General features: G+C 57.2%; 51 protein-coding genes (1 of these 51 running past the window's edge). 32 read left to right on the forward strand and 19 right to left on the reverse strand.

All coding sequences use genetic code 11. The annotated features are described in order from the left end of the window. Positions 1 to 378: 378 nt before the first annotated feature. Complete coding sequence (locus VJ956_RS04810) at positions 379 to 1,281, forward strand: bile acid:sodium symporter family protein (protein ID WP_324082218.1); 903 nt, start codon at positions 379 to 381, stop codon at positions 1,279 to 1,281. Next, positions 1,274 to 2,152, forward strand: coding sequence for a 1,4-dihydroxy-2-naphthoate polyprenyltransferase (locus VJ956_RS04815; protein WP_324082219.1), 879 nt, complete (start codon positions 1,274 to 1,276; stop codon positions 2,150 to 2,152). The genes VJ956_RS04810 and VJ956_RS04815 overlap by 8 nt, the downstream gene beginning before the upstream one ends. Positions 2,153 to 2,267: 115 nt before the next feature. Here the strand turns inward: VJ956_RS04815 and pyk are convergent, their stop codons facing one another. Then, positions 2,268 to 3,716 carry a pyruvate kinase gene (gene pyk / locus VJ956_RS04820; protein WP_324082220.1) on the reverse strand — a complete coding sequence of 483 codons (1,449 nt, stop codon included), beginning with the start codon at positions 3,714 to 3,716 and terminating at the stop codon, positions 2,268 to 2,270. A 73-nt stretch (positions 3,717 to 3,789) separates the two neighbouring features. Next, positions 3,790 to 4,797 carry a type I glyceraldehyde-3-phosphate dehydrogenase gene (gap, locus tag VJ956_RS04825; protein ID WP_324082221.1) on the reverse strand — a complete coding sequence of 336 codons (1,008 nt, stop codon included), beginning with the start codon at positions 4,795 to 4,797 and terminating at the stop codon, positions 3,790 to 3,792. 170 nt (positions 4,798 to 4,967) lie between these two features. Here gap and edd point away from each other — a divergent pair, with 170 nt between their 5' ends. Together edd and VJ956_RS04835 are read left to right on the forward strand one after the other, a co-directional pair. After that, positions 4,968 to 6,788, forward strand: coding sequence for a phosphogluconate dehydratase (edd, locus tag VJ956_RS04830; protein WP_324082223.1), 1,821 nt, complete (start codon positions 4,968 to 4,970; stop codon positions 6,786 to 6,788). Beyond that, on the forward strand, positions 6,785 to 7,750 hold the full coding sequence (locus VJ956_RS04835; RefSeq protein WP_324082225.1) for a glucokinase: 966 nt from the start codon (positions 6,785 to 6,787) through the stop codon (positions 7,748 to 7,750). The genes edd and VJ956_RS04835 overlap by 4 nt, the downstream gene beginning before the upstream one ends. A 183-nt stretch (positions 7,751 to 7,933) precedes the next feature. On the opposite strand, the gene VJ956_RS04840 is transcribed toward VJ956_RS04835, so the two are convergent. Continuing rightward, a complete protein-coding gene (locus VJ956_RS04840) occupies positions 7,934 to 8,683 on the reverse strand; it encodes a nitroreductase family protein (protein WP_324082227.1) in 750 nt (249 codons plus the stop codon). Positions 8,684 to 8,806: 123 nt separating this feature from the next. Between VJ956_RS04840 and VJ956_RS04845 the strand changes: the two genes are divergently transcribed. Next, a complete protein-coding gene (locus VJ956_RS04845) occupies positions 8,807 to 9,406 on the forward strand; it encodes a uracil-DNA glycosylase family protein (RefSeq protein ID WP_324082229.1) in 600 nt (199 codons plus the stop codon). Positions 9,407 to 9,846: 440 nt separating this feature from the next. After that, positions 9,847 to 11,061 (forward strand): porin, encoded by a 1,215-nt coding sequence (locus VJ956_RS04850; RefSeq protein WP_324082230.1) that lies wholly within the window; start codon positions 9,847 to 9,849, stop codon positions 11,059 to 11,061. A 131-nt stretch (positions 11,062 to 11,192) separates the two neighbouring features. Here the strand turns inward: VJ956_RS04850 and glpD are convergent, their stop codons facing one another. Then, positions 11,193 to 12,722 (reverse strand): glycerol-3-phosphate dehydrogenase, encoded by a 1,530-nt coding sequence (gene glpD / locus VJ956_RS04855; RefSeq protein ID WP_324082232.1) that lies wholly within the window; start codon positions 12,720 to 12,722, stop codon positions 11,193 to 11,195. A gap of 211 nt (positions 12,723 to 12,933) precedes the next feature. Then, positions 12,934 to 13,692, reverse strand: coding sequence for a DeoR/GlpR family transcriptional regulator (locus VJ956_RS04860; RefSeq protein WP_324082234.1), 759 nt, complete (start codon positions 13,690 to 13,692; stop codon positions 12,934 to 12,936). Between the two features lie 234 nt (positions 13,693 to 13,926). Here VJ956_RS04860 and glpK point away from each other — a divergent pair, with 234 nt between their 5' ends. Further along, positions 13,927 to 15,423 carry a glycerol kinase GlpK gene (gene glpK / locus VJ956_RS04865; RefSeq protein ID WP_324082236.1) on the forward strand — a complete coding sequence of 499 codons (1,497 nt, stop codon included), beginning with the start codon at positions 13,927 to 13,929 and terminating at the stop codon, positions 15,421 to 15,423. Between the two features lie 19 nt (positions 15,424 to 15,442). Here glpK and VJ956_RS04870 read toward each other — a convergent pair whose 3' ends face one another. Next, positions 15,443 to 17,140: a sigma-54-dependent Fis family transcriptional regulator gene (locus VJ956_RS04870; protein ID WP_324082237.1), complete on the reverse strand. Its 1,698-nt coding sequence runs from the start codon at positions 17,138 to 17,140 to the stop codon at positions 15,443 to 15,445. 397 nt (positions 17,141 to 17,537) lie between these two features. On the opposite strand from VJ956_RS04870, the gene VJ956_RS04875 reads away from it, so the two are divergent. The 9 genes from VJ956_RS04875 to VJ956_RS04915 all read left to right on the forward strand — a co-directional run bounded on the left by VJ956_RS04875 (position 17,538) and on the right by VJ956_RS04915 (position 27,335). Next, entirely contained in the window at positions 17,538 to 18,626 is a 1,089-nt protein-coding gene (locus VJ956_RS04875; protein ID WP_324082239.1) for an ABC transporter ATP-binding protein, read from the forward strand. Position 18,627: 1 nt separating this feature from the next. After that, positions 18,628 to 19,737, forward strand: a complete 1,110-nt coding sequence (locus VJ956_RS04880) for an ABC transporter ATP-binding protein (protein WP_324082241.1) — start codon at positions 18,628 to 18,630, stop codon at positions 19,735 to 19,737. Beyond that, a complete protein-coding gene (locus VJ956_RS04885; RefSeq protein WP_324082244.1) occupies positions 19,724 to 20,602 on the forward strand; it encodes a sugar ABC transporter permease in 879 nt (292 codons plus the stop codon). Before VJ956_RS04880 ends, VJ956_RS04885 begins: the two co-directional genes overlap by 14 nt. 55 nt (positions 20,603 to 20,657) lie before the next feature. Continuing rightward, positions 20,658 to 21,413 carry a carbohydrate ABC transporter permease gene (locus VJ956_RS04890; protein ID WP_324082614.1) on the forward strand — a complete coding sequence of 252 codons (756 nt, stop codon included), beginning with the start codon at positions 20,658 to 20,660 and terminating at the stop codon, positions 21,411 to 21,413. A gap of 11 nt (positions 21,414 to 21,424) precedes the next feature. Continuing rightward, positions 21,425 to 21,697: a DUF2160 domain-containing protein gene (locus tag VJ956_RS04895; RefSeq protein ID WP_324082245.1), complete on the forward strand. Its 273-nt coding sequence runs from the start codon at positions 21,425 to 21,427 to the stop codon at positions 21,695 to 21,697. Positions 21,698 to 21,778: 81 nt separating this feature from the next. After that, positions 21,779 to 23,506 (forward strand): ABC transporter substrate-binding protein, encoded by a 1,728-nt coding sequence (locus VJ956_RS04900; RefSeq protein ID WP_414674384.1) that lies wholly within the window; start codon positions 21,779 to 21,781, stop codon positions 23,504 to 23,506. A 324-nt stretch (positions 23,507 to 23,830) separates the two neighbouring features. Then, the gene (gene eno / locus VJ956_RS04905; protein WP_324082247.1) at positions 23,831 to 25,132 is read left to right on the forward strand and encodes a phosphopyruvate hydratase; all 1,302 of its coding nucleotides are present in this window, start codon (positions 23,831 to 23,833) and stop codon (positions 25,130 to 25,132) included. A gap of 33 nt (positions 25,133 to 25,165) precedes the next feature. After that, positions 25,166 to 25,978 (forward strand): triose-phosphate isomerase, encoded by an 813-nt coding sequence (gene tpiA, locus VJ956_RS04910; protein WP_324082249.1) that lies wholly within the window; start codon positions 25,166 to 25,168, stop codon positions 25,976 to 25,978. A gap of 373 nt (positions 25,979 to 26,351) precedes the next feature. After that, positions 26,352 to 27,335 carry an FAD:protein FMN transferase gene (locus VJ956_RS04915; protein ID WP_324082251.1) on the forward strand — a complete coding sequence of 328 codons (984 nt, stop codon included), beginning with the start codon at positions 26,352 to 26,354 and terminating at the stop codon, positions 27,333 to 27,335. Positions 27,336 to 27,357: 22 nt separating this feature from the next. Here the strand turns inward: VJ956_RS04915 and VJ956_RS04920 are convergent, their stop codons facing one another. The 3 genes from VJ956_RS04920 to VJ956_RS04930 are packed head-to-tail and all read right to left on the reverse strand — an operon-like array spanning position 27,358 to position 32,717. Next, entirely contained in the window at positions 27,358 to 28,911 is a 1,554-nt protein-coding gene (locus VJ956_RS04920) for a hypothetical protein (RefSeq protein WP_324082253.1), read from the reverse strand. Between the two features lie 11 nt (positions 28,912 to 28,922). After that, complete coding sequence (locus VJ956_RS04925; RefSeq protein ID WP_324082255.1) at positions 28,923 to 31,454, reverse strand: LamG domain-containing protein; 2,532 nt, start codon at positions 31,452 to 31,454, stop codon at positions 28,923 to 28,925. A 6-nt stretch (positions 31,455 to 31,460) separates the two neighbouring features. Then, positions 31,461 to 32,717, reverse strand: coding sequence for a hypothetical protein (locus VJ956_RS04930; RefSeq protein WP_324082257.1), 1,257 nt, complete (start codon positions 32,715 to 32,717; stop codon positions 31,461 to 31,463). 263 nt (positions 32,718 to 32,980) lie between these two features. On the opposite strand from VJ956_RS04930, the gene VJ956_RS04935 reads away from it, so the two are divergent. The 15 genes from VJ956_RS04935 to VJ956_RS05005 all read left to right on the forward strand — a co-directional run bounded on the left by VJ956_RS04935 (position 32,981) and on the right by VJ956_RS05005 (position 48,297). Continuing rightward, positions 32,981 to 35,653: a hypothetical protein gene (locus VJ956_RS04935; RefSeq protein WP_324082259.1), complete on the forward strand. Its 2,673-nt coding sequence runs from the start codon at positions 32,981 to 32,983 to the stop codon at positions 35,651 to 35,653. A gap of 23 nt (positions 35,654 to 35,676) precedes the next feature. Then, positions 35,677 to 36,429, forward strand: coding sequence for an SH3 domain-containing protein (locus VJ956_RS04940; RefSeq protein WP_324082261.1), 753 nt, complete (start codon positions 35,677 to 35,679; stop codon positions 36,427 to 36,429). Next, positions 36,399 to 37,046, forward strand: a complete 648-nt coding sequence (locus VJ956_RS04945) for an outer membrane beta-barrel domain-containing protein (protein ID WP_324082263.1) — start codon at positions 36,399 to 36,401, stop codon at positions 37,044 to 37,046. The genes VJ956_RS04940 and VJ956_RS04945 overlap by 31 nt, the downstream gene beginning before the upstream one ends. A gap of 14 nt (positions 37,047 to 37,060) precedes the next feature. Beyond that, a complete protein-coding gene (locus VJ956_RS04950; RefSeq protein ID WP_324082265.1) occupies positions 37,061 to 37,558 on the forward strand; it encodes a TlpA disulfide reductase family protein in 498 nt (165 codons plus the stop codon). Positions 37,559 to 37,606: 48 nt separating this feature from the next. Next, positions 37,607 to 37,849 carry a DUF4266 domain-containing protein gene (locus VJ956_RS04955; RefSeq protein ID WP_324082266.1) on the forward strand — a complete coding sequence of 81 codons (243 nt, stop codon included), beginning with the start codon at positions 37,607 to 37,609 and terminating at the stop codon, positions 37,847 to 37,849. After that, positions 37,836 to 39,002, forward strand: coding sequence for a DUF3570 domain-containing protein (locus VJ956_RS04960; RefSeq protein WP_414674385.1), 1,167 nt, complete (start codon positions 37,836 to 37,838; stop codon positions 39,000 to 39,002). The genes VJ956_RS04955 and VJ956_RS04960 overlap by 14 nt, the downstream gene beginning before the upstream one ends. Positions 39,003 to 39,018: 16 nt before the next feature. Continuing rightward, positions 39,019 to 39,585, forward strand: coding sequence for an AraC family transcriptional regulator (locus tag VJ956_RS04965; RefSeq protein ID WP_324082268.1), 567 nt, complete (start codon positions 39,019 to 39,021; stop codon positions 39,583 to 39,585). Next, on the forward strand, positions 39,576 to 41,678 hold the full coding sequence (locus tag VJ956_RS04970; protein ID WP_324082270.1) for a hypothetical protein: 2,103 nt from the start codon (positions 39,576 to 39,578) through the stop codon (positions 41,676 to 41,678). Before VJ956_RS04965 ends, VJ956_RS04970 begins: the two co-directional genes overlap by 10 nt. Next, positions 41,671 to 44,541, forward strand: a complete 2,871-nt coding sequence (locus VJ956_RS04975) for a tetratricopeptide repeat protein (RefSeq protein WP_324082272.1) — start codon at positions 41,671 to 41,673, stop codon at positions 44,539 to 44,541. The genes VJ956_RS04970 and VJ956_RS04975 overlap by 8 nt, the downstream gene beginning before the upstream one ends. Beyond that, a complete protein-coding gene (locus VJ956_RS04980; RefSeq protein WP_324082274.1) occupies positions 44,528 to 45,118 on the forward strand; it encodes a tetratricopeptide repeat protein in 591 nt (196 codons plus the stop codon). Before VJ956_RS04975 ends, VJ956_RS04980 begins: the two co-directional genes overlap by 14 nt. Before the next feature lie 11 nt (positions 45,119 to 45,129). Then, on the forward strand, positions 45,130 to 45,453 hold the full coding sequence (locus VJ956_RS04985) for a hypothetical protein (protein ID WP_324082276.1): 324 nt from the start codon (positions 45,130 to 45,132) through the stop codon (positions 45,451 to 45,453). Between the two features lie 134 nt (positions 45,454 to 45,587). Beyond that, positions 45,588 to 46,286 carry a MotA/TolQ/ExbB proton channel family protein gene (locus VJ956_RS04990; protein ID WP_324082278.1) on the forward strand — a complete coding sequence of 233 codons (699 nt, stop codon included), beginning with the start codon at positions 45,588 to 45,590 and terminating at the stop codon, positions 46,284 to 46,286. Between the two features lie 24 nt (positions 46,287 to 46,310). Continuing rightward, positions 46,311 to 46,817 carry an ExbD/TolR family protein gene (locus VJ956_RS04995; protein WP_324082280.1) on the forward strand — a complete coding sequence of 169 codons (507 nt, stop codon included), beginning with the start codon at positions 46,311 to 46,313 and terminating at the stop codon, positions 46,815 to 46,817. Then, a complete protein-coding gene (locus tag VJ956_RS05000) occupies positions 46,814 to 47,314 on the forward strand; it encodes a biopolymer transporter ExbD (RefSeq protein ID WP_324082281.1) in 501 nt (166 codons plus the stop codon). The genes VJ956_RS04995 and VJ956_RS05000 overlap by 4 nt, the downstream gene beginning before the upstream one ends. A 2-nt stretch (positions 47,315 to 47,316) precedes the next feature. After that, positions 47,317 to 48,297, forward strand: a complete 981-nt coding sequence (locus tag VJ956_RS05005; protein ID WP_324082283.1) for an AgmX/PglI C-terminal domain-containing protein — start codon at positions 47,317 to 47,319, stop codon at positions 48,295 to 48,297. Here VJ956_RS05005 and VJ956_RS05010 read toward each other — a convergent pair. The 3 genes from VJ956_RS05010 to VJ956_RS05020 form a co-directional block, all read right to left on the reverse strand. Beyond that, on the reverse strand, positions 48,294 to 49,661 hold the full coding sequence (locus tag VJ956_RS05010) for a sodium:solute symporter family transporter (RefSeq protein ID WP_324082285.1): 1,368 nt from the start codon (positions 49,659 to 49,661) through the stop codon (positions 48,294 to 48,296). The two genes, VJ956_RS05005 and VJ956_RS05010, sit on opposite strands and share 4 nt — an antisense overlap. Before the next feature lie 98 nt (positions 49,662 to 49,759). Then, entirely contained in the window at positions 49,760 to 50,794 is a 1,035-nt protein-coding gene (locus VJ956_RS05015; protein WP_324082288.1) for a polysaccharide deacetylase family protein, read from the reverse strand. Between the two features lie 160 nt (positions 50,795 to 50,954). Further along, positions 50,955 to 51,617: a DNA-J related domain-containing protein gene (locus VJ956_RS05020; RefSeq protein WP_324082290.1), complete on the reverse strand. Its 663-nt coding sequence runs from the start codon at positions 51,615 to 51,617 to the stop codon at positions 50,955 to 50,957. 136 nt (positions 51,618 to 51,753) lie between these two features. Between VJ956_RS05020 and ttcA the strand changes: the two genes are divergently transcribed. Then, positions 51,754 to 52,671, forward strand: a complete 918-nt coding sequence (ttcA, locus tag VJ956_RS05025) for a tRNA 2-thiocytidine(32) synthetase TtcA (protein ID WP_324082291.1) — start codon at positions 51,754 to 51,756, stop codon at positions 52,669 to 52,671. 208 nt (positions 52,672 to 52,879) lie between these two features. Here ttcA and VJ956_RS05030 read toward each other — a convergent pair whose 3' ends face one another. From VJ956_RS05030 to VJ956_RS05060, 7 genes are all read right to left on the reverse strand, one after another. After that, complete coding sequence (locus tag VJ956_RS05030; RefSeq protein ID WP_324082293.1) at positions 52,880 to 53,407, reverse strand: hypothetical protein; 528 nt, start codon at positions 53,405 to 53,407, stop codon at positions 52,880 to 52,882. Next, positions 53,407 to 54,552, reverse strand: a complete 1,146-nt coding sequence (gene hemW / locus VJ956_RS05035) for a radical SAM family heme chaperone HemW (protein ID WP_324082295.1) — start codon at positions 54,550 to 54,552, stop codon at positions 53,407 to 53,409. The genes VJ956_RS05030 and hemW overlap by 1 nt, the downstream gene beginning before the upstream one ends. Further along, the gene (gene rdgB, locus VJ956_RS05040; protein ID WP_324082297.1) at positions 54,549 to 55,151 is read right to left on the reverse strand and encodes an RdgB/HAM1 family non-canonical purine NTP pyrophosphatase; all 603 of its coding nucleotides are present in this window, start codon (positions 55,149 to 55,151) and stop codon (positions 54,549 to 54,551) included. Before rdgB ends, hemW begins: the two co-directional genes overlap by 4 nt. A 17-nt stretch (positions 55,152 to 55,168) precedes the next feature. Next, the gene (locus VJ956_RS05045; protein WP_324082304.1) at positions 55,169 to 55,615 is read right to left on the reverse strand and encodes a DUF4426 domain-containing protein; all 447 of its coding nucleotides are present in this window, start codon (positions 55,613 to 55,615) and stop codon (positions 55,169 to 55,171) included. 19 nt (positions 55,616 to 55,634) lie between these two features. Continuing rightward, positions 55,635 to 56,237 (reverse strand): methionine biosynthesis protein MetW, encoded by a 603-nt coding sequence (gene metW, locus VJ956_RS05050; RefSeq protein ID WP_324082311.1) that lies wholly within the window; start codon positions 56,235 to 56,237, stop codon positions 55,635 to 55,637. Continuing rightward, positions 56,234 to 57,382 (reverse strand): homoserine O-succinyltransferase MetX, encoded by a 1,149-nt coding sequence (metX, locus tag VJ956_RS05055; RefSeq protein ID WP_324082318.1) that lies wholly within the window; start codon positions 57,380 to 57,382, stop codon positions 56,234 to 56,236. The genes metW and metX overlap by 4 nt, the downstream gene beginning before the upstream one ends. 138 nt (positions 57,383 to 57,520) lie before the next feature. Next, on the reverse strand, positions 57,521 to 57,671 hold the final stretch of the coding sequence (locus tag VJ956_RS05060; RefSeq protein WP_324082324.1) for a dynamin family protein. 1,826 nt of this gene lie beyond the right edge of the window; 151 of the gene's 1,977 nt are visible here — the last part of the coding sequence; its start codon lies beyond the right edge, outside the window — the gene reads right to left on this strand; its stop codon occupies positions 57,521 to 57,523.

Below are 57,671 nucleotides of genomic sequence, written 5' to 3' on the forward strand. Positions count from 1 at the left end.
ATATCCAGGGCTGGGTATTATGACTGGACGCCGCGAGGGTGGCGTACCGCACCAATACTTTATAGTCGCGTGCCGAGACACCAGGGTCGCTGTGGCACCAGGTTTCACTAACAGCATCCGAATAGTTCATGGCGGTCTCCATATCCTGAGCAGCAGACTACAGAATATATGTGAATGGTCTGAGAATCGCTCCCTTATATCTTTTGCCGGCTCTGGCAACACCCGGTCCAACCCATTGATCGACCGACTGTAGGTGACCGGGTCGTACTGGACGAGTCACTTTCGAGAATTGAAAAAATCTTTGAGCGGGATGGGACAGTGATGTCTCACCCTACCTGATATTGTATGATTTGTATTTGTTAAAGAGCAGAGAGCCTAATGCAGCAACTGGTGATCCAGGTTTTATTGCCAATGATTTTGGCGCTGGTCATGCTAGGTATTGGCATGGCGTTACAGCCAGCCGATTTCAGGCGGGTTCTGCTGAAACCCAGGGCTTCCGTTCTGGGACTTGTTTTGCAATTACTGTTTCTGCCTTGCCTGGCTCTGTTGCTGGTGTGGTGGTTACCCTTATCGCCTGTAGCAGCAGCAGGTTTGTTTCTGGTCTCCCTCTGTCCAGGTGGAGCCACTTCGAACCTTTTTTCTGTGATAGCCCGGGGCGATGCGGCCCTCAGTGTTACTCTGACGGGCGTGACCAGCCTGCTGACACCGCTTACTCTGCCCTTGTTGTTTCTTGCATACTTGCAGGTCAATCCACTGGATACCGGGAACTTTGATTTACCCCTCTGGCCCGCCATTCAGCAGCTGGCGATGGTCACCCTGATCCCGGTTACTCTGGGAATGTTAATACGCTCCTGGTTTCCTGGTTGGGCGTTGAAGCTTCAGCCCGGGTTGCGTCGTCTGTCTACCCTTGCCATGTTATTGATAGTGGTCAGCCTGTTGGCTACTCACTTGCACTTAATGGATCGAATTATCAGTGTCGAAACCCTGGCCATTCTGTTGTTGAGTACAACGGCCCTTCTCGGTGGTTATCTGATTGCCGGTAAGGCGGGCCTGATGGAGCGCGAGCAAAGAACTCTGGGTCTCGAAGTGGGTGTACAGAATGCCGGGACTGCCATCCTGGTTGCTTTGTCTATTCTTCATGCACCCGCCCTGGCGCTGGTGCCTCTGATGTACGGTATTTTGATGAATCTTCCGGCCTTCACCTTTGTCGCCTGGCTGCATCGCAAGGACAGGCAAGAGGGTCGCGCAGGCCTGGCAGGAGAAATAAACGAAGGTGTCTAACCTGCATGCCTGGTTTCTGGCTCTACGCCCGAAAACTCTGCCCGCTTCTGTAGCCCCCATTCTGTTGGGTAGTGCCCTGGCATTTTCAGAGGGTTACTTCAATACGACTGCTTTTTGTCTTGCACTCATTTGTGCATTTTTTCTGCAGCTGGCCGTCAATTTTGCCAATGACCTCTTTGATGCGCAAAAGGGTGTGGATACCAAAAAACGACTGGGCCCTTTACGAGGCTTGCATCTTGGCCTGATACAGTCAGATCAATTGAAAAAAGGACTCTGGCTGGTGCTGGGAATTGCTCTGGTGAGTGGTTTCCTGCTGGCAGCTATGGTGAGCTGGTGGTTACTGGTATTTGGTCTGGCTTCGTTGATTGTTGCGCTGGTTTACAGTGGAGGGCCTTATCCGCTGGCATCCTATGCTTTGGGTGAGCTGTTGGTGCTGGTTTTCTTTGGCTGGCTAGCTGTAATGGGTAGTTATTTTATCCACACCCATAACCTGACACTGGAATCTTTTGTTTACGCCACCCTGGTAGGGTTACTCAGTGCAGCCATCATGCTGGTTAACAATCTGCGGGATTGCTACACGGATGCCACTGCCGGAAAAAAGACTCTGGTGGTTTATCTGGGTGAGCGAAAAAGCCGTGCTCTCTATCGTCTTCTGCTCCTGGCTGCTCCTTTGTTGCACTGGTCCCAGAATCCGCGCATGGATGACTGGGCCTGGTTGCCCCTCCTGCTGATCGCTCCGCTGCTGTTTTTGCTATTCCGCAGGATTGGTCATCTGGAAGGCAAAGAGCTCAACCGGATGCTGGCTCTTACCTCCCTGACGCTGTTGATCTACTCCCTCAGCCAGTCTTTACTCCTGTTATTGGTTGGCTGAATAACTCCTGTTTTCTTTCTCAAAGCGATATCAGTCAGTGAATTCAAACAGAGGCTATGGGGTGGGGCTTCCCAAAAGCACGCTACGAGAAGCAGAACCCCCAACTACCGGGAGATCACTGAAGATCCGCCCCAACACGAACAATCTTCATGGTATTGGTGCCGCCCTGGGCGTTCACAAAGTCGCCTTTGGTGATCACCACCAGATCGCCTTCCTTGACCGCCCCCATTCGCACCAATTCGACAAGCGCCCGGTCATTGGTCTCTTCGGGGGGAATCGTCGCCGAATCGAAGGGCACTGTTTGTACGCCCCGGAACAGGGTTACCCGGTGCTGGGTGGAATGGTGACGGGAGAAGGTGAAAATTGGCAGGCTCGATTTGATGCGGGACATCAGCAGCGGAGTGGCGCCGGTTTCCGACATGCAGATGATCGAGGTTACGCCTGTCAGGTGATTGGCCGCATACATGGCAGACAGGGCAATGGCCTCGTCCACATGCTCCATGCTTTCGTGGATACGGTGCTTTGACTGATGCATGGAGGGCTGCTTTTCGGCGCCGATGCAGATGCGTACCATCGCCTGCACAGCTTTCACCGGGTAATCGCCTACAGCAGTTTCCGCCGAAAGCATCACCGCATCGGTATAGTCCATCACGGCGTTGGCGACATCAGACACCTCTGCCCGGGTTGGCATCGGGTTCTCGATCATGGATTCCATCATCTGCGTGGCCGTTATGACCACCTTGTTGAGCGTGCGGGCACGATTGATGATGTGCTTCTGCACGCCCACCAGTTCCGCATCGCCAATTTCCACAGCCAGGTCGCCCCGGGCAACCATGACGGCATCAGAAGCCTCGATCACCGAATCAAGCGCTGACGTGTTGTGGGCCAGTTCCGCGCGCTCGATCTTGGCCACCAGCCGTGCTTCGGAGCCTGCTGCCTTCAGCAGGCGGCGGGCAATGTGCATATCTTCGGCATTACGGACGAAGGATACCGCGACATAGTCTGCGCCCAGCCTGGCGGCTGTTTTGATGTCCTGCTTGTCCTTCTCGGTCAGCGCTTCGGCGGACAGGCCGCCACCACGCTTGTTCAGGCCTTTATTGTTGGACAGGGGGCCGCCGATAAGAACGCGGGAGGAAATACGGCTGTCCTCCACCATCTCCACTTCCATTTCGATGCGGCCATCGTCCAGAACCAGAACATCGCCTGGCTTCACGTCCTTGATCAGTTGTTCGTAGTCAATGCCCACCCGCTCGTCATTGCCGGCTTCCTTGTCCATGGCGGCGTCCAGAACAAAGCTCTGGCCGGCCTTCAGGGTGACCTTGTTGTCGGAAAAGCGGGCGATCCGCAGCTTGGGGCCCTGCAGGTCTGCCAGTAGAGCCACAAAGCGGCCGTTTGCTTTTGCGCTTACCCGCACCCGGCGGGCGCGTTCCATGTGATCTTCCGCGCTGCCATGGGAAAAGTTCAGCCGGGTCACGTCTACGCCAGCGGCGATGATGGCAGACAGTGATTCCGGTGAATCGGTCGCAGGGCCTAGAGTGGCGACGATCTTGGTACGCCTTAGCATGGTTGCTGGTTCCTTGTGTTTTTCAGTGAAGCTTTCCGGGAGTGTGTCAGAACAACACCGCAGCCAGCCAGGATTACTGGCCTGCCTTTTTCATCAGTGCCACGGCATTGTCCAGCATTCTGTTCGAGAATGCCCATTCGTTATCATACCAGGCCATGACTTTTGCATGACGACCGATGACTCGTGTGTGGTTGGCATCGAAAATGCTGGACAGGGCATCGTGGTTGAAGTCCACGCTCACCAGTTTTTCGGCGTTATAGCCCAACACGGAGCTGTTCTCTGCGGCGGCTCTGACGGATTCGTTTATTGCCTCTACCGTAGTGTCACGGCTGGCAATAAAGCTGAAGTCCACCAGGGATACGTTGATAGTAGGGACGCGCACCGCCAGTCCGTCAAGTTTTCCGGCCAGTTCCGGAATCACCCTGCCAATGGCAGCGGCCGCCCCGGTTTTCGTGGGGATCATGGACTGGGTGGCGGACCGCGCGCGATACAGGTCAGAATGGTAGACATCACTCAGTTTCTGATCGTTGGTGTAGGAGTGGATGGTGGTCATCAGCCCGCTGTCAATTCCAATCCTGTTTTGCAGCGCCTCAACCACCGGGGCCAGGCAGTTGGTGGTACACGAGGCGTTCGAAATAATGTCGTGCCGGGCGGTCAGGATGTGATCATTGACACCGTAAACAATCATCGCGTCTGCGTCCGCAGAAGGCGCGGAGATAATGGCTTTCCGGGCCCCGGCCCTGAGATGGCCCTCAGCTTTGGCCCGGGAGGTGAACAGGCCGGTGCATTCGAGCACCACGTCAACCTGGTGATCCTTCCATGGCAGTTCTTCCGGGTTTCTGATTGCGGTAATTGCAATGCGGTCGTCATTGACCGAGAGCGACTCGCGGTCGTGGTTTACACTAGCACTGAATCGACCATGCACGCTGTCGTATTTGAGCAGGTGGGCATTGGTCTCGGCATCGCCCAGGTCGTTGATGGCGACAACCTGAACCTGATCGCGGTAGTTATTTTCGTAAAGTGCGCGGAGCACATTGCGGCCAATGCGCCCGAAGCCGTTAATTGCGATGCGAATAGTCATGGTTGGACTCCAGATTCTGCTACGACATGTTCGTTTTTTTACTTTATGTTGTAAATATAACAACAAAAAATAGAAAAATGAATGTCTGATGGGTGATTAGTCCAAAAAAAGCACGTAAACTTACGGCAATAGGCGAAGGCGCCCACTCGCCGGATTTCAGGAGAACTGTTATGCATCCGACCGTCGACGCGGTAACCCAGCGCATCACCGAGCGTAGTCACGACACCCGGCAGGACTACCTGAACCGGATGGAGACACTCAAGGCGCAGTCACCCCATCGCAGTTCGCTTTCCTGCGGTAACCTTGCCCATGGTTTCGCAGCCTGTACCCAGTCGGATAAAGACACCCTGAAATTCATGAACAGGGCCAATGTGGCTATAGTGTCGGCGTATAACGACATGCTTTCGGCGCACCAGCCTTACCGGGATTTTCCGGACATTATCCGTGCGGCCGCCAATAGTATGGGCTCGGTGGCCCAGTTTGCCGGTGGCACGCCGGCAATGTGTGACGGTGTCACTCAGGGCCAGCCGGGTATGGAACTGAGCCTGTTCTCCCGCGACACGATTGCCATGAGCACCTCGGTTGCGCTCAGTCACAACATGTTTGATGCCACTTTGCTGCTGGGCATCTGCGACAAGATTGTTCCGGGGTTGCTGATCGGTTCGCTCAGCTTTGGCTACCTGCCCACGGTACTGGTACCGGCAGGGCCGATGCCTTCCGGACTTCCCAACAAGGAGAAGCAGCGGATCCGGCAGTTGTATGCCGAAGGTAAAGTCGGCAGGGACGAACTGCTTGAGGCGGAATCGCAGTCCTATCACAGTCCGGGTACCTGCACCTTCTACGGCACGGCAAACAGCAACCAGCTGCTGGTGGAAGTGATGGGGCTGCATCTGCCGGGTGCGGCCTTTGTTAATCCGGGCACGCCCTTAAGGGATGCATTGACCCGGGCTGCAACAGAACAGGTCATTCGCCTGTCCAGGCCCTACGGTGGTGCGCTTGGCCTCGCTGACATGATTGACGAGAAAAGCATCGTCAACGCCCTGGTAGCATTGCTGGTGACGGGTGGCTCAACCAATCACACCATCCACTGGATCGCTATTGCACGGGCCGCCGGCATCATCATCGACTGGAACGACTACTCCGAGCTGTCATCCGCGGTGCCTTCCCTGACGCGTATCTACCCTAACGGTGAGGAAGACATAAACGCTTTCCACGAAGCCGGGGGAACGCCTTTCCTGATCCGGGAACTGCTCAGTGCAGGCCTGCTTCACAACGATGTCGAGACCGTGATGGGGCATGGTCTTGAGCACTATACCCGAATGCCGGAACTGGACGGCGACAAGCTGGTCTGGAAACCCGTTCCTGCAAATAGTGCCAAACCGGATGTGTTGAGTACCGTCAAAGAGCCTTTTGCGCCGGACGGTGGCCTGCGGGTTCTGGATGGCAATCTTGGCAGGGGTGTGATCAAGGTGTCTGCGGTCGCCAGCGAACACCGTGTTGTCACTGCGCCGGCGATGGTTTTCAACGATCAGAACGAACTGAAAGGTGCGTTCGAGGCCGGCGACCTGGATAAGGACTGTATCGTCGTCGTCCGTTTCCAGGGGCCGAAAGCCAATGGCATGCCGGAGCTGCACAAACTGACCCCTTACCTGGGCGTACTGCAGGATCGTGGATTCAGGGTAGGCCTGATAACCGACGGCCGCATGTCCGGCGCCTCCGGCAAGGTTCCGGCAGCCATTCATGTCTACCCCGAGGCAGCGGATGAAGGGCCGCTGTCGAGGGTGAGGAATGGCGATGTGATTGCGCTGGACGCCGACAACGGCCTGCTGGAAATCGATGTTCCGGCCGATGAATTCGCCAGGCGAACTGTGGCAAAAGCAGACCTGAGTGCCAATCGTCATGGCCTGGGCCGGGAGCTTTTCGGCTGGATGCGCCGGGCCGCGAGCACCCCGGAAGAGGGCGCCAGCTTTTTCTGGAACCACGACGCGTGACTACAATCAGGTATTCACTGGTAGGGGATATTGGCGGCACCAACGCCCGGTTTGCCCTCGTACAATCCGGTAAGGTAAAGCCCGAAGCCGTTAAGGTTCTGGCGTGTAACGATCATGACAATCTTAATTCCGCGATTAGCGAGTATCTGCAGTGGTCCGGGGTAGCGCAAGTGCAGGATGTTTGCCTCGCAGTTGCCTCTCCGGTGTCGGGCACCCGGGTGAGAATGACCAACAATCACTGGCGTTTTGATAGTGAGGAAGTGCGCAGCCAGTTTGGCTGGAGTGCATTCAAGGTCATCAATGACTTTACCGCCATGGCGCTGGGGGTTCCCCATGTGGCTGCCGAAAAGCTGGTTCATGTCTGTGGTGGCCCCGGCGATGCGCGGCGTCCACGGCTGGTAGTCGGGCCGGGGACAGGACTTGGCGTTTCCGGCCTGATACCGCTGCAGAATGGTTGGGTGCCCTTGATGACCGAGGGCGGCCATGTGGATTTTGCGCCCACGGACGATACCGAGATGGCGCTGCTGCGAATTCTCAAGGCCCGGTTTGGCCGCGTCTCGGTGGAGCGGATTCTTTGTGGCCAGGGACTGCTGAATCTGTACCGGGCCCACGCCGAGATACAGGACGTGGCCGCACCCCTGGATGCGCCGGAGAAAATAACCGCGGCAGCGCTGGGGCATTCGGACCCGCTTGCCAGGCTGACCCTCCGACACTTCTGTGAGATTTTGGGACGTGTTGCCGGCAATGGCGTATTGACCCTGGGTGGCACGGGTGGCGTTTATCTTTGTGGAGGCATCCTTCCGCGAGTCATCGATTTTTTTCTGGAAAGCCCGTTCCAGAAGGGCTTCGAGGACAAGGGCCGGATGCGGCCGTTGCTGGAGTCAACACCGGTTTACGTTGTGATGGAAGGCTACACCGGCTTGCTGGGCGCAGCAGAGGCGCTGACCAACCCGGAAGTTTAGGGCGCAACCGTTGTTACTAATCCGTGCGTAAGTAAGCGGACAGGTCTTTCCAGAACACGCTGTGAATACGTCCATGTACGCTCGGCCTCCGCCATCCCTGGCTCCGGACGGTTCTGGAAAGACCTGTCCGCTTACTTTGTTATCCATCAGTACATCTCACTCCAGGAACTGCCACAGAGTGGGTTACAGATAATGGACCAGTGATTCCCTGGCAAATCGATACTGGCGATTGTATACCCCTTTTTCGGAACGCTTTCCGGCCGCGAGCACCATGGTAACCAGGCCTTTTTTAGGAAGTTTCAGCAGTCGCCGCACCCGGCATTCATCAAAACCCTCCATCGGGCAGGAATCATAGCCATGGGCCCGCAGTGCCAGCATCAGATTTTCGGCAGCCAGCGCCGTGGATTTGGTGGCCCAGATTTTCATTTCATTCGGGGAATAGGGGCCCCTGGGCACCGGGCGGGCCAGACCCACGAACAGGCCGGCGGTTTTCTTGGCCGCGCCGAATAGTCCGAAAGGCCCCTGACTGTAGTGGATCGGCGCGATTCTGGTGTAGTACTTCTCGACAATGTCCGGCAGCTTTTGTTCCGGCCATTGCGCCAGCGCCATCCGTGCATGACGGCGCCAGGTGTCGGGTCTGGCCACCACTGCAATCAGAACCGGTGCGGTTTTTGCCGCGTTCTGTCCGAGGCAGGCTGCGGCCAGACGGGCTTTCAGATCCGGCGTTTGCACCACGAAAAACTCCCAGGGCTGAAGATTGCTGGAGTTTGGCGCCAGCATGGCCAGCTCCAGGCAGTCATCCAGTACCTCCGCAGGCACGGGCTCAGCGGTGAACCGCCGCACTGAACGGCGGCCGCGCACAACTTTGCGAAATTCATCCAGGGTGGGATTGGACGTAAGGTCCGGTGGTGTATTCGTTGACGGAACGTTCATGCAGAAAACAGTCCTTGATGGCGGTGTGGTCATACCCCGTTTGCCGGTATCGGGCAGGGGCTTTATGGTTACCGCAAGTGGCTGTCGATGCAATGGCCGTTTATTCCGGAGAGGGTGACCGCAATGACCAGTGATGATTCCCGCCTGCCTTTTGATGACCTGGTGGCGAAGGTGCGCCAGTGCCGTATCTGTGAGGCTCACTTACCTCTGGAACCGCGCCCGGTGATCCAGATTTCCCGGTCTGCCCGTGTGCTGGTAGTGGGGCAGGCGCCCGGTCGGCGGGTGCACGAAACCGGTCTGCCGTTTAACGACCCCAGCGGCGACCGTTTGCGTGACTGGATGGGGATTGACCGCGCCACTTTCTATGACGAACAGCAACTGGCCATACTGCCCATGGGATTCTGCTATCCGGGCACCGGCAAATCCGGTGATCTCCCACCCCGGCCGGAGTGTGCGCCGGCCTGGCGGGACCTGTTACTGGCAAGACTGGAACATATTGAGTTGACGCTGGTGATTGGCCAGTACGCCCACGCCTGGCATTTGCCCGGGCCAGGACGGTCGGTGACCGAGAGCGTACGCCGTTGGCGCGAGGTGTGGCCGGCCATGTTGCCGCTGCCTCATCCCAGCCCGCGGAACAATCTGTGGCTGAGGCGCAATCCCTGGTTCGAAGACCAGGTGATTCCGCAACTGAAACAGCGTGTAAGAGCCGTTCTCGAGGTGTGATTCCAGGGCCGGTTGCTCTGCGGTCAGTTGATCATAGACCAGCTTCCTTGCTGTTTGTAGTCGTTTACAAAAGCTTGTTGTTTTTACTACATCAGCAACGTGATGTTCGTTCAAGAGTTTGTATGCGAAAAACCATAAAGACGCTTAGATATCCAGAAACCAATAAAAAACATAGATCTAAGTGCCCTCATTTTTTACCGGCCAAAAAAATGTAACAAAAACGAAAAAAAAATGTTCTAAAACTTTCCATTTTGCGCTCATCCAGCTAGATTTGTTGTGTCCCGAAAAAAAAACGGTTGCTGACCGTAACGAATGTTCGGGATGACAGCGTCTGTCAAGCCGGGTTAATGCCTCATCCTCCCGCTCGAGGGCAGGATCTGGCTGCCTGTTAAAGGCAGATGGGCAGACCGGAATACTTCAAACAAAAACAGGAAATTATCATGTTCGAAACCAACAAATGCTCGACCGTAAAGACGTTTAAACGATCGCTGCTGGCTGCCGGTGTTGCGCTGATGGCTGGTTCATTTGCTGCACCGTTATCCGCTGAAACCACGTTTCAATCTGACAGTGGCTGGAAGGCAGGTTTTAACGGCCACATCCCGATTTTTGCTGTGCTCGCCAACTACGATGATCCGCGTAATGAAGACTCCTTTACGATTACCACCGGCTTCAACCCTGCCACCCTGCAAACGAACATATACGCACCGATGCAGAATGGCCTTGAAGTGTCTGGTCATTTCCAGATGAACGCAGATATCGCGCCGGGCGATGCCAATGCGAACTTCCGTAGCCGGGTATCGGAGATTGCCGTGTCCGGTGATTTCGGCCAGGTCAATATCGGCAAGGGCTTTGGTATTTTCGGGGTGCCGGCAATCGGCGATAACGGCAGTGGTCTCGGGGTCGGTCTGATTGGTGGTCCTGACCAGGTGGCAGCGACCGCCGGCCGTATTGGCAACGGTTATTTTTACGCCAACTTTACGCCAAGGGTAATGTACACCTCGAACAACCTCGGTGGTCTTCAGTTCAAGGTTGGCGTGTTCAGTCCATCCAAGGTTGGTGAGCGGCCTGTGCCCAGACTTGAGAACTCTGCCGATCCCGCAAATCCAACGGTTGCCGAGCTTGTTGCGATTAGTGATGCACAGGCGACAAACGCTCAGATCAACGATGCGGAATACAGCACACCGCGGATTGAAGGTAATGTGGTTTACTCAGCGGATATGTTCTCGGTGTGGTCAAGCGCATTTACCCAGGATGTGGACTCCAAAGCCGGCACCTTTGACGACTACACCATGTCAGGTATCGACTTCGGCGGGTCGGTTTCTGTCGGCGACCTAGACGTTCGTGGTAACTACTCGATGACCTCGGGAACCGGCAACGGTGTCTTTGCTGCCCGCCTGGACCCGAACGAGGAAGATGCCAGTCAGTGGTATGTCGAGACCACTTATCAGATCAACCGCACAACCCTTGGCGCCAGTTATGGTGAAGGTGAGGATGACATCAACAGCAGCGCAAACGACACGGATCTGACCATGATTTTTGCCCGTTATGCGGCAACCGATGCGTTAACGCTGTTGGCTGAGTACACAACTCTGGGCACGGAAGGTGGCCAGGGTGAGTACGATGCCTTTATTGTTGGTACACAGCTTACCTTCTGAGGAAGGCATGAATGGCAAAGCCGGGTTCTGAGGAGCGCCCGGCTTTTTTGTGTATGACCAGAAGCTGGAAGCCCGGGCAAAAAAAGCTTCGGGCGGCAAAGCCGGCCGGAGCAAATGCCCGAGAGTGTTATTCAGGCGCTGTGGTGGAGAGCAACCGTCTGCGGTTGCGGAGTTTCCTTGTGAGCCAGATATTTGTCCAGCTCGCGAACGTCTTCCTCTTTAGCGTAGAGGCCCTGTTTGGTTCGACGCCAGAGAATGTCTTCGGAAGAAATTGCCCATTCGTGCCTGATCAGATATTCGACTTCACGCTCGTAGAGAGTGCCGGCAAAACGGTAGCCCAAATCTTCAATGCATGTTGCCTGGCCGAGAAAATCGTAGGCTTTGGTACCATAGGTGCGCACATAACGGCTGTAAACGGCTTCCGGAAGCCAGGGGTAATCAGCGGACAGTCGCTTTTCCAGTGATTCATGGTTCTCGAAATCGCCGCCGGGGAGGATACCGGTTTTTGTCCAGCGGCCACCGGCGTTGGCGAAGAACTGGCAGAGCTTGTCGGTGGCCGCCTCCGCAAGTTTGCGGTAGGTTGTTATTTTGCCGCCGAACACCGAAATGACCGGAGCTTTGCCGTTCGCGCGATCCACTTCAAACGAATAGTCACGGGATGCTTTTTTTGCGTCGCCCTCTTCATCGTCCATCAGCGGACGAACGCCGGAGTAGGACCAGACTACATCGCTTGCGGCCAGCTGGCGCTTGAAATGGGAGTTGACGATGTCCAGCAGGTATTCGGTTTCTTCCGGCGAAATCTTTGCCTTTTTCGGATCACCTTCGTAATCCACATCGGTGGTGCCCACCAGTGAGAACTCATCCTCATAGGGGATTACGAACACAATGCGCTCGTCTTCGTTTTGCAGAATGTAGGCTTCGGTCTCCCGGTTCAGACGGGGTACAACAATGTGGCTGCCTTTTACCATGCGGATGGTCTTTGGTGCCTTCATGGCAAGGCTTTCGCTGAACAGGCTGCTGACCCAGGGACCAGACGCATTAACGATTACCCTGGCAGATACATGGTGCACACTGTGATCGTTCATGTCCTGCAGCGAAATATCCCAGGAATCTCTGCCGCGTTTGGCGTCAATGCATTTGGTACGGGTCAGGATGGTAGCTCCGCACTCCTGGGCTTTCTTGGCCGTCAGTACCACCAGACGAGCGTCGTCGACCCAGCCATCAGAGTATTCGAAGCCTTTGGTGATATCTGCTTTCAATGGACTTTTTTCATCGAACCTGATGGCTCGTGATCCCGGCAGAAGTTCCCGCTTGGCAAGATGGTCGTACAGAAACAGTCCCATCCTGATCATCCATGCGGGCCTCAGGTGAGGTCGGTGAGGAAGCTGGAATCGCATTGGCCACATAATGTGAGGGGAGTTGCGCAGCAGTGACTCTCTTTCCGCCAGGGCTTCACGTACCAGACGGAATTCGTAATGCTCCAGATACCGCAGGCCGCCATGGATCAGTTTGCTGCTGCTGGAGGATGTGGCTGAGGCAAGGTCATTCATTTCGCACAACAGAACCTTCAGGCCACGACCTGCGGCATCCATTGCGATGCCTGTTCCGTTCACGCCGCCACCAACAATGACCACATCAAATTTATTGTTTTCATTAGTCATTCTTTGCCATCTCCTGACTCCGGTGAAAGGCGCAAATACGGCGCACTCCCCGGTCTACAAGTAAATGTGTAACCCTATTATGCGAAAGCACGATATATTCGTAAAGGAAAATATAGAAAAAAAACGAAAAAGGTCAGGCAATAGCCTGCCATGCTGTATTCCGAAGCGATACGAACAAAGGGACTTTCAGGAAAATGCGCGGGGGGGTGTGTCAGACCAGGTGCAGTTCTACATTGTTCTCGCGCAGTAACTGCCGGATTTCTTCTGGAGGCTGTTCGTTGGTAAAGACATGATCGGCCTGGGTAATGCTGCCGAGGCGCACCATGGCGTTGCGGCCAAACTTGGAGTGGTCAGCGGCCAGCAGCACCTGACCGGAGTTTTCGATGATTGCCTGGGCAACACGAACTTCCCGGTAATCAAAGTCCAGCAGCGATCCGTCGGTATGGATGCCGCTGATGCCGATGATGCCGAAATCCATCTTGAACTGGTTGATAAAGTCCCGGGTTGCTTCACCCACGATGCCACCATCACGGTTCCTGACTTCACCACCGGCAATAATGATATGAAAGTCCTCTTTCGCGGAAAGGATGGACGCCACATGAAGGTTGTTGGTTACCACCTGCAGGTTGTTCTTCTCAAGCAGGGCTTTGGCGATAGTTTCGGTGGTGGTGCCTATATTGATGAACATGGAGGAGTTGTCGGGGATCATCTTCACCAGGGCTTCCGCCATAAGCTCCTTGGCTTCCAGGTCCATGATCTTGCGAGCCTGGTAAGCGGTATTGATGGTGCTGGAGTCAATGCCGGCGCCGCCATGATGTCGGCGCAGTTTCTTTTCACCGGCCAGTTCGTTCAGATCCCGGCGGATAGTTTGCGGCGTTACCCTGAACTGATCGACAAGCTGTTCTGTGGTGACAAAGCCGTTCTGCTGGATCAGTTCCATTATCAGGTCCTGTCGGCGACGCTGTGCCATTCGGCTTCCTCCGGTTTTCCGCCTGTTCTGTAACGAACGGTCTGCAATGAACAGGAACGGGATAGTTGGTCTGAAAGTGAACCGAGTCTAAAGTGTTTTGACGCTTTGTGCAGCATTTTTAGGGAGTTGTGCGGTTTCAGGCAAGTTCAGATTTTTTTTGCTGGCCAAAAAGGTTGGCATTTGTGTTTAAAAAAGTAAAAATACGAAAAAATAAGAACATTAGAGGTAACAGTTATGGGCCAGTACATTCTTTCCATCGATCAGGGGACCACCAGTTCCAGAGCCATCCTTTTTACCCTGGATGGCAACGTGCACGTCTCCAGTCAACAGGAATTCCCCCAGCTCTTTCCGGCCAGCGGCTGGGTCGAGCACGATCCCGAGGAAATCTGGCGCACCGTCCGGGAAACCTGCGCTGATGTTATGGCAAAAGGGTGCGGTGACAATGATGAAGTGATCGCTGTGGGCATTACCAACCAGCGGGAAACCACGGTGATCTGGGACCGGGTGACGGGCGAGGCGGTTTACCCGGCCATTGTATGGCAGGATCGCAGAACAGCCGAGTGGTGCGAGACGCTCAAGAAACAGAGCCTGGAACCTTCAGTAAACAGCAAGACCGGCCTGTTGATCGACCCTTACTTTTCAGCAACAAAAATAAGCTGGGTACTGGATAACGTGCCGGATGCCAGGCAGCGGGCAGAGCAGGGCGAGCTTGCCTTCGGTACCATTGACAGTTTTCTGTTGTGGCGGCTGACAGGCGGCAAGGAGCACAGAACCGACGCAACCAACGCCAGCCGCACCATGCTGTTCAATATTCACACTCAGGAGTGGGATCAGGAGTTGCTGGATCTTTTCGGTATACCGGCATCACTACTTCCTGAAGTGATGGACTCCGCCGCAGATTTCGGCCGGATCCTGGATAATGGCAAGCTGAACGGGACATCTGTGATGGGCATGGCCGGTGACCAGCAGGCGGCGCTGTTTGGTCAGACCTGCTTCGAGACCGGGATGGCAAAAAGCACCTATGGAACCGGCTGTTTTCTGATGTTGAATACCGGTGACAAGGCACTGCAATCAGAGCACCGTCTGCTTACCACGGTGGCCTATCGCCTGAATGGCAAACCGGTTTATGCCCTTGAAGGCAGCATCTTTATTGCCGGCGCGGCTATCCAGTGGTTAAGGGATGGTCTGCGGCTGATTCAGGATGCCTGCGACACCGAGCCCCTGGCCGAGGGTACGTCGGTGGACCATGGCGTTTATCTGGTACCCGCCTTTACCGGGCTGGGAGCGCCCTACTGGGATCCGAATGCCCGTGGCGCCATTTTCGGACTGACCCGTGATACCGGGATAAAAGAAATTGTGACGGCCGGCCTGCAATCGGTCTGTTATCAGACCAAAGACCTGCAGAAAGCCATGCAGAAAGATGGTTTGCGACCGATTGCGTTGCGGGTCGACGGTGGAATGGTGGCGAACAACTGGGTATTGCAGTTTCTGGCGGATATTCTCGGGGCGACCGTGGATCGCCCCAGGATGGTCGAAACCACGGCGCTGGGAGCATGTTACCTTGCCGGGCTTCAGGCCGGCGTTTTCGCGTCGCTGGAATCGCTTCAGGAATCCTGGCAGTGTGACCGCCGGTTTGAGCCGCAAATGAGCAAAGAGCACCGCGATGAGCTTTACGGCGGCTGGTTCCACGCCGTGGCGAAACTCCAGAGCGGCCCGCAGACGCCTGCCTGACGGGACACTGAATCGTTGATCAGCCGGCTGCGGGCGTACGCAGATATTTGTAGACAGTGTTGCGGCTTACTCCGGCAGCCCGGGCGGTTCGGGAAATGTTCCTGCCATTGGCATGATAAAGCCGGGGTACCAACTCGCTGAGCGGTTCGGTCTGAATACCGGCCGGCTCAATGGCATCGGCGAAGAAGGCGTCAGGAAGGTGGGTTTCCTCTAGTATGGCGCCATCAGCCATGGCCATGCCAACCTGCAACGCATGAACGAGTTGGCGCATGTTGCCAGGCCAGGGATGGCGGGCCAGCAGGTCCAGCATGGCGCCACTCAGCGGTGGGCCGGGTTCTGCCCGCAACAGACGCTGGTGGACAAACCTGATCAGCGGTTCGATGTCGGTCCGTTCCCGCAGTGAGGGCAGTTCCACATTCAGCCCGGCAATCCGGTAATAAAGATCCTGGCGGAAATAGCCACGCCGGATATCTTCCCCAAGGCTGCGGTTGGTTGCCGAAATCAGCTTGATGTTTACCGGATAGCTTTCGGTGGAGCCCAGCGGAGTCACAATCCTCTGCTGCAGCACCCGTAACAGTCGGGACTGAAGCATCAGCGGCATTTCCCCGATCTCGTCCAGAAACAGTGTGCCGCCGTCCGCCTGGCGGATCAGACCGATATAGCCTTTGTTGTGGGCCCCGGTGAAGGCGCCTTTTTCATAGCCGAACAACTGGGATTCCGCGAGTTCAGAGGGAATCGCGGCGCAGTTGACGGCAATGAGCGGCCCTGAGGAACGGCTGCTGTGATAGTGCAGGCTTCGAACCAGAATCTCCTTGCCGGACCCGGTTTCACCGAAGACAAGAATCGGAATGTCTTTTTCCATAATCTTGCGGGCCTGCCCGACCAGCCTGCGCACCCGGGTGTCGCCATGTTCGAGATTTTCAGGCGCTACTACGTCTTCTGGAATCAGGCCCTCGGGAATTGCCGCCGCTATTGTTCCATCTTGCTCAGCCTCGAAAGCGTCAGCGCTCTGCCGGTGATCGGCTGAGTCATCCTTATTCTGCGTTGAAACTTGCGCGGGAGCCCGGGAAGCCGAGAGTTGCGCGAAGATCTGATGATTGCCGTTTGCCTTCAGCCGTGCGGGCTGTCTGGCGGCAACCGAGGTCAGTGTTTCAGGCGTTACGTCAAAAATCTGTTGTACCGGGACGTTCAGTACATTTTGTCCCAGCATGGTGCGGGCGCGACGGTTGGTAGCACGAACAACGCCGTTGAAGTCAATAACCAGCAGGCCGGCCCAGTTACTGTCAAGGCTGGATGGGCTTGAGTTGAACTTGAGAATATGCGCCTTGCCCTGATAAGCCTCGAACAACAGACGATTCTCAATGCCGTGGGACATGAGTTTGACCATGCCAAGCGAGTAATCGCCGCTCATTCTGGTTGTTGATTGAAGGCAGAGAACGCCGGACTGGAGGCCGCGGGCGTCGAAGATGGGTATGGCTGTACCGGCCTGGGTTTCGCTCAGGGTATTGCCGGGCTGGACTGCTTCGACATTGGCTGTCGGTTGTTCGTCAGGGTGCCAGGCCTGAAGGATGGTTCCTTCTCTGTCTGCCAATACCACTACGCACTGAACTTTTTGCAACATGTTGTGGAAGTAAGGAGCGATTTCCCTTGCTGTCGCTGCGATCAGGCCAGCGTGCTGGTCCCGGAGGACTGTCAGTTCTCTGGAATATCGGCTCATATTAACTACCCTGTAGTGTTCGTTTCAGAGAAACCGGCACTGCTTTGGGGGATAAAAATGTGTTTGCGAACACTTGAAGTATTGTATACCGAACCTGCATTGGTCAATGTTCGTTTTCCGGATTGAAAGCGTCTGGCCCCGGGCTTTTCAGGTGAAAGGTAAGTAAAATATTGAAAAATATAGTTTTAGGCATGTCATTGATTCTGTTCAAACGAATCAGATCAAAATGAACAAATTGAACAGTTTGAACATGTGCAGTACAAGTGGCTGAATTCAAACCCTGTTCCAAATGCCTTGATTTTCCGGGTTTGAAAAAAAATATTTTCGTATCTTTTCGTTTTGGCATGCCTCTTGTACACTGAGTCAAAACCAAAACAACAACCGAAAGGGAAAAAGCATGTCTCTGACGCTGCAGAACGTATCGCGCGTTGTGGACGGAGAGACCTGGATATCGGACGTCACCATGACGCTGGAGCCGGGTTCCTTTAACGTCCTTCTTGGCCGGACACTGGCCGGCAAGACTTCTCTGATGCGCATCATGGCAGGCCTGGACAGACCGTCCAGCGGTAAAATCCTGATGGACGATGTGGAGGTGACGGGTGTTGCCGTCCAGAAACGGAACATCTCCATGGTTTACCAGCAGTTCATCAACTACCCGACCATGAGCGTGTTCGAAAACATCGCCTCGCCCCTCAGGCTTGCCAAAACACGCCAGCAGGAAATTGACAAGCGTGTTCGTGAAACCGCCGAGCTACTGAAGATTGACAATCTGCTGGACCGGCTGCCACTTGAGCTTTCCGGTGGTCAGCAGCAAAGGGTTTCCATGGCCAGGGCGCTGGTAAAGGATGCCGATGTGGTACTTTTTGATGAGCCCCTGGTCAATCTGGATTACAAGCTGCGGGAGGCGCTGCGCAGTGAGTTGAAGGAGCTGTTCCAGGCTCGTAACTGCATTGCGGTTTATGCCACCACCGAGGCTCAGGAAGCGCTGGCCCTTGGCGGTGAAACTGCTGTTCTGCATGAAGGCCGTTTGCTCCAGAAGGGGCCGACTCCGAGGGTCTACCACCAGCCGCAGGATATCGAGACTGCAGAAATTTTTTCCGAACCACCCATTAATATTGTCCCGGGACGAGTCACCGAGAACCAGGTGACCTTTGATGAGCAGGTGCATTTCCGGCTGAATTCGGATCTGGGCTCGCTGGCGGCGGGTCAGTACACCTTCGGCGTTCGCCCGTCGCATATCGGGCTGGTACCCAGGGAAGACGACGATCTGGAAATCCCGGTGACTGTGGATCTGGCGGAAATCAGTGGCTCGGAAACCTTCCTGCACGTCCATACTGAGCACTTTGAGCTGGTCCTGCACCTGCAGGGAATTTACCAGTACCGTCCGGACGAACAGATCAAGGTATATTTCCCCACCCACAAACTTTATGCATTCGCGTCGGACGGCAGGACAATTCTGGTGCCCGGCCGGGCGGAGGGTCTCTGATATGGCAGAAATAACCCTGAAAACGCTGGCCCATTCCTACAGCAAGAAGCCCGCGGGCCCGGAAGATTACGCGATCCGCAAGATGGAGCATGTCTGGGCCCAGGGTGGCGCCTATGCATTGCTTGGTCCCTCAGGTTGCGGCAAGTCCACACTGCTGAACATCATTTCCGGCCTGGTGACGCCCTCGGAAGGGGATGTGCTGTTTGATGGCAAGCGGATGAACGAGCTGCCGCCGGAAAAGCGCAACATCGCCCAGGTTTTCCAGTTTCCGGTGATCTACGACACCATGACGGTGTACGACAATCTGGCTTTCCCGCTGCGCAATCAGGGTGGCTTCTCCGAAGAGAGGATCCGGGAGAAAGTGCAGGAGGTGGCGGACGTTCTTGAGTTGTCCGGCGAACTGAAGCGCAAGGCCAAGAACCTCAGTGCCGACCAGAAACAGAAAGTGTCCATGGGACGGGGTCTGGTCCGTGAGGACGTCACTGCGATTCTGTTTGACGAGCCGCTCACGGTTATTGATCCGCAGCTCAAATGGCGACTTCGCCGCAAGCTCAAACAGATCCACGAGCGTTTCGACATCACCATGGTCTACGTCACCCACGATCAGTTGGAAGCCTCTACCTTTGCCGACAAGATCGCGCTTATGTATGAGGGGCAGATTGTCCAGTTTGGCACACCGCAGGAACTGTTCGAGCGCCCGGCCCATACCTTTGTTGGCTATTTCATCGGCAGCCCCGGCATGAATTTCTTCGAGCCGAAGCTGACGGATGAAGGGCTGGTCTTCAATGGCAAGCACATACCAGTCAGTGAGCAGGTGCTCGCGAAGGTTCGCAGCAGCGGTTCCGGCAACATCAGGTTTGGCATCCGCCCCGAGTTCGTCACGCTCGGGAAGGACGCCGACGATCAACCCTACGAGGTGACCGTCACCGATATCGAGGATCTGGGCACCTACCGGATGGTCGATGTGAAATTCGGTGACGTCACTGTGAAGGTGCGTATTCCGGAAGACGAGCCGGTTCCACATGAGGTGGCCAGCATCGGCTTCCCTGAACCCTGGCTCAAGGTATATGTCGACGAGCGGTTAGTGGAGGCAGATCATGAACAAGATTGAAAACAATAAAGCATGGTTTTTTGTAATCCCGGTCTTTGTGGTGGTGGCGTTTTCTGCCGTTATCCCGTTGATGACCGTCGTTAACTATTCGGTACAGGATATTTTCGGCGCCAACTCGGCCTTCTGGACCGGCACGGAATGGTACCGGGAAATGCTCCGGAACCCGGATCTGCAGGCCGCTCTTTTGAGGCAGTTCGCCTTTTCCTTTGCCATTCTTGCGATTGAGGTGCCTCTGGGCATTGGCATTGCGTTGCTGATGCCCAAGAAAGGCTGGGCAGCCTCGGCGGCGCTCGTTCTTGTGGCCATGCCGCTACTGATACCGTTAAACGTGGTCGGAACCATCTGGCAGATACTTGCCCGTGCAGACATTGGTTTGCTGGGCTGGAGTCTGAGCAGCCTGGGCATGGACTACAACATCAATGCCAATGCCGCAGACGCCTGGTTCACCATCATTCTGATGGATGTCTGGCACTGGACGCCGCTGATTGCGCTGCTCAGCTATAGTGGCCTGCGTGCCATCCCCGACGCCTATTACCAGGCCGCCCGTATTGACCGCGCTTCGCGCTGGGCGGTGTTCCGTTACATCCAGCTGCCCAAGCTGAGTAACGTGCTGGTGATTGGTGTGCTGTTGCGGTTCATGGACTCTTTCATGATCTACGCCGAGCCCTTCGTGCTGACCGGAGGTGGGCCTGGCAGCTCCACCACTTTCCTCAGTCAGGCGCTGACCACCATGGCTGTCGGGCAGTTCGACCTGGGGCCCGCGGCCGCGTTCTCCATCATTTACTTCCTGATCATTCTGGCCGTCAGCTGGGTGTTCTACACCGCGATCATGACTGCGCAGAAAGACAAGTCAGCCCAACAATAAAAGCAAGGGGACAGACGTGAAATCACGCATCGCATTCATTGTTTATCTGATCATCATGATCCTGCCGATTTACTGGCTGGTAAACATGTCGCTCCAGACCAACTCGGAGATCCTCGGCGAACTCAGTTTCTGGCCACAGAATCTGACGTTCGACAATTACGCCCGGATTCTGACCGACGCAAGCTGGTACATGGGCTATGTGAATTCCATGACCTATGTGTTCATGAACATGGCCATCAGCCTGACGGTGGCCCTGCCGGCCGCTTATGCCTTCAGCCGCTACAAGTTCGTGGGCGACAAGCACCTGTTCTTCTGGCTGCTGACCAACAAGATGGCGCCGCCCGCCGTGTTCGCACTGCCGTTCTTCCAGCTGTATTCATCGGTAGGGCTGTTCGATACCCACATCGCTGTGGCGCTGGCGCACACCCTGTTCAACGTCGCACTTGCGGTCTGGATTCTGGAAGGCTTTATGAGCGGTGTACCCAAGGAAATCGACGAAACCGCCTATATCGATGGCTACAGCTTTCCGAAGTTCTTCGTGAAGATCTACATCCCGTTGATTCGCTCCGGTATTGGCGTGACCGCTTTCTTCCTGTTCATGTTTTCCTGGATCGAATTATTGCTGGCCAGAACCCTGACGGCTACCTCCGCTCAGCCTATTCAGGCCATCATGACCCGAACCCAGGGCGCGTCCGGAATCGACTGGGGCACGCTGGCAGCGGCTGGTGTTCTTACCATTGTGCCTGGCATTGCCGTGGTCTATTTCGTTCGTAATCACATTGCCAAGGGCTTCGCCCTGGGCCGTACCTGAGGAGGCTTGTTATGAGCTGGATGCACTGGACCGGCCCGACGGCAGGATTCTTTATTTCAATTGCCCTGATTCTGACGGGCATGACCGTATGGCAGTACTTTTCGCCCAGTATTGAGCGAAAAGGCTTCCTGCCGATCAGCACGACCCGTGGTGATCGGCTGTTCATTGGCCTGCTGACCAGTGCGTTCATTCACCTCGCCTATCTGGGAGTGACTGACGCTCATGTTTTGTGGGCAACAGCAGTTTCTGTGGCATGGATGGTCATTCTGATGCGCTGGGGTTAGGGAGCTGTTCAGAGGCTCTTCAATTCAAATAAAAGGACTTACCTTCTTACAGGGATGCAAACAAAGCTAAATGAGGTCTGTATGAAAAACAAGAAAATCAATTACCTTTCGCTGATGGTTTCAGGGGCTCTCCTGGCATCGTCGCAGGTATATGCGCAGGACTACCGGGCGGCGGCTGAGAAGGCTCTGGATGAGCACTTCCAGCGCTCAACCCTGTCAAGGGAAGAGCAGCTCAGGGAGCTGGAGTGGTTCATCAAGGCCGCCGAGCCGTTCCGTGGTATGGATATCAAAACGGTGGCAGAAGGCCTGACCACCCACACCTACGAAGCGGAAGTGCTGGCCGAAGTCTTCACTGACATCACCGGCATTAACGTTGAGCACAACATCATTGGTGAAGGTGATGTGGTGGATACCATGCAGACGCAGATGCAGTCCGACCGGAACATCTATGATGCGTTTGTCAACGACTCGGATGCCATCGGTACCCACCTGCGTTATGGCAAGACCATCGCCATCTCGGATGCGATGGACAACGAGTGGAAGGATTTCACCAACCCTTACCTGGATCTGGATGATTTCATCGGTCTGCAGTACACCACAGGGCCCGATGGCAAGATCTATCAGCTGCCGACCCAGCAGTTCGCCAACCTTTACTGGTTCCGCGCTGACTGGTTTGCCCGCGAGGATCTGCAGGATCAGTTCCAGGAGCGCTATGGTTATGACCTTGGGGTTCCTCTAAACTGGTCTGCCTATGAGGACATTGCCGAATTCTTCAGTGTTCATGTCCAGGAAATCGATGGTGAGCGTGTCTACGGTCACATGGATTACGGTCGTCGCGATCCCTCCCTGGGCTGGCGTTTTCACGACTCCTGGCTCTCCATGGCAGGCATGGGCAGCAAGGGAGTGCCTTTCGGCAACCCGGTGGACGACTGGGGCATCCGGGTGAATGAGAGCGGCAATCCGGTTGGTGCCAGTGTCAGCCGTGGTGGTGCCACCAACTCGCCGGCTTCGGTATATGCCCTCACCAAAATGGTTGAGTGGCTGCGGGACTATGCACCGGAAAGTGCCCGTGGCATGACCTTTGGCGAGGCCGGCCCGGTACCTGCCCAGGGCCAGATTGCCCAGCAGATCTTCTGGTACACCGCGTTCACCGCGGACATGACCGATCCCGACCTGCCGGTTACCGACGATGAAGGTAACCCGAAGTGGCGTATGGCCCCGTCTCCGACTGGTCCCTACTGGCAAGAGGGCATGAAGGTCGGTTATCAGGACGTGGGTTCCTGGACCTTCTTCAGCTCCACTCCCGATAAGCGTCGCACGGCCGCCTGGCTGTTTGCCCAGTTCACGGTTTCCAAGACGGTGTCCCTGGAGAAAACCATCGCTGGCCTGACGCCCATTCGTCGTTCCGACATTTTCTCGGACGAAATGACCGAACTGGCGCCCAAGCTTGGCGGTCTGGTGGAATTCTACCGCAGTGAAAACGAGAGCATGTGGACGCCGACAGGCACCAATGTGCCGGACTATCCGCGTCTCGCCCCGTTGTGGTGGCAGAACCTGGCACCAGCAGTCAATGGTGAAGTAACGCCCAAGGCAGCACTGGATGACCTGGCCCAGGCCATGGACCGCACCATGTCACGTCTGGCACGTGCGGACGTGTTCTCGAAATACGCTCCGATCCTCAACGAACCTCGTGATGAGCAGTACTGGCTGGATCAGCCCGGCGCACCCAAGCCGGAGCTGGAGAACGAAAAACCCCAGGGCAAGACCAAGCCGTACGATCAGATGATGGAAGAGTGGATGGCCAAATAAGGCGAATCCAACCCATGACTGGCCCTGCCAGCCCGCGATTTCGTGGGCTGGCAGGGGCCAGGTGTTTGCGTTTACTGCTATGAACACCCCCGACAGCCACTGAAAGTTCGTTTGCGAATATTCGGTCAGCTGTTGCCTCCGGTCATTTTATATGACTCCTGCCACACTTATACACGAATTTTCAAAGCCCGGGGTAATTCTTCTGATTTCCGATATAACAAAATCATATTTAAAAATGTTCTTTTTCGCTTGTTAATGTTCGTTAACGAATAATACAATCGCTGTGATCCTATAAAAACAACATGATCAGACAGGTTAAATATTATGGAACGTATCCGATCCGTACATGCCCGGGAAATTCTGGACTCCCGTGGCTTTCCGACAGTAGAGGTGGACGTTGAACTGGGAAACGGCGTCGTCGGGCAGGGGCGGGCCCCTTCCGGTGCATCCACTGGTTCCCGGGAGGCTCTGGAAAAGCGCGACGGTGATCCCAAGCGTTACAACGGCAAAGGTGTGCTGGATTCCGTAAACGCTGTCAACCGCCACATTGCCCCAGCCCTTGAACGCCGGGTGGTTTTTGATCAGTTGGTGATTGACCGGCTGATACGCCAAATGGATGGTACCGACAACAAATCCGGTTTCGGGGCCAACGGCATTCTTGCGGTTTCTCTGGCCCTTGCCAGTGCGGCCGCAAATTACCGCCAGCAGCCGCTCTACCGCTACCTTGCCGAGCTTTACGGTTACTCCTCGCCCTGCGTTCTGCCGGTACCGATGATGAATATCATCAATGGCGGTGCCCATGCTGACAATACCGTGGACCTGCAGGAGTTCATGATCCAGCCCGTCAGTGCACCGAATTACAGTGAAGCGCTGCGCATGGGTGTGGAAACTTTTCATGCCTTGAAAGCCCTGCTCAGCAAGAGAGGACTCTCCACCGCTGTCGGTGATGAGGGCGGATTTGCACCCAACCTGCGTTCCAGCAAAGAAGCGCTGGACCTCATTCTGGAAGCGGTAACCGCAGCGGGTTACCGCCCCGGAACCGACATCGTACTGGCGCTGGATTGCGCGGCTTCCGAGTTCTATCACCACGGCAAATATGAATTGTCCGGCGCTGGAGAGAGCTTCGGTTCGGCAGGCTTTGCCGACTACCTGGCGGACTTGGCAACACAATACCCTATCGCCTCGATCGAAGACGGTATGGATGAGAATGACTGGGACGGCTGGCAGCTGTTAACCGAAAAACTCGGTGAGCGTGTGCAACTGGTGGGTGACGATCTGTTCGTGACCAACACCGCCCTGATCGCTGAAGGCATCAAACGGAACATTGCCAACTCGGTACTAATCAAGTTCAACCAGATCGGCACACTTTCAGAAACGTTTGAGGCCATCGGAATGGCCCAGGATGCTGGTTATACCGCGGTCATCTCCCATCGCAGCGGAGAGACCGAAGATACCTTCATTTCCGATCTCGCGGTGGCCACCAGAGCAGGCCAGATCAAGACCGGATCTCTGTGCCGTTCGGACCGGGTGGCGAAGTACAACCGGCTGCTGCGCATTGAGCAGCACCTGGGAGCTGACGCTTTTTATCCCGGCGTCGGTGCAATTCGCTGCGCTCTTGACAGCTGAGAAATCAAAGCCAGGAATTACAGGAGACACACCATGAGAAAGCCGATCCTGATTGGCAACTGGAAAATGAACGGAAGCCTTCACTCCAACCAGGCGCTGATTGTCCGGGTGCTCGCTAGAATACGGCCGTTTTGTAAAACCATCGATATGGCAATCTGCCCGCCGTTTCCCTACCTGTTTCAGGTGCGGGACCTGCTGGGATACACGGGTGTTGCACTGGGGGCACAGAACGTCAGCTGCGCGACGTCCGGCGCCCATACCGGGGAGGTAAGCGCTACCATGCTTGCGGAAATGGGATGCCGTTACGTTCTGGTCGGTCATTCTGAGCGTCGCTCCCTTTATCACGAGTCTGACAATGATACAGCTGCCCGGTTCCGGCAGATAAAAGCCTGCGGAATGGTTCCTGTGCTGTGTGTTGGTGAAACCCTGAAAGAGCGGGAGCAGGGCCGGACAGAGGAAGTCGTGGAGCGCCAGTTGCGAGCCGTTATCGATGAAAATGGAATGGCTGCGGTTGCCGGCTGCATTGTCGCCTACGAACCGGTCTGGGCTATAGGTACTGGCCGGACAGCAACACCGGACCAGGTCAATGAAACTCACCGGGCTATCCGTCAGTTTCTGGAAAACTGCGCCGCAGGTGCGGGGCAGTCCACGCGCATCGTTTATGGCGGCAGTGTAAACGCCGCCAATGCTGCGGAACTGTTTCAGTCTCCGGAAGTTGACGGTGGTCTGGTTGGTGGCGCGTCCCTGAAGGCAGACGAGTTTTCAGGCATTGGTGCTGCGCTGGCAAACACGGTTACCCAGACAGATAGCTCCTGCGACGCAGTTGACTCATTTCAAATGGAATAGAGCAGCGGCATTTGGATATCGCAACACGGGTGCATGATTTTTTCCCGGTTCTTGCCGACGTCCCGGAAAAGTTCCGGCCTGATTATGGGTAATACGGTGGTGTTCAAGCCAGCGAAATTGGCCAACAACTGAGCATCTTCGGGCGTGACCCGGAACAGGTGGGACATCTTGTGGACACACTGGCCACGAAAGCGGGCGATCAGGACAAGGAGCTGATTAATGGGATCGTAAAGGGTCGTTTCTCCGGCTTCCTGAACACCGATATCATTTTATAGCGATGACCGTTTGTGGATAATGACTGACGAGCGGCGGGAGATTTGGAACGGCAACTAAAATGGGCCGCCAGACAAGACATTCTGAAAAGAGGTCCGACATGCCGGCTGTGGTTATCGTTACAATGGTTTTGCTGCTCGCGGTGAGCCCCGCCAGGGGGGAGTGGGTCACTGTCTCCGGCACCGCAATGACCACGGCCATTGAGATGGAATACTGGGTTGAGGATTCCGCTAAAGCAACGGCACCCGGGGAAGCGGTGTTGGCGCTGTTTGACCGGATTGATCGTCAGCTCAGCCGCTACCGGGCGGACTCCGAGGTATCCCGGGTCAATCGGCAGGCGGCGGATGGACCGGTCGCTGTCAGCGCCGGCCTGTTCCGGATTCTGCAGAAAGCCCGGGAAGTGTCAGAACTCAGTAACGGCGCATTCGATATCAGCTTCGGCTCGGTGGGCTATCTCTACGACTATCGCAAACGCCAGAAGCCGTCTGATGACGAAATCGCCAGGCGCCTGGCCAGCATTGACTATCGGGATGTGGTGCTGAGTCCGGACCAGAAGACCGTGGAGTTTCGCAAATCGGGCACTCGCATTGATCTTGGTGGTATCGCCAAGGGTTATGCCGTGGACGCTGGCATTGAACTGCTGAAAGAGTGGGGCGTCCGCCATGCCCGCCTGAGCGCCGGCGGCGATATGAGATTGCTGGGCGACAAACGCGGTAAACCCTGGATAGTCGGTATACAGGATCCGCGATCGGAAAGCCGCAATGTACTGGTCATGCCGCTGGCCGATGTTGCGATATCCACGTCCGGAGATTATCAGCGTTTTTTCTTTGATGAAGCAGGAGAGCGTGTCCATCATATCCTTTCGCCGGCGACCGGCAAGCCGGCAAAGGGGATTCAGAGTGTCACCATTCTGGGCAATGACGCCCTGACCACCGATGGCCTGTCGACGGCGGTTTTCGTGCTGGGGGCGGGCAGGGGCTTGACCCTGATTAACCGCCTAAGCGGTATTGACGCAGTGATCGTCGATGAGCTCAGGCAGGTACATTATTCCAGCGGGCTGATGCCCCCGGCCGGAGATTCCTGATTCCAGTCAGGGCGGGCCGGTATCAGCCCAGTGGCTCTATGCCTACCAGCCGGTCGCGACTCTGGGGGCTGCCCAGGCCGTGGCCGTTCATCACCTCTTCGAACCGGCCTTCCTCGCCATTGAGCGCCATGTAATTCAATACCACTGTCTGAACCAGCTGGTTCACGTTATTGGCGGCCGGGCTGGAAGCCGTTTCCACTGATGCGTCCGACCGCATGAAACCGATCTGCTGGTTGCGGGCAACAGGCTTGCCGGTGGGGTTGTATACCAGATAGAAAGAGGCCGCCGTCTGCTGGTTGTCCCCGGTCCATTCGCCTTTACCACGGCCACCTTCGCTATCATCAAGCCGGCCATTGCTGGAAACCGAACCGTCACTGAAAACATAGAGCATCAGCCGGGTCTGGGTCCGGTGAGCGTATTCCAGGCAGGCTCCCATGCAGCGTCCGGCAAGATAGTCCCGGGACTCGCCAGTTGCACGCTCGCCGGTGTGGTAATCGTAGCCACCGAGAGTAATGGTGCCGGCCCCGGCGTACTGGTTCTGAACCAGCTTCATCACCGAAGCGGTCTTGCGGAATTCCCGGCTCAGGCGGTTGTTGCCGTTGAATTCTGCGTCGGTAAAAATGCCGGTGCTGCCGACGATTTCCGGGTCCCTCGACGGATCAACGGCGGCAGGATCGCCATATTCCTCAATCAGGTGAGCGCTTTTGATATAGCCGCAATCCACCTGGCTCTTGATGTCCGCGTCATTCGCCAGGCCGGTACTTACTGCGCCCTGGTTGAGCTTGTTGAGGCTGATGTTGCGAATCGATTCCAGCACTGACACGGCGTCACTCTGATTCAGAATCGAGGTCAGGTCGCCGACATCCACAAGGCCGGTGGCATCGGTGGGACGGTCCACCTTGGTTGGCCGGGCTTTGGGGTTGACCAGGCTCATGGGCGCCATGGAATTGCCGCCGCTTTCAGAGCTCTGGGAGCCTACCAGCGACAGCAGTTCGCCATCCGCTCCGGCTTTCAGGATGCCGTACATGGGGTTATGGGGATTGTTGCCGGTGTCGTTTTCCGAGCGGGCCGCGATAACAGCTCCGTTGATAAACGCCCGGGCGCCAATCGATGTGCTGTCCTGCATCCCGCGCAGGAAACCGCTGTCGGAATGGAATGCCAGTCCGAACTCCTGGTTCACAAACTGGGGCTGATCGGGAAGCATGTCTCCCGGCAGGCCCAGTTTGCTGTAACCCGCCGTGCTGAGGAAATCAAACTGGCCGCCGGATTTACCCATCAGCACGTTCGAGCCCACAATGTTGGCGCCGCCGGCGAGGTCAAAACAGATAAAAGGAACCTTGCCACCTCCGGAAGTCCGGATACCACAACCCAGTTTTCTGTCTTCCAGTTCCTGGGAAAGTGCAAACGCTTTGCCCGGTGCCAGCAGGTTGAGCATGGCCGCCCCGGAGAGCGTGGCCGCGCCGGCCATGAATCCCTGGGCAATAAACTCCCGGCGGGTTTTCGGCCGGGCATGGTCCGGGTGAAACAGCGGCTCTTCAAAGGATTTAGCGCGCTTACGCTGACTTTTAATAAGCATGGTCATGGTTCCTACTGAATCAGTGTCGTGGCGCTGCCGAGAACAGCCGCACAGCTTGCCTTGACAACGGTTTCGGTGCGCCCGGGCGGGCAACTGCCGCCACAGTCGGACAGTTTCGTCATCAGTCCGCCAAGCTCATTTTCAATGGCGGTATTGGCCGGTTGGGTTGCAAGATTTTCGCCGACAAATTCACGGATAAGCGGACCGGTGACCTGGGCCTGGCCAGCCACATCGAAAGCAGTCGCCGCATTTTCGGTGAAACTGAAGTCCGGGAAAAAGGCGTTCCGGCGGCTCTGATCCGATACCAGCAGGTCGCAGTACTGGATCGCCATCTGGGTGATTGCCATCTGATGGGATGCCAGGAAACCCTCGATGTTTTCGACTGTGGGCAGCTGCTGTTTGACCTTGGTGAATGTTGTGGCCACGGCCTCGGCCGTTACCGGAATACCGGTGACTTTTGACATGGACGCGTTCACCTCATCGAAGGTTTTCAGGCCAATCGCCGATACCGGTTCAAGGTCGACCGGCTCTGGCTGGGCTGTCAACAGGCCCTCGCTGCGGACGTCCCTGCGCTCGTCAAGCCGTTCGAACGTCAGGAAGAATTCGTCGGCATCCGGTCCGTCCTCCAGGGCGATGACGGTACCAAGCCGGGACAATGGCTGGCCACTACCGGGCTGATAGTCAGCGCCGCCGAGGGTCAGGTTGAGGTTGGCGAAAGCCTGCCCCACCACGGGTTCTCTGCCATTGATTCCGATCCGCATACCTTCGAGCGGAACCGCGGACGGCGATTTTTCATCGTCAAGGTCGATGTAGAAGGGATTGGAGAACAGGTAACCAAAGCTGTCGAACTGGCTTACCTCGAAGACGATAAAGCTCTGGTCCATGCCGTCGATCAGGTGGGAAACGCTGAACAGCAGGAAGAACTTCTGGCCGACGCCAACTTCGAAATTGACCTGGACCTGCTCCGGGGTCAGGGCGCGGTTGTGAATGGCCACCATACGCAGAGCGCCTTCCCAGGGGGAGTTGCCGTCGGTTTCGTTGCCAAAGACCAGAGCAAAGGTGTCATCCCAGTCGGTCAGCAGGCCCGGGTCGTCCGGATCCAGGTCACCGGTAGCCTGGCCGTTCACGAAAATTTCACGGCCTTTGCCCGGGGAATAATTGACCACCACATGCTGCAGTGTTGCCTGCAGAAGCATCGGATTGTTCTCGGTCGAGAAAGCCATGTTCTGGTCACTTGTAGTGCTGCGGTGCAGCACGTCATAGAGCTGTTCGGTTTGCCCGAGGGTCAAGTTACGGGCTGTTGAGCTGCCGGAGTAGGTGATAATCCGGGCATCTTCCTGCACCACGTTGCCCGGCACCACCCAGGCTTCAAGGCTGTATTCACCGGACCCTGTCAGCAGGGCGTGGAGTTTGCTGCTGGCCTCGGTTGAACCCTGGGCCTTGCCAGCGCTGACTGTGGCACCGCTTTCGTTCTGAAACGAAGGCCCGAATTCAACGCCCCAGCCGCCAACCCAGCCGACATTGCCGCTCAGGGCCATATCCAGGGCAGGGGCGACACCGCTGGTATCGAAGGCAGTCTGGCCCTCTCCGGTCTTGAATTCGTAGAGCGCAATGACGTTGTCTTCAAACCGGCCGCCGGCATTCGCCAGCAGTCCGTCCTGGTTCAGATTCAGGGCTTTGCTGGTGACCAGATTTTCCGCTATCGGCTCTGGTTCGCCGAGCGTGGCAATGAAATTCTGTATCGCCGCAAGCATGATCATTGCCGAGTCAGTGCAACTGCCATCCCAGCAATTATGCTGCTCGTCCCTCAGGCGCTGGACCAGCCGCGAAGAGGCATCCGCGAGCAGGACCGGATTATTGTCGGAGTCTTCAAGGTCGCCCAGGTCAATCCGGCTCTTCGCCTGGTCATAGGCGATTGCCACATCGGCACTGGCAATGTAGGGGGTCTGACCGCTGCCGGTGTGACATTCGCTGCAGTATTCCGTCAGGAGCGGGTAAACATGTGTTGCGAAGCCGCTGGAATCTTCCGGGAACGCCAGCGTGTTGCCGACATCCTTGATGGCCGGGGCGCGAAGCTCAACGGTCTTGACTGAACCCTCAGCGCCATCCGCCCAGTTGACAATGTAAGCGGTGAGAATATCGGCGCAGGCTGTCGTGCTTTCCAGCCAGCACTGGTGACCACCGGCCACTTTGGTAACCAGCTGGGACTGGGACGGGTCCGCCAGATTTACAATCGTATTGGCCCGGGCGTAAGCGATGTTGATGTCGTTCTGATGAACAAACTGGGGGGACTGGCCACCATCATTGTGGCAGGAACCGCACCGGTTCTGTGGCGCCAGATTGTCCCAGATGCTGCGCTTGAAATTCAGCACATCATCGGTGGCCGGTACCGGGCCACTGTAGCTTACGGTGGTACTTCCGGTTGTGGTATCCGGCAGTGATTCGGTGGACTCGCCGCCACAGCCGCTCAGTAGCAGGGCAGAGGCAATCAGGGCCAGCAAGGCATGGGTGGGGCGGATTCCGGAACAACGGATAATGTTCATATTCTCTTACGCCCCCTTGCAGTACGCGGCGGATTCGGCGAACACATCTTTCAGGTTGTAGCCCTGCTTGAAGATGGTCACGATGCTGTTTACCGCTGCGATGTCCTCGGCGTTACCCGGGCTGCGAAGGCAGACGTTGCGGAACACCTTGGTTACCTGGCACTGGGCAAAGGCATCGGAATTGGCGAATTCCCGGCCCAGGCTTTTGGCGCCGCTGCCAGATCCCGGCAGCCCGGTATCCCAGCCCAGGCGCCGGTTGGCTCCTGAGCGCCAGTAGTTGTCCCAGCGATCATCAGGGGTAACGAAGCCCTGTTCGAAAGTAGTGGAGTTGATGTGGTACTTTGCCACGACGCGAGTGCCGGTTTCAGGGTTGATTTCGCCGGTGGCGTTGTAGATCAGCCGCCCCTGTTCGCCGTCGGGATCATTGTCCGGGTCGTATTCGTAATCGTAATAGGCGAAGGCCTGGGTCATCGGGTCCATGCCGGTGTGGCAGCCGACGCAGTTGTTCAGGAACACGCGGCTGTCACCACCGGGGCTGCGGGATACGTCCTGGCGGATGCGGTCAGGTGGCAGGGAGACGTCCGCCACCTGTTCCAGATCGTTGCACATATGGTTGATCAGGGTGAACCGGAACATGGCGCGGTTGGTACCGGCGCTGAAAAATGCGCGTGCTGCCGCCCGGGTCGTTATCACCCCCGCCGTGGCATCCGGCGGCAGTTCGGTATTCATCGCGGATTGCGAAGTGCGTTCCAGGACGGTGGGGTCGCTCAGGCTCAGACCAGAGGCCTCAAGCTCTTCGTAATGGGCATTGTTGCTGTTTGAATGGGGCGCAATATTCAGATTCGAGGCGCCCTTGTAAAGAATATCCCCCTGGAGGACATCCCGGAAATCGATATTTGCGCTGTCAGTGTCACGGACGATTCCTATCACGGTGGCAGTGTAATCATTCAGTGGCACAAATGGAGACATCGCTTCGTTGGTCCAGGGCGCGACGAAGTTTTTCAGGGTGACGTCGTAAAAGGCAGGGTCCTGCAGTGCCAGTTCCGCGGCGGCTACGGCATTGCCGCCCTGTAACAGCTGCTCCATTTCAGCAAGCTTGGCCGCCGATGGTGGTACTCCGGCAATCCTGTCATGTATACGTTTGGCCTGCTCTCGTGCTCCGGCCTCCGCCTGCGGGGCCTGAACCCCGGTAATGATTACCAGGAAAGCTATGGCCAAAGTCCGTGAAACCAGTTGCCTGGCTGCCTGAAAGACTGTCATCATTGCGTTCCCCGGTGTCGTTCGGTGTCAAGCTTTACGCTGATTCTACCGCTTTTCAGAGCTTAGTCGAGTTATAGCCGGTGCTTTTGCGTGGCAGGTCACGTTATTACACTGCGTCACACAAAAGCCTTGGAGCGCTTGCAGTCACAGGCATTAGGTTATGAAAGGGATTTCAGGACCGATGAGGACTACTGACGTTGACCTTGATAATGAGAGATAACATAACAGGTTGCTGGCAGTCGCGGCCCTCAGCGGCGGCAGCATCTGTGCGTTGGCGTGCACTGCGGGCGCTGTTGCTGATACTGGCTCCGGCCCTGATGGCAGGTTGTCTTGCCAACAGCGGTGGTGACGCAACAGACCCGGTTGCTGTTGAAAATCCGGTCGTCTTTGTTGAACGGCCGCTGCTGTTTGATGACAACGATGGTTCGCTCGTGGGCGATAACGTGGCGGAGCCTGCCACCTTCCGCCCCGGTGCCCGCCTTTTGCTGAAAGACCGCGCCGCGCCCGATTCAGTGGCCAGAGACATCTCCTCCCGGGCATTCTCCGGAACCGGAACGATGAATGGCAATGGTGCACTGCCTTACGATGTGAAAGATCTCTCGGTGTCTGCTGATGGTTCGCAGGTGGTATTCGCCATGCGCGCGCCGGAAATTGAGGGTGCCGATGAGGAAGACCAGCCAACCTGGAATATCTGGCAATACAGCGTTGCTGATAACAGCCTTGAACGGCTGATTGCCTCAGATGTCACCGCCGCAGAGGGTCAGGACATCGCGCCTGCCTACCTGCCGGACGGCCGCATCGTGTTTTCGTCGACCCGCCAGCGTGCGTCCAGGGCCGTGCTTCTGGACGAGGGCAGGCTGCAGAACAAGCCGCAGTACGCAGCACTGGAAGAAGAGCGTAATGTGCCGGCATTCGTCCTGCATGTCATGGACGGTGACGGCGCAAACATCGAGCAGATCACCTTTAACCAGAGTCATGACCTGGACCCGCTGGTGCAGGATGACGGCACCATCCTGTTCAGCCGCTGGGATAATGCCGGGCAGACCAGGGATAACGGTTTCAACCTGTATCGCGTGAACCCGGACGGTACCGGTCTGACCTATATTTTCGGCCGGCATTCCCATAATCCGGATAACCTCGATACCGATGTTCAGTTCCTGCGTCCGCGCCTGAGCGACAACGGTCGCATTCTGGCTGCCTTGCGGCCCCTTGAAACCGCCAACTTCAGTGCTATCCCCACAACCATTGATACTGCCGGTTTTGTAGAAACCGGCCTTGCGGTTGATGGTTCACCCGGGTCTGGCCAGTCGCCGCTGGTTGGCGGTCTTGACGCTGGCGACGCCATTTCGCTTAATGGCAACTATGGGTCGGTGTCGCCATTACTGGACGGCAGCGGTCGCTACCTGATCAGCTGGAGCCCCTGTCGCCTCAGGCTGATCGGCGGAGACGGCACCATTCTGGGCTGCAACAGTGAGCGGGTGGCGTCCGGTGACTATGAGGCTGCGCAGCCTGCGTACGGGCTCTGGTTGCTGGACACTGGCGCGCAGACCCAGCGGCCCATTGAGCCTGCCGATGAAGGGCGACAAATTGATGAGGCGGTGTTGGTCCGCGAGCGCCCGTTACCGGATTTCATTCCGCAAGCACAACCCATGAATGAGGCCGCTGCCCTGGCGGACAACGGTTACGGCATTCTCGAGATTCGCAGCGTTTACGACGTGGATGGCGTCGATACCACTGAGGCTGGTATTGCGCAGACGGCCAACCCGGCCATGGTGTCGCCGGATGAATTGCCCGCGCGGTTCCTGCGCATCGAGAAACCGGTCTCTATTCCGGATGACACCGTGCGGGAGGTCGATAACACGGCCTTTGGCGTGAGCGGGGCGCAATCCATGCGGGAAATTGTCGGATACGTACCGATAGAGCCGGACGGCTCTGTGCGTGTTGCCGTGCCAGCGAATATCGCGTTCGCCATCAGCGTTCTGGATGACCAGGGCCAGCGGATGGATGGCCGGCACCAGAACTGGCTCAGCCTGCGGCCGGGGGAGGTCGTCACCTGCAACGGCTGTCACGATCCCGCGAGTGATGTTCCGCACGGCAGGCCGGATGCGGCGCCTGAGTCTGTATATGCCGGTGCACCAACGCAAGGCATACCTTTTCCCAACACCCTTGCCGTGCTGGCGATGCAGAAACCGGGCGATACCATGGCCCAGACCTGGGCGCAGAGTCCCGATCCTGACAAGAAAACCCGGATGCCCGGCCCCGATCTGGTTTATGTGGATGAATGGACAGATCCATCCCTTGCAACACCCGGCCAACCGTTTACGCTTTCCTACGCAAACCTGGGAACACCAGCGCCGGTCCTGCCGGAGTGCGCACAGGAATGGGCCACTGCCTGTCGCATCATAATCAATTACGAGCAGCATATTCACCCGATCTGGGGGCGGGAGCGGCTTGTTCTGAATGAAGCGCAAGAGCCGATTGACAATTACACCTGCACCGGCTGCCATAGCAATGAGGATGCGGCAGGTAACGTGCAGGTTCCAGAAGCACAACTGGACCTCAGCGATGGCCCCTCTGATCTCGAACCGGCTCATTTCAAGTCTTACCGGGAGCTTCTTTCCGGTGACAATGCGCAGGAAGTCAATGGCGGACTGTTGGCAGACATACAGGTACCCACCGGCGAGGTTTTACGGGATGAGGACACCGGTGAGCCATTGCTTGACGGCGCTGGTAACCAGATCCCGATACTGGAACCGGTCCCCGTCGCTGCCAGCATGTCTACGGCAGGTGCCAGAGCCAGTAACCGCTTCTTCAGCCGGTTCCGGCAAAATGGACCTCATGAGGGTTTTCTGAGCCCCGCCGAACTGCGGCTGATTTCCGAATGGCTGGATATCGGTGGGCAATATTACAACAACCCCTTTGACGCGCCGGTAAACTGAATGGACCGGATAAACCACTGATTATGCGATCTGTCCTGTGCCTGCTCCTGCTGTGTTTTCCTCTGTTCGCCTCGGCGGGCTGGCTCTGGGGCAGCGAGGATGAGCCATTGCCTCAGGTGCGGGTTGTGAAACCATTCATCGAGTGGCGGACGGGCCCGGGCGCGGGCCACCCGGTCATTCACGCCAGCGAGAAAGGCGAGTGGCTCAGCCTGATCAAGCGCAAGACCTCCTGGCTCAAGGTGACTGATGACAAGGGGCGTGAAGGCTGGGTGCATGTTGATGATGTGCTGGAAACAGTAGATCGCACTGGTGACAGGGTGATGTTCAACGAGCCGCGGTTTGACGATTTCGGCACTCGCCGTTGGGAGGCGGGCCTGTTGATGGGCCAGTTTGAAGAGGCCGCATCAACGGCGGTTTACGGGGGCTTCGCGATGACAGAGAATCTGTCAGCGGAGCTCTGGGCCACCCAGGTACTGGGCAGCGCCTCCGAAATACGCATGTTTAACGCCAACATTGTGCATCAGCCTTTTCCGCAGTGGCGTGTGTCGCCTTTCTTTACACTTGGTGCGGGCCATATTTTTATCGAACCCAAATCCACGCTGGCACTGCCGGAAGAACGGGACAACAGCATCGGCCATGCAGGCCTCGGCATTCGTGCCTATGTGACTGACAACTATTTTATTCGAGCAGAGGTGAAGGACTACAAGATCTTCACCAGCCGGGCCACTAACGAAGAAGCACTGGAATGGAAAATCGGATTAAGCATATTCTTCTGAAAGCCCTGTTGATGCCGGTTATGGCAGCAATCAGCGCTCTGGCGGCTGCCCAGCAGAGCGATCGGCCATTGATCGAACCAGACGTCCAGCCCCAGCCGGTAACGGAAGCGCTGATTGATACCGAGAATTTTGAGATCGGGGTAGTCACCGGGTTCATGAAGATCGAGGATTTTGAATCTTCGTTTCTTGCCGCTGGCAAACTTACCTACCACCTGAGCGAGCGCTTCTTTTTTGAGGCGAATGTGGGTTTTGCCGAAGGTGGGGAGACCAGTTTCGAGAAGCTCGGGGGCAACGTGCGCGTGTTGTCTGATGAGGAACGGGAGTACCGCTATTACAGCGCCAATCTCGGTATCAATGTACTGCCGGGTCGGGCCTTTCTGACGGAAAATTACGCGTTCAATACCAATTTCTATCTGATCGGGGGCGCCGGAGCAACGGAGTTTGCCGGCGACACCCGGTTTACCGCGAACGTCGGTGCCGGATATCAGGTGCTGTTGACCGACAGCATCGCCGTTCAGTTTACGGTGCGGGAGCATCTTTACCGGATCGATGTGCTGGGTGAGGAAAAAACCTCAATGAACACGGAAGTCAGCCTCGGCCTGTCTGTCTTTTTCTGATCAAGGGGTTGTTGATGAATAGTCTGATATTTCGAATTGTCCTGTTACTGAGCCTCGTTCTTGGCGCCGCTGTGGTGCCGGCGAAAGAAATCAGTGAACCCGCGGCAGACTTTACGCTCAAGAGCAGGCAGGGGGAGAACCTGCGCCTGGAGAATTTCCGTGGTCAGGTGGTGATGCTGAACTTCTGGGCTTCCTGGTGCGGCCCCTGTCGCCAGGAAATGCCCCTGATGGATGATCTCTATGAGCAGTACAAGGATCTCGGTTTCACCGTACTGGCGGTAAACGTCGATGCCAACCGCGAAGAAGCCCATCGTTTCCTCAACAGTGTACCGGTGAGCTTCCCGATTCTGTACGACCCGGAAAGCCGGGTCAGCGAGCTTTACCGAGTGCAGGCCATGCCGACCACCATAATGATCGATCGCAACGGTACGGCGCGCTTCATACATTACGGCTACAAGCCCGGCTACGAAGACGATTATGAACAGCAGATTCGTCAGCTTTTGCGCGAGTGATACCGGCTGGCAGCAACGAGTCGGCAGATTGAGTTACTGGAGAACGCAATGATCAAGGCCCTTGAAACCGCACTGCCAGTCCTGGCTCTGGTTCTGGTGCTGCTGGCTACATCTGGCTGCAGCGATATCAAACCCTGGGTAAAACCCTATGAGCGCGACAGACTGGCAGACCCGGTCATGAGTCTCAGCCGTCACGGCAAGGCCAGTTCCTATATGCATCATGTCTATCAGTCGAGGGAGTCGTCCCGGGGGTCTGAAGGCGGTTCCGGGGGTGGCTGTGGCTGTAACTGAACGGCCGGTCATGCTGTGGTCCGGGTTCTGGCTGGCCGTTGTGCTGCTGATTCTGGTTGGCTCGCCGGCAACGGCCGCCACTTTGCCCGAGGACCAGGTGGATATGCTCTACCACCGGTATGACGGTGGTGGCATGGTGATTGATGGCCCCTCCGTGCTGGTTCGCAAAAACCTGGGTGCGCAGCTATCCGTGTCGGGCCAGTATTATGTGGATTCCGTCTCGGCAGCATCTGTTGACGTGCTGGCAGTGGCCAGTCCCTACACTGAAGAACGGACTGAACTGACGGCCGGCATAGATTATCTGTACCAGCAGTCGATTCTCAGCCTGGGTTACACCAACAGCTCGGAAAATGACTACGAAGCCAACACCGTATATTTCTCGGTGAGCCAGGAGTTCTTTGGTGGCATGTCCACGCTCAGCCTCGGGTATGCGAACGGCTGGGACACGGTCAGGGAAAGGGGCAATGAATCCTTTGAGGAAGAAGCCGAAAGACGCAACTACCAGCTTGGCCTGAGCCAGGTAATCACTGCCAACAGCTTGTTGAGTTTTGACTTTGAAGTGATTACCGACGAGGGTTTTCTGCAGAACCCCTACCGCCAGAACCGCTTTATTGACCCCAATGATCCCACCGGCTTCGAGTATCAGCCGGAGCGCTACCCGGAAACCCGGACCAGCTACTCCCTCGCCAGCAGAGTGCTTTACTACCTGCCGTACCGTGCATCCATCCGCGCAGAATACCGGTTCTTCAGCGACACCTGGGGCATAGATTCCCATACCTACGAGCTGGCGTACGTGCATGCGCTGAATCCGCGCTGGTCCCTGGAGGGCAAGGTCCGTTACTACGATCAGGATCAGGCGGATTTCTACAGCGACCTTTTCGCATTTGAAAATTCCCAGACTCACCTGGCCCGTGACAAGGAACTGAGTTCGTTTTCGGGAGTCACTTTCGGCGGCGGTCTGGTGTACGAGTGGAAACAGACCTCACTGCCGGGTATTTCCCGGTTGCAGGCCAGCCTGTTGCTGGACTGGCTGGAGTTTGATTACGACAATTTTCGTGATGTCACCGCACCGGGTTCGTTCCCGGCCGGCGAAGAGCCGCTTTACTCCTTCGACGCGATTGTTACCCGGGCGTCGCTGATTCTTGAATACTGAATGGCCAGGAAGACCCATGATGATAATTCTGCGCATTGTTAAAACCCTCTGTACCCGGAGGCTGCCCTGGGCTTTCTGTGTGCTGGCACTGTTATCTTTCCAGTTGCCGGCACAGCAGAGCTCCGATGAAAGCGCTGAAGGTTCGGTGGCGCTGAGTGTGGAAGAGCTCAAAAAAAAGGTGATAAAGCTCAACCGTGACCTGTTTATCCTGGAGGAAGACCTGCTGTTCCCGGCAAGCACGCAGTTTGCCGTGTTCCTCAGTGTTGATACCGGAAAATTGCTGCAACTGGACGCGGTCAAGCTCAAGCTGAATGACGATATCGTGGCCTCCCACCTTTACACCGAACGTCAGTTGAAGGCACTGGAGCGCGGCGGCATGCAGCGGCTGCATATCGGCAACCTGAAAACCGGCAACCATGAGCTGACCGTGTTCGTGGAGAGCACCGGTCGCAATAAGCAGGTCTACAAACAGGCAGCAACACTGGAATTTGAAAAAGGCACCGGCACTGCTGCCCTGGAAGTCCGTATTCGCGACAACCCGTTCAATTACCAACAGGAAGTGACCATTGTCGAGTGGGATTGATGCAAGCCGTGGCTGACCGTCGTTCATTCCAGTGTCTGCAACCGCGCACCGGTTCTTTCCGGGCCGGCATGGCTCTTGCCGTTCTGGCTGCGTGGGTCTGCGCAACCGCGCTGGCGGATGAGCCCCGGCAAAGGGTCAATGATACCAGCTATGGCATGGTGCTTTACGAATACCATCAGGGCGACTTTTTCCAGGCGCTGACCCGTTTGAACGTGGCTAAAGCGGAAGGTGGTATTTCCGGTCACGGCGACCATCCACTGCTGGTGGAAGCCGGGTTGATGCTTGCCTATGGCATGACCCGGGAAGCCTATGCCGTTCTGGAAGCTTTGCTGGATGAGTCGGATGTAGCCAGTGAAATCCGCAATCAGGCCTGGTTCTATATGGCCAAAGTGCTGTGGCTGGAAGCGGACTCCGATGCGTCGAAGGACGCTCTCGATCGGGTGGACGGCGACCTGCTGAAAGCCACGGAGGAAACGCTTTACCGGGAATGGCTCTACCTGAGGGGGCAGTGGCTGCTGGCTCAGCGTGGCGCCATGGTAACTGATAAACAGTTCGATAAAATCCTGCAGCCGTTGCCACCGAATTCCGTCTGGAGCTGGTATCTGCGTTACAACCGTGCCGTGCAGTTGCTGGCCGCTGATAGTGCGCAGGCCGCCATTGCCGGCCTGTCGGCACTGATTGAGCAGGCCGAGCCGGAAAGCCGGCTGGCGCCGCAAACCGCAGACGAACTCATCGCGCTGGAACAACAGGCCCGCCTCACCCTGGGGCGTCTGCACCTGGCCCAGGGAAATTTCCAGCAGGCCATGGCGGTACTGGGTGCCATCCCGCTGGACGGGCTGATGTCGGACCAGGCACTGTCTGATTACGCCGTCGCCGCCTCGAACCTGGGCCAGAATGGCCTGGCGCTTCAGGCCCTGGAGACTTTACAGAATCGCCCCCTGTTTACACCTTGGCTGCAGCAGGTACCTTACGCCCGGGCGTTCACCATTGAGCAGATGAATCGGCCAGAGGCAGCGCTGGAGGCCTACCGGGCCGCCGCCAGGCATTACCTGGGACTGGATGAGCGCCTGGCTGAAGAGCAGGCTGATCTTACCGAAGCCCGCCTGGTCGAAGCGCTGAATTTTATCCGTGAAGGTGCGGATAATGGCGGCAATGATCGCAACAGGGCGGCGCAGCGTGGCGCTGAACCGGCACTGGGCGAATCCACCATGCTGGTTGACAGCTACGGTCGGGTTCGGGTGCAACCGCAGGATTTCAGCCTCGCCGGATTGCTGGCCGGTGAAGGTTTCCAATTGGCCCTGCGCGACCTGCACGAGCTTTACCGGCTGAGCAATTCTCTGGACCGGTGGCGCGCCCAGTTGAACTCCTTTGACGTCATGCTGGACACTCGCAGGACTCGTCGTGAAGCCCGTATTCTGGAAACCCGGCAAGCGCTAGCGACGCTCAACGTGGATGAATGGGAGGCTCAGCAGTCCCGGTTCCGCCGCAGGATCGAGCAGGCATCGGCCGCACAGGATGTCACCTTTTTCATGACGGCAGAGCAGCGACAGCTCAAGCAACAGCTGGATGCAGTCGAGGAAACCCTGAGTCAACTTCCAGACGACAGAAGTACACGCAGACAGCGCCAGACCTATAAACGAATGCGGGCCTATCTCGACTGGTGGCTGGTCAACGATTACAGCACTAACCGCTGGGCTGCGATCAGCCAGTTGCGGGAACTGGACAAGGCTATGGCAACCTTTGTCAGCCAGCGCCAACTGGTGGAGCAGGAGCTGTTATCCGATGCCCGGCTCGACCGGTTTGCAGACAGGATCCGCCGCAAGCGGGAACAGCTGGAGCAGCTCAACGGGATGCTTGAGCTTGCTCTGGATCAGACCCGGCAGGATCTGCTCGTGCTGGTGGAGGCCGAGCTGGCCAGCCAACGGCGGCAGATTGCCGGTTACCTGCTGGCTTCCCGCCATGCTCAGGCGCGTCTGGCTGATCGGCTGTTACTTAGCGCAGGCGAACCCGCGGCGGCTGCCCCCATGGCAGACCCCATGGCAGATCCGGGATTCAGGTCGCGGATCACTGACACGGAGGACGCCGATGAATAGCTGGCGTCTGCGCAGTGGCAGAATGATCCCTTGTCCGGGGCTGCCGCTGCTGTTGTCCGTAGTGCTGGCTCTGTCCGGCTGTCAGTCAATGCCCGGCATTTTCGGCGGTGATGGGGGCAGCGAGCCTGAGCCGGGGACCCTGGCGAGCCTGCAACCCGCTGCCCTGCCGGCGATGCCGCAGAGCAACGCAGCAGAGGTGACGCGGGAAGAGGTGGTGGAAAGTTACCGGGCGTTGCTGCCGCTGCTGCAGGATCCCGGCAAGCGGGTTGAAGTCCGCCACCGGCTTGCGGACCTTGAATTCGAGCGCGCCGAAACCGAGCTTATCGACAATGCGGTGGAAGACATGGCCGCCGCCACTGAAGCCTACGAAGCCCTGTTGACCGAGTATCCGGACCGCAGCAGCAACGACCGTGTGCTTTATCAGCTTGCGCGTGTCTATGAGTTACGGGGCATGCGCGAGCAGCAACTGGCAGCACTTGACCGGCTGGTTGAAGACTACCCCGGGTCGGAATTGTGGGTGGAATCCCAGTTCCGCCGGGGGGATATTCTGTTCCGGGATAATCGTTATGCCGAAGCGGAGGACGCTTTCAGGACTGTCATCAACGCGGATCCGTCCGCCAGTCGGGGCGAATCCTTCCTGGTCAACGCGATTTACATGCGCGGCTGGAGTCAGTTCAAGCAGGGTGATTTCCGGCCCGCGCTGCGCAGCTACATGGACGTGCTGGAGCTGGTCGTTCCCGATAATGTGTCAGCGGTCTCAATAGACGAACAGTACCAGACCCTGACCGAGGACCTGTTCCGGGTGTTCGGGTTGTCGCTGTCCTATCTCGACGGCGCCAACACGCTCCAGGCCCTGTTTGATCAGGTCGGCGAAAAGCCCTATGAAAGGCTGATTTATGACCGCTACAGCGAACTGCTGTTCGAACGTGAACAATACTCCGATGCCATCAGCGTGTATGAGCGCTATATTGAATCCCGCCCGTTCAGCCCGTGGGCGCCGAGATATTACGTCCGGATTATTGAAATCCTCCAGGCCGCTGGCTTCACGTCGTCAATAACTGATCGCAAGGCACAGTTTGTCAATGATTATGGCTTTTACAGCAATTACTGGCAGCAGGCGGATAAAGAGACTCTCGGGTTTATCGAACAACAACTGGAAACCCTGATTCCGGAGCTTGCCAATCGTCAGTACGCGCTGGCAGCTGACAGTCAGGGGCGCGAGGCTCGTGAGCGCTACCTGATAGCAGCGGATTACTATGAGGAATTCGCTGACACTTTCCCGTCTCATCCCCAGACCCCGGAAATGCTGTTTCTGCTCGGCGAATCCAGGCTGGCTCTGGAACAGTGGCCTGAAGCGATTGCCGCATTCGAGCAGGTGGCCTACGACCTCGCGCACCGCAACGAAGCGCCGGAAAGAGCGAGAGAAGCGGGCTATGCCTCGGTGCTGGCGTTTCAGGAGTACGCCAAAACCTGGTCCGGGGAGCCGGAAGAGGAGCGCAGCAATCATGCCGAGTTACAACAGCTGAATCGCCTGCGCTTTGCCAATGCGTTTCCCATGGATCCCAGGGCCGACGATGTGCTGTTTACGGCAGTGCAGTACCGGTTTGACCAGCAGGGCTATCAACAGGTTGTGGATCTGAGTGAACAGTTGATTGCCCGCAACCCGCGCCCCGAACTTTTTGCCGAGGCCCGGTTGTTGCAAGCTCGCAGCCTCTTCGAGCTGGGGCAATACGCAGACGCCGAAACCGGCTATCAGCATGTTCTGGAGCTGTTACCTGCCGCCGACCCACGCCGTGCCGGTCTGGTTGAAAGCCTGGCGGCTTCGGTGTTCCGTCAGGCCGAGGCGCTGGCGGCTGCAGGCAGGACCGCAGAGGCAGCGAACGAGTTTCTGCGGGTGGGAGTGGTTGCCCCTGGTGCCACCCTCAGAGCCAACGCCGAGTTTGATGCCGCAACCTTGCGGATGGAACTCGGGCACTGGCAGGATGCCATTGACATAATGATTGCCTTCCGCAGCAACTACCCGGATCACGAGCAGATTGACACCCTGCCTGCAAAGCTGGCGCTGGCTTACCGCGAAACCGGGCAGTGGGAGCAAGCCGGTGATGAACTCAACCGGCTCTTTGCCCTGGCAACCACCGCGGAAGAGAAGCGGGAAAACCTGTTGATTGCGGCCGAGCTTTATGAGCGTTCCGGCAACCTGACCAAGGCTATTGATGCCTGGCGTCTGTATGCCAACACCTACCCACAGCCCCGGGATGTGTTTATGGAAGCGGCAAAGAGTCTGTCCGGGCTTTACGCCGAAGTGGGTGATGACGAGCGTCGTCGCCAGTGGCTCAGACAACAGATGGAAGTGGTGGATGAGGCGCCGGATCAGGTTGATGACCGGATGCGATACCTGGCGGCGGAAGCTTCGGTGATCCTTGCCCGTGAAAAACTGGAATCTTACAATGCCATCAGGCTTACGCTGCCGCTGAACCAGAGTATGCGGGCGAAAACCGCTGCTCTGGAAGAGGCCGTGACCGCTTATCAGAAAACCCTGGGATATGGCGTTTCGTCGTTTTCAACCGAGGCGGGTTATCAGATCGCGCATATTTACGGGCGGCTGGGGCAGGACCTGATGGATTCCGAACGGCCCGAGGGACTGTCCGAGCTGGAGCTGGCCCAGTACGAATTATTGCTGGAAGAGCAGGCATTTCCGTTTGAGGATAACGCGATCAGTATTCACGAGCAGAATGCCAGCCGCGCCCGCGAAGGTATCTACGATGAGTGGGTCAGAAGCAGTTTTGAAGCGTTGAAACAGTTGCTGCCGGGTCGCTATGACAAACCGGAAATTCTGACGGGAGTCGTTCATGAGCTGGATTGAAAGCCTGATGCGCACCGCTGTTGCGCTCGCCTTAATGGCCTGGCTGGCGGGATGTGCTAACATGGCGCCAACCCCGGAAGACACGGCTCTGGCCCGGGAGCAGGCCCGGCAGGAATTGCTTGAACAGAATTTCGGCCAGGCTGTCGACGCCATGGAAAATGGCAGTCACGAAGTCGCCAGACGGCAGTTCCAGGCGCTGCATGAGTCCCACCCCGAGCGTACCGGACCATTGGCAAATCTCGGTATTCTGGCCCTGCAGGCAGGTGATCAGGGGCAGGCAAAGGCGCGTTTTGAAGAAGTCGTTGCGCTGGATGCCGGTCATGCGCCTGCGCTGAATCATCTGGGGGTTATCGCCAGAGAAAACGGCGAGTTTGCCCGGGCGGAGGCCTATTACCGTGAAGCCCTGGCCGCCGAACCGGATTACCTGCCTGCGATGATGAACCTTGCGATTCTACTGGATATCTATCTTGGCAGGCCCGGTGATGCCTTGCCCCTGTATGAGCAGTATCAGTCCATGGTGGAAGAGCCCAACCCACGGCTGAAAGACTGGATTTTCGATGCCAGGAACCGGAGCTGAGGACCGCGCCCATGAAATATGCTCTGAACATCTTGCTGATTACCGGACTGGTTGCCGGCGCACCCGCTGTCGCCGTTGCCCAGGAGGGGGTAATAACGCTGGAGGGGGCCCGCCTTCAGGGTGGTCACGAAGCGCCCCTGGTGCTGTACCTGATACCCTGGAACCCGCCGGAAGTCCGGTCACTTGGTGGTCCGGATGAAGATATGATGCTGGCGCGGCCGATCAAACCTCTGCAACGGTCCGAATTTCAGCGCCTGATAAGTTATCATCACCACTTTCAGGCGCTGAAGGCATCGGAAGCCGGGCCCGGAATTGAGAGCAGCAGGCCGGAATGAGACCTGTATCACCTTCCGACTGTGCAGCTGTGCAAATAAACACAAACCGCAACAGAGCTTTGCGGTAACTTACCCCAATGCCATTCGTTGCCAAATAGACTCATAACATTCATGGATTATGGAGTGCCGAAAAAATGATCGAAACTGCCGTTCGCTTCTTTCAGGAAGGTGGCTTTTTTATGTACCCGATAGCCACTGTGCTGGTTGTGGGTATCATCGTTGCCACTGAACGATATATTTACCTTTCTGCCCAGAAAATGACCAACCGCCGGGACTTCAACCGGCTTCACCAGATGATTGCCAAAAAGGATCTCAAGGGCGCTCTGAATTACGCCACTGAGGCCGGTAGTGCCATGGCCTCCATGCTGAGTCTGGGTTTGCAGCGCCTTGCACGCCGGCAGTCCCGGGAAGAAATCGAATACGCCATGGAAGAAGGGCTGATGGAAGTCATGCCGCGTCTGGAAAAGCGCACCCAGTACCTGGCCACGCTGGCCAACATTGCAACTCTTCTGGGCTTGCTTGGAACCATCATCGGTCTTATTGCGGCATTTACTGCCGTGGCATCGGCGGATCCCTCGCAGAAGGCGAGCCTGCTTTCCCAGAGTATCTCGGTTGCCATGAACACTACCGCTTTCGGGCTGATGTCCGCGATTCCGCTGCTATTGCTCCACTCCATTCTGCAGACCAAAACCAACGAAATCATCGACAGCTTTGAAATGGCCGGAATCAAGGTGTTGAACCTTATTAATGATGGCACCAACGGCCGACCCGCCAGTGCTCCGCGAGCCCCGCAGAACGATCAGCCCGCCAGTCCCGCCGGGTCCATGGCCTAACGTTCATACCAGGGAGCTCAGTCCATGAGAGGCAAGCATCGTCGGCTTCGCAGCGAAGCCGATCTGGATATAACACCGTTCATGAACCTGATGATCGTGCTGGTGCCGGTTCTGCTGCTGAATATGGTATTCGCCCATACCAGCGTGCTGGAACTGAATTTTCCGGATACCGGCGGCGGATCTTCCCAGGAGCAGAAAGAGCTCCAGCTTCAGGTGATGATTTTTGATGATGAACTGGTGGTTGCCGACAATCAGGGCGGCGTTATCAAGGCCATCCCCCAAAGCGAAGCGGAATACGATTACGAGTTGCTGGGTCAGGTGATGCAGGAACTGAAAAGACGCATGCCGGACAAGCGCAACATCATCATCCTGCCGTCCAGCGACACCACCTACCAGACCCTGGTCTCGGTGATGGATTCTGTGCGTTCCTATGAGGCCGTGGTAGCCGGTGACGTGGTTAATGCAGAACTCTTTCCTGAAATTTCCCTCGGGGACGCTCCGGAAAGGGTGGAGGTAGAAGAAAGCTCATGAAGGAATCTGCCAAGGCCAGACGCCTGAAGCGTCATTACAGTCGCCGTCGGTACCAGGGCAAGCTGAATCTGGTGTCGCTGATGGATATTTTCACCATTCTGGTGTTCTTCCTGATGGTGAATTCGTCCTCGGATGTCCAGGTGCTCAACCAGGAGAGCGGCATCAAGCTGCCCGTTTCCTCGGCCGAAACACCGCCAGCTGACGTACTGGCGCTTACCGTAACCGATAACGACATCCTGGTGAACGGGCGTGTCGTGGCAAAGCTGGATGCGTTCCGGGCTTTCGATGGCGAAGTCGAGCCTGGCCTCAAGGAGGAACTTGACTATCAGTCCGGTCGCTCGGGCAAACCGGCGCCGGAAGATGGCAGGCCCATCACCATTGTGGCCGACCGGGAACTGCCATATGACCTGTTGAAGAAAATCATGTCCACCTGTGTCCAAGCCGGGTACGCCAGTATTTCTCTGGCGGTCAATCAGAAAGCAGAGCAGGGAGCCTGATCGTGTCTCAGTATCGTCCGGGATTGCCCTGGAACCGGGAAAAAAGCGAGCGTAAGCGGCTGCTTGCAGTTTCGATACTGTTGGTACCGCTGTTCGTGCTGGTAGCCAGCTACGTAAGCTGGGTCGAACTTCCCGAAATTGAGCGTGAGGAGCGCGAAGCGCTGCCGCCGCAACTGGCCCGCCTGGTGGTTGAACAGGAGCCGCCTCCACCGCCACCTCCGGAGCCCGAGGAACCCGAGCCGGAACCTGAACCGGAGCCCGATGAGCCGGAAGTGGCAGAACCGGAGCCTGCGCCTCCCGAGCCTGAACCAGAACCGGAGCCGGAGCCAGAACCGGAAGTAGCAGAAACCCCTGAGCCGACCGCGGAGGATGTGGAAAAAGCCCGTGAAAAGGCCAGGAGCACCGGTATTCTTGCCATGGGCGACGAGCTCTCAAAGCTGTCGACTCTGGGTGAGTCCGTCAAACTCGATGTACCATCTACGATAACTGCCGAGCCGATTGCCAGGACCAGCGGCGATACCCTGGCGCAGCGTGCCGACAGCGGACGCAGCTCCGGCGTTGATGAATCGCAGCTTCAGCAGGAGAGCAAACAGATTGCCCTGGCCGAGCGCCAGCGCGTGGAAGTGGAGCAGGCCGAGGAAATTGTCGCCGAGGCGCGTACCTCTGAGCGCAAACGTGAGGCCGAAAAACAGCAGCGCACCCGCGAGGCGGTCGAACGGACGCTGGATCAGAACAAGTCGGTGATTCTCAGCATCTATTACCGGGAACTGCGGCGCCAGCCTTCGCTGCAGGGCAATATCACGCCGGAACTGGTGATCGAGGAAAGCGGCGCTGTTTCAAGTTGTAACGTGGTGGTATCGACCGTCGATGAGCCCGGCCTGGAGCAGAAGATCTGCAATCGCCTGCGCCTGGTGAACTTCGGCGAGCGACCCGGGGTCGAGAAAATGACGATCCGCTACCCCATAGAACTGCTGCCCGGCTAATCCCGGTTTCCGGCAAGGACCGCCAGTAGCAGGCTGACCAGGGCGGAAGCGGTCAATGCGCCGACGAAGGGCCACAGGGTAGGAATTGCCCCGGGAAAACTGGCAGCCTCAAGGCCTGCCAGCAGGCTGCCCCCGGAAATCCATCCGGGGACGACCGCGCCAGTCAGCCCGGCCAGACCGCCGCAAACGGCCGCCCGGGTTGTCATCCGCCGCCAGAGCCCCATCAGCACCGGCACAATCGCTGTCGCGCACAGCAGGTCCGCAATCAGAAACAGTCTCAGTACAGAAATCCCCTGCAACGCTACCAGCACCACCGGCACCATCAGAATCAGCGTAATCCAGCGAGCAGCCGCCAGGGAAAGGCCCTGCTTTTCAGTCACCGCCAGCGACGCGAAGGCGTTCTGGAGGGTGTCGACGGAAGAGGCAACCAGTGTCAGCGCCAGAACCAGTGCCGGCAGTGCCAGCCATCCGGACGCATCTGCCAGCAGCGCGAAGAAGGGAATGGGTGGGGTTCCCAGGTTTACGCCAGTCATCGCGGCGACGATACCGAAGCTTCCCACCACGGCAACCACCATGACGGTTGCCAGGCCGCCGATCAAAGCCCCGGTTCGCAGGGCGCGGGTATCACGGGCGGACCAGAGCCGCTGCCAGTACCCCTGATGGAACAGATTGGCGGCCGTTACTGCGATTATCAGGGTGATTGCGACACTGACCGCACTGCCAACGGGTGCGCCTGGCATGGCTGAGGGCTTCAGTTCCGGCAGATAACCGGCGACGGCGAAACCGACAATGCCGAGAAGCGCAATCAACAGTGCCGCCTGCCACTGATCGGTAACGATGCTGGCGCGCAGACCGCCCCAGGCAGTGTAAGCCAGGGTAGTGACGGCAACACCGAGCACCGCAAGATTGCCATTGACATCCGACAGTAAGGAGGTAATCGCGCCAATGGCGGTCAGCTCTGCGGTCAGAAAACAGAGCATATAAAGCACAGAAATCAGCGCGACGTAGCGCCGGACGGCGTTGCCATAACGGGCCTGGGCAAATTCCCCGATGCTTCGTCCCTGCGGCAGGTAACGACGCACAGCGGGCCCACAGAGTCCGAATACGATAAACGGAAGCGCAGCACCAATGGCGTAGCCCGCCAGTGCAAGGGGGCCAACCAGGGCGCCGATCTCCGGCGGTGCAAACAGGATCCAGCCGCCCATGCCCGACGCCAGGAAAGACAGCCCCAGGGCCCGGGAGCCCTGGGAGTTGCGCGCGGTAATAAAATCGTCCAGCCCGCCACTGGCAAGCCTGGCTCTCATGCCCAGCCAGGCAAAAAGCAGCAGTGCGGCGGTCAGGGCAGCGATGGTGGTATAGAGCATTCAGGGTTTCTCCGGCACCGGTGTGTTGAAGTATTAACAGCGTGTTTTGCAAAGACCTGTCGCTTACTTTTTCGCTGATCAGTAACTGACCACCGCCCTCAGTCTTCCGGCCTGCTCAGGTCCAGCCACTGTTGTGACAGCCAGTAAAAAGTGCCGTTGCCGGCAGGATAGGTGCAGTTGTACCGAAAGCGGCGGCTGTTGAACGGTTCCGGTGCGGTCAGGGTAAACCGGCCGTCGCTGTCTACCGCGAAATCAACCCGTCCCTGGCCCGACGCGAAGCAGTTTAACCGGGCTGCATCCATTGACTCGGGTAGCACAAAACTCAGGGTGGGCGGGTTTTCGTTTATTACCCCGTCGGGTAACTTTTCTGCGGCTACCGGAAAGGCCCTGCTGGTCAGCTTGGGCTTCAGGTTGTCCAGCTGGCCGTAAGCGTCGGCCACGGGAAAGCGGGGCATTCTTGTATCATGGGAATGGGAACCGACCGCCCCGGACTGTTGCCCGTATCCATACCAGCCCCGGTCATCAACCATGGCTTCGACTGCCCGGCTGAATTCGCCGTAAGGGTAGGCGAACATGGGGGTATCGGTGCCCAGTTTTGCTTTCAGAACACTCTGGGCACCGTCCAGGTTGATCCTGATTCTTTCCCGCCAGTCATCGGTGTCTTCTCCCGGGCGTTGAACCATATGGTCGTGATCCTTGCTGTGATTGGCTATGGTGACAAGTGGGTCCGCAGCAAACTCTTTCAGTTGATCCCAGGTCATATAGCCTCTGCCGCCAATGCCGTCGGTATTCACGAATACGGTGTAGGGGAAACCCTTTTCTGCAAGCAGGGGCGCGGCTGTGTGATAGACAGAATCATAGGCATCGTCGAAGGTGATGGCGATCTGCTGTTTCGTGTCCAGCTCGCCTGCCAGGGCCTGGCGGGTTCCGGACTCAAGCGGCACCACCTCCAGCCCCAGTTCCCCGATCATATCCAGCTGGTCTTCAAAAAGTGACACCGTGGTGCTGGTAGATGGTGGTGTGGAATCACTGACGTGGTGGTACTGCAATACCACCAGGTCGGCGACAGCAGGCGAGACGGCCCCGGCCATAAGGCCTGCGAACATCAGGGGTAAGCTTGAGGGTCTGATCATGGTGACTCCTGGGTCTGCTTTGCCGGTTTATTAATCCGTGCGTAAGTAAGCGGACAGGTCTTTCCAGAACACGCTGTGAATACGTCCCTGTACGCTCGGCCTCCGCCATCCCTGGCTCCGGACGGTTCTGGAAAGACCTGTCCGCTTACTTTGTTATCCATTAGTAATCCTGAAAATGCGCCTTGAGAACACTGAAGGCGCTGTTAAGCTCCTGAATGGTTCCGGTTTCACCGCCGCGATCCGGATGTGACTGCATTACCGCCCGGCGGAACCGGTATTTTACCTCGTTAAAGGTGGTGGGTATGTCATCGAAGCCAAGCACGCTGGCGGCGTCCAGAGCCTCGCTCATTGCCGGCCGGCGCCCGTGACGTCCGGCCCAGAAATCATCCATCATGGCGAGAATAGCCGCCTTCGGTAACTGGTATCCGGACAGGTCCAGATAGAAGGCCCGAAGTGCATCCACTTCGGCAACCGGGCCGGTGCCGCTGACAATATTCTGAGTGGATAGCTGGATCTGTAGTGGTGAAATACTGACCGTTTCTCCGGCCTGGGCAAGTTGATCCCGAAGGCCGTAAAGCACATGGAAAATCAGGAAATGGACGGGATAGAGTTGGTCCGGCTCGGCGTAGTTGACCGGACCAATCAATTCCCAGGGCGGACGCTGAAGCGCCTTGATCAGGCCCAGTTCGCTGATTCCCTGCGGGTTTTCACGAAGAATCCGTTCGATAGCAACGGCCAGGTGAGGCACCTGCGATCCAGGCTGCGACTGGTTACTGATATCCTGGTTGATCTGCTGCCCGGACGAGTCCTGAAATTCGTTCATGGCCCTATCCTAAGCGACCTGACACGATCAGGAAAGGCCGGCAGGCTGCCTACCCCTGGTTTTGTTCCGTTCGATTGCAGGCGTATAATTCCGTCGCTATAGCCCTGACAACGTCCAACCCGGTGAATGATAGCGTATGCCTGATGCCGTGACCGCCAAGTTCGATTCCGCCGCCTTTTCCGAGGCAGAGCGCAAACAAAAGCGCGAATTCAATAAACTGCAGAAGCGCCTGCGCCGTGAAACCGGACAGGCTATCGCGGATTTTTCCATGATCGAGGCGGGCGACAAAGTCATGTGCTGCCTCAGTGGCGGGAAAGATTCCTATGCCATGCTGGATATTCTGCTAGGCCTGCAGAAAAGCGCGCCCGTGGACTTCGAGCTGATCGCGGTCAACCTGGATCAGAAGCAGCCGGGTTTTCCTGAGCAGGTGCTGCCGGACTACCTGTCAGCGCTTGGCATTGAATATCATATCGTTGAGAAAGACACTTACAGCATCGTCAAGGACAAGATCCCGCAAGGCAAAACCACCTGTGGCCTTTGTTCACGGCTGCGCCGGGGCATTCTCTACAATTTTGCCGAGGCCAATGGCGTAACCAAGATCGCGCTGGGGCATCACCGTGATGATCTGCTGGAAACACTTTTCCTGAACATGTTTTACGGCGGCAAGCTGAAGTCGATGCCCCCGGTACTGCACAGTGACGACGGGCGCAATACGGTGATTCGTCCGCTGGCCTATTGTCGTGAGAAAGACCTTGCCCGCTATGCCGGTATGAAAGAGTTCCCGATTATTCCGTGCAATCTGTGCGGATCCCAGGAAAACCTCCAGCGCCAGGTCATCAAGGATATGTTCCAGCTCTGGGACAAGCAGCATCCGGGTCGGCTGGAAACCATGTTTCGCGCCCTGTGCAATGTCGAGCCTTCCCACCTGGCGGACAGCTCGCTTTACGATTTCCGGCAGGGAGAGCGTAAGACTGGCGGATCGGTGGAGGCTGTTGGTAAAGCGGAGCCAGAGCACATTGACTATGGCCGGCTTGACGTTCTGAACGTGTACTAATCCGTGTGCAAGTAAGCGGACAGGTCTTTCCAGAACACGCTGTGAATACGTCCCTGTGCGCTTACTAATGAGTAGGAAAGTAGGCGGACACGTCCATTCAGGACACGCCGTTAATACATCCATGTAGTCTCGGATGCAGCATCCCTGCTGCATACGGTCCTGAATAGACGTGTCCGCCTACCTTCCTACTCATTAGTAAGTGTATCGCTCAGCGACGGTGTAGCCCATGACGCCGGGCTGCCCGGAGAATCACCAGCCCCGCCAGACCCAGAATCAGGCCGGTGAATTTTGCCAGCGCACAAAGGGCGGCCGCCAGACTCGTGGCCTCATTGGGGGAATCCAGATTGTTCAGCAACAGAATATTCTCCGCCACATCGGCAGCGCCGGCCGCGATAAACAGGCCTCTTACCCACCGTGACACGGCACGCGCCCGCCTTCCCGGCCGGTCCCGGGACAGGTGTATGGTAAGCAGCAACAGCGTCAGAACGTAAGCACCTGCGAATGCAAAATCCAGCCAGAGTGATGTCCGGGCAGAGGCGACTGCACTGCTGTCCCAACTTTTCAGAATTTCCGAGGCATGGTCCAGGGTGCCTGCCATCTGGAAACTGACAATGCCTTTGGGCGCAGCGCTTGTCTGCAGCGGCTCATTGATCAGCAGCAGGGCAATAAACAGGCTCAGGCTGGCCAGCAAGCCAAGAGCGAGGGCTTTCGGGAAGTCAGAACCTGGCATTAACATTATAAAAAGCGCTCCAGCAGGCTGTTCAGGTAGCGCTGGCCAAGCTCCGTAGCCTGAAGCCGGTCACGCTCCAGCAGGCGATCCTTTCGCAATGAATCAAGTTTTACCTTAACCAGGCTCAGGGGTAAACCTGTACGCTCTGTGAACAGTTTTTCCGACACGCCGGCGCTTAGCCGCAGTGCGTTCATCATGAATTCCAGCGGAAGCTCGCCGGTTTCCACCATTTGATAGCCTGCCGTGCGGCTGCCAATGCGTTTCAGATAGGCTTCGGGCTGGCGGGTTTTCCAGAAACGCCGGACCTGCCCATCCGCCTGCGTTACCTTGCCGTGGGCCCCGGCACCGAGGGCCAGATAGTCACCAAAGGTCCAGTAGTTGAGGTTGTGGCTGGAGGCGGCCCCTGGCTGGCTCCACGCGGAGACTTCATAGTCCACATAGCCGTGGCGGCGAAGCAGGTCGGCTCCCCGACAGTATATCTCCCAGAGCCGGTCGTCGTCGGGCAGGTCCGGCGGGCGCCGGTAGAATTCGGTGTTGGGTTCCAGAGTGAGCTGGTACCAGGACACATGCGGCGGTTCCCAGGCAATCGCGGCCTCAAGATCCGCAACAGCTTCCTCTGGCGTCTGGTCGGGCAGGCCGTGCATCAGGTCCAGGTTGAAGTTGTCGAAGCCCGCCTTGCGCGACGCCGCAATGGCCTGATGGGCGGCCTTGTCATCATGAATCCGCCCCAGTGCTTGCAGTTGACGGGGCTGGAAACTCTGAATGCCCAGTGAAAGCCGGTTAATTCCGGCGGCCCGAAAACCGTCGAATCGTGCCTGTTCGACGGTACCTGGATTGGCTTCCAGGGTAATCTCGGCGTCGCTGGCCAGAGTCAGGCGCTGGCCGAGCCCGTCAAAGAGCCGGAAGTAGAACTCTGGCGACATAAGTGAGGGTGTTCCACCGCCAATGAAAACGGTCTCTATTGCACGATTCCGGATCAGGTAAAGGTCCTGCTCCAGATCTTCAAATATGGCGTCCAGGTAGGCCTGTTCCGGAATGGCGCCCACCAGAGCGTGGGAGTTGAAATCACAGTAGGGGCACTTTTTCACGCACCAGGGCATGTGCAGGTACAGGCTGAGAGGGGGCCTGGCCAGAACAGGGGAATGGGTCAATGGGCGCCCAGTTGATCGATCAGAAGTTCCAGCGCAAGGCCGCGGTGGCTGATGCGTGCTTTCTCTTCAGGTGTCATTTCTGCCGCGCTGGTGCCGGTTTCCGGCGCGAGGAACACCGGGTCATAGCCAAAGCCGCCATCACCGCGCGGCTGTTCCAGAATCCGGCCGGGCCAGCAGCCATGGCAGATAACCGGTGTGGGGTCATTGGCATGGCGCAGGTAAACAAGCACGCAGTGAAACTGGGCGCTTCGCTCTGCCGGCGGAATGCCTTTCAGGGCCACCAGCAGGGCGTCGATATTGTCCTGATCTGTCGCGGCGTCGCCTGCAAACCGCGCCGAGCGCACACCGGGTCTGCCGCCCAGGGCATCTACTGCCAGCCCGGAATCGTCTGCCAGAGCCGGCAATCCGGTCGCTCTGGAGGCGTGCCGGGCCTTGATAATGGCGTTCTCGACGAAGGTGACGGCGGGTTCTTCCGCCTCACTGACCCCCAGCTCTCCCTGAGCCACCGGTGTAAGGCCAAGGGGCGCCAGCAGAGTCCCCAGCTCGGCAATTTTCCCGCGGTTGTTGCTGGCAATAACCAGCCGGTTATCCTGGCTCATAAAGACTGATCAGCTGATTATTCGTTGAACAGCGTGTGGGAGAAGCGCACAGGCAGGTCGCTCTGACCGCCGGTAGGCCGGGCGGTGATTTCAAAGGTCATAAGCTCGGCGTTCGAGTACTGATACTCGGCGATAAAATACACGGCATCGCCTTCCTGAATGCGTCGAAAAGCCAGAAAGGTGGGCTGTTGAACCTCATTCAGTACCTTGCCCTCGACCTGGCCGGAAACAGTATCCATGCCACCGTCTTCTGCCGCAGACATGATGACGATATTGACCACACCGATACCCCGGCTTCGGTTAAGGTCGTTTTCTTTGGCGACTTCGGGGGTAAGGAAAGTGCTTGGAAACACGCTCCACTGCACAACGTACTCGCCAAAATCCTTGGATCCCGCCTGGCTGGTACTGGCGACCAGCAGCAGGATAACGACGGTCAGCAACTGGCGGATGTTGTTTGGTTTCATGGTTGACGCTCCTCTGGGTTTATCCGTCTTTCCGGGTGATTCGGTAAATGGCTATCTGTCCCAACATATTAGGCCAGAGTCGGCTGAACCAGTGATCCTGATGTTCGCCGTCCACGACCGTGCGGTTCAGAATCATAAAGCCCTTGCGGTAGCAGAGCGCTTCAAAATCCTTGAAAGTGCATAGGTGGATGTTGGGAGTGTTATACCATTTATAGGGGAGAGTTTCTGATTCGGGCATGCGGCCTCGGCGAATCAGGAACCAGCGCAGTTTCCAGTAGGCGAAGTTGGGGAAGGTTACAATGCCTTCGCGGCCCACCCTCATCATTTCGTCCAGTACCAGATCGGGGCGCCGAACCGCCTGCAGCGCCTGTGTCATCAATACCGTATCGAAGGTACGATCCTCAAAATTGCCCAGACCCTGAGTGTCCAGATTCTGCTCGATGACTGATACCCCGCGGCCCATGCAGGTGGTAATGTGATCGTGGTGGATCTCCAGACCAAAACCGGTGACCTGTTTTTCCCGCTGCAGACAGTCCAGCAGGGTGCCGTCGCCACAGCCCAGGTCCAGCACGTGGCTGCCCGGGGCGATCCACTGCTCGATGATTTTCAGGTCGGTTCTCATGCCCCTACCTCCCGGGCTACCCGGTCCATGTAAGCCCGGAACACGGCATTGTAGCGGGGTGTGGGAATCAGAAATCCATCATGCCCCCAGGGCGCATCGATTTCGGCATAGCTGACTCTTTTGCGTGCCGAGATCATGGCGCTGACCAGTTCTTCCGACCGCGCCGGAGTGAAACGCCAGTCAGTGCTGAAAGACAGCACCAGAAATTCGCAGCGGGCCTTGCGCAGCGCCTTGGCAAGGTCATTATCATACTCGTGGGCCGGGTCGAAATAATCCAGGGCCTTGGTCATCAGCAGGTAAGTGTTGGCGTCAAAGGTTTCGGAGAAACGCTCGCCCTGATAGCGCAGGTAGCTTTCCACCTGGAATTCAGCATCAAAGGCGAATTTGTAGGCCTGGTCCCGCAGTTCGCGGCCGAATTTTTCCCCCATCGAGGCATCGGAAAGATAGGTGATGTGGCCGACCATACGGGCCAGCATCAGGCCACGGCGGGGCAGGGTGTGGTGTTGGTAATAATGGCCGTCGTAAAACTCCGGATCGGAGGTAATGGCCTGCCTTGCCACTTCATTAAAGGCAATGTTCTGTGCACTGAGCCTCGGCGTGGAGGCAATCACTGCGGCGTGCCGGATGCGATCCGGGTAGTCCAGACTCCACTGCAGCGCCTGCATGCCACCCAGCGAGCCGCCCACCACGGCAGACCAGCACTGGATGCCAAGCCGGTCGGCAAGCAGTGCCTGTGATTTGACCCAGTCGCGCACGGTAATAACGGGGAAATCCGGGCCGTAGGGTTTGCCGGTTTCCGGATTGTTGCTGCCGGGGCCGGTGCTGCCATGACAACCGCCCAGGTTGTTGGCACTGACAACGAAAAACCGGTTGGTGTCAATGGGTTTGCCCGGACCGATACAACTGTCCCACCAGCCCGGTTTCCGGTCTCCGGAACTGTGGAAACCGGCGGCGTGGTGATGACCGCTGAGGGCATGACAGATCAGCACCGCATTGCTGGCCTGGGCGTTCAGGGTACCGTAGGTCTCGTAAACCAGGCTGTACTGATCCAGCGTCCGATTGCACGCCAGGCTGATGGGCGTGTCGAAATGCAGTGTCTGTGGGGTGACTATCCCGACAGAATCCGTTGGCAGGGATTCGGACATTGGCGCGACAGGTTCCTGGTTGGGTCCATCATCTGAAGATCAATATTGGCGGCAAAAATGGGCAATTTCCCAATGCCATTGCGAACGGGCCAGTTTAAAGTCCGCTCTTCATGGCTGCAACCGCCGTTTGCTTCCTGATCAGCTGGCGCCGGAAATATTAACAACTTTTTGCTGAAGCATGGTCGGCGCCGGTTTGCGGATCTGTTTATGCATGGCGTCTGCCAGTTCAAGCTGTCGGTGCAGGTCGGTGATGGTATTCTGTAGCCGCTCGCGCTCGGCCCTGCCATCG

The sequence above is a fragment of the Marinobacter sp. genome (assembly GCF_035268745.1).
GTDB lineage: Bacteria > Pseudomonadota > Gammaproteobacteria > Pseudomonadales > Oleiphilaceae > Marinobacter.

Excerpts from the sequence above, each read along its gene's own strand:
- VJ956_RS04885 (WP_324082244.1), top strand. The coding sequence starts at position 19,724 with ATGAACAAGATTGAAAACAATAAAGCATGGTTTTTTGTAATCCCGGTC.
- VJ956_RS04900 (WP_414674384.1), top strand. The coding sequence starts at position 21,779 with ATGAAAAACAAGAAAATCAATTACCTTTCGCTGATGGTTTCAGGGGCT.
- VJ956_RS05045 (WP_324082304.1), bottom strand. The coding sequence starts at position 55,615 with ATGAAACCAAACAACATCCGCCAGTTGCTGACCGTCGTTATCCTGCTG.
- VJ956_RS04945 (WP_324082263.1), top strand. The coding sequence starts at position 36,399 with ATGGAAAATCGGATTAAGCATATTCTTCTGAAAGCCCTGTTGATGCCG.
- VJ956_RS05015 (WP_324082288.1), bottom strand. The coding sequence starts at position 50,794 with ATGATCAGACCCTCAAGCTTACCCCTGATGTTCGCAGGCCTTATGGCC.
- VJ956_RS04980 (WP_324082274.1), top strand. The coding sequence starts at position 44,528 with ATGAGCTGGATTGAAAGCCTGATGCGCACCGCTGTTGCGCTCGCCTTA.
- glpD (WP_324082232.1), bottom strand. The coding sequence starts at position 12,722 with ATGACTAATGAAAACAATAAATTTGATGTGGTCATTGTTGGTGGCGGC.
- metX (WP_324082318.1), bottom strand. The coding sequence starts at position 57,382 with ATGTCCGAATCCCTGCCAACGGATTCTGTCGGGATAGTCACCCCACAG.
- VJ956_RS04950 (WP_324082265.1), top strand. The coding sequence starts at position 37,061 with ATGAATAGTCTGATATTTCGAATTGTCCTGTTACTGAGCCTCGTTCTT.
- VJ956_RS04920 (WP_324082253.1), bottom strand. The coding sequence starts at position 28,911 with ATGCTTATTAAAAGTCAGCGTAAGCGCGCTAAATCCTTTGAAGAGCCG.
- VJ956_RS04940 (WP_324082261.1), top strand. The coding sequence starts at position 35,677 with ATGCGATCTGTCCTGTGCCTGCTCCTGCTGTGTTTTCCTCTGTTCGCC.
- VJ956_RS04870 (WP_324082237.1), bottom strand. The coding sequence starts at position 17,140 with ATGAGCCGATATTCCAGAGAACTGACAGTCCTCCGGGACCAGCACGCT.
- ttcA (WP_324082291.1), top strand. The coding sequence starts at position 51,754 with ATGCCTGATGCCGTGACCGCCAAGTTCGATTCCGCCGCCTTTTCCGAG.
- VJ956_RS04930 (WP_324082257.1), bottom strand. The coding sequence starts at position 32,717 with ATGATGACAGTCTTTCAGGCAGCCAGGCAACTGGTTTCACGGACTTTG.
- VJ956_RS04965 (WP_324082268.1), top strand. The coding sequence starts at position 39,019 with ATGATGATAATTCTGCGCATTGTTAAAACCCTCTGTACCCGGAGGCTG.
- VJ956_RS04975 (WP_324082272.1), top strand. The coding sequence starts at position 41,671 with ATGAATAGCTGGCGTCTGCGCAGTGGCAGAATGATCCCTTGTCCGGGG.
- VJ956_RS05000 (WP_324082281.1), top strand. The coding sequence starts at position 46,814 with ATGAAGGAATCTGCCAAGGCCAGACGCCTGAAGCGTCATTACAGTCGC.
- VJ956_RS04850 (WP_324082230.1), top strand. The coding sequence starts at position 9,847 with ATGTTCGAAACCAACAAATGCTCGACCGTAAAGACGTTTAAACGATCG.
- VJ956_RS05020 (WP_324082290.1), bottom strand. The coding sequence starts at position 51,617 with ATGAACGAATTTCAGGACTCGTCCGGGCAGCAGATCAACCAGGATATC.
- VJ956_RS05030 (WP_324082293.1), bottom strand. The coding sequence starts at position 53,407 with ATGTTAATGCCAGGTTCTGACTTCCCGAAAGCCCTCGCTCTTGGCTTG.
- VJ956_RS04915 (WP_324082251.1), top strand. The coding sequence starts at position 26,352 with ATGCCGGCTGTGGTTATCGTTACAATGGTTTTGCTGCTCGCGGTGAGC.
- edd (WP_324082223.1), top strand. The coding sequence starts at position 4,968 with ATGCATCCGACCGTCGACGCGGTAACCCAGCGCATCACCGAGCGTAGT.
- VJ956_RS04990 (WP_324082278.1), top strand. The coding sequence starts at position 45,588 with ATGATCGAAACTGCCGTTCGCTTCTTTCAGGAAGGTGGCTTTTTTATG.
- glpK (WP_324082236.1), top strand. The coding sequence starts at position 13,927 with ATGGGCCAGTACATTCTTTCCATCGATCAGGGGACCACCAGTTCCAGA.
- VJ956_RS04895 (WP_324082245.1), top strand. The coding sequence starts at position 21,425 with ATGAGCTGGATGCACTGGACCGGCCCGACGGCAGGATTCTTTATTTCA.
- VJ956_RS04880 (WP_324082241.1), top strand. The coding sequence starts at position 18,628 with ATGGCAGAAATAACCCTGAAAACGCTGGCCCATTCCTACAGCAAGAAG.
- eno (WP_324082247.1), top strand. The coding sequence starts at position 23,831 with ATGGAACGTATCCGATCCGTACATGCCCGGGAAATTCTGGACTCCCGT.
- VJ956_RS04840 (WP_324082227.1), bottom strand. The coding sequence starts at position 8,683 with ATGAACGTTCCGTCAACGAATACACCACCGGACCTTACGTCCAATCCC.
- rdgB (WP_324082297.1), bottom strand. The coding sequence starts at position 55,151 with ATGAGCCAGGATAACCGGCTGGTTATTGCCAGCAACAACCGCGGGAAA.
- VJ956_RS04955 (WP_324082266.1), top strand. The coding sequence starts at position 37,607 with ATGATCAAGGCCCTTGAAACCGCACTGCCAGTCCTGGCTCTGGTTCTG.
- metW (WP_324082311.1), bottom strand. The coding sequence starts at position 56,237 with ATGAGAACCGACCTGAAAATCATCGAGCAGTGGATCGCCCCGGGCAGC.
- tpiA (WP_324082249.1), top strand. The coding sequence starts at position 25,166 with ATGAGAAAGCCGATCCTGATTGGCAACTGGAAAATGAACGGAAGCCTT.
- VJ956_RS04875 (WP_324082239.1), top strand. The coding sequence starts at position 17,538 with ATGTCTCTGACGCTGCAGAACGTATCGCGCGTTGTGGACGGAGAGACC.
- VJ956_RS04985 (WP_324082276.1), top strand. The coding sequence starts at position 45,130 with ATGAAATATGCTCTGAACATCTTGCTGATTACCGGACTGGTTGCCGGC.
- VJ956_RS04810 (WP_324082218.1), top strand. The coding sequence starts at position 379 with ATGCAGCAACTGGTGATCCAGGTTTTATTGCCAATGATTTTGGCGCTG.
- VJ956_RS04995 (WP_324082280.1), top strand. The coding sequence starts at position 46,311 with ATGAGAGGCAAGCATCGTCGGCTTCGCAGCGAAGCCGATCTGGATATA.
- VJ956_RS04860 (WP_324082234.1), bottom strand. The coding sequence starts at position 13,692 with ATGGCACAGCGTCGCCGACAGGACCTGATAATGGAACTGATCCAGCAG.
- VJ956_RS05010 (WP_324082285.1), bottom strand. The coding sequence starts at position 49,661 with ATGCTCTATACCACCATCGCTGCCCTGACCGCCGCACTGCTGCTTTTT.
- VJ956_RS04845 (WP_324082229.1), top strand. The coding sequence starts at position 8,807 with ATGACCAGTGATGATTCCCGCCTGCCTTTTGATGACCTGGTGGCGAAG.
- gap (WP_324082221.1), bottom strand. The coding sequence starts at position 4,797 with ATGACTATTCGCATCGCAATTAACGGCTTCGGGCGCATTGGCCGCAAT.
- VJ956_RS04925 (WP_324082255.1), bottom strand. The coding sequence starts at position 31,454 with ATGAACATTATCCGTTGTTCCGGAATCCGCCCCACCCATGCCTTGCTG.
- pyk (WP_324082220.1), bottom strand. The coding sequence starts at position 3,716 with ATGCTAAGGCGTACCAAGATCGTCGCCACTCTAGGCCCTGCGACCGAT.
- VJ956_RS04890 (WP_324082614.1), top strand. The coding sequence starts at position 20,658 with ATGATCCTGCCGATTTACTGGCTGGTAAACATGTCGCTCCAGACCAAC.